50 protein-coding genes and 1 other annotated feature (1 of these 51 running past the window's edge) are annotated in these 57,671 nt (G+C 45.1%); of the genes, 49 read left to right on the top strand and 1 reads right to left on the bottom strand.

Annotated features, from left to right (window positions below):
* The 9 genes from QZL69_RS08690 to QZL69_RS08650 all read left to right on the top strand — a co-directional run.
* Positions 1–1,053, top strand: the 3' portion of a protein-coding gene (locus QZL69_RS08690) for a response regulator (RefSeq protein ID WP_022214824.1). 594 nt of this gene lie to the left of the window's left edge; the window shows 1,053 of its 1,647 coding nt (coding positions 595–1,647); its start codon lies beyond the left edge, outside the window; its stop codon occupies positions 1,051–1,053.
* Positions 1,054–1,058: 5 nt separating this feature from the next.
* Entirely contained in the window at positions 1,059–2,093 is a 1,035-nt protein-coding gene (locus tag QZL69_RS08685) for a substrate-binding domain-containing protein (RefSeq protein ID WP_022214823.1), read from the top strand.
* Between the two features lie 257 nt (positions 2,094–2,350).
* Positions 2,351–3,832 (top strand): sugar ABC transporter ATP-binding protein, encoded by a 1,482-nt coding sequence (locus QZL69_RS08680; protein ID WP_022214822.1) that lies wholly within the window; start codon positions 2,351–2,353, stop codon positions 3,830–3,832.
* Complete coding sequence (locus QZL69_RS08675; protein ID WP_022214821.1) at positions 3,829–4,806, top strand: ABC transporter permease; 978 nt, start codon at positions 3,829–3,831, stop codon at positions 4,804–4,806. The genes QZL69_RS08680 and QZL69_RS08675 overlap by 4 nt, the downstream gene beginning before the upstream one ends.
* A 38-nt stretch (positions 4,807–4,844) precedes the next feature.
* On the top strand, positions 4,845–5,897 hold the full coding sequence (locus QZL69_RS08670) for a substrate-binding domain-containing protein (protein ID WP_022214820.1): 1,053 nt from the start codon (positions 4,845–4,847) through the stop codon (positions 5,895–5,897).
* A gap of 111 nt (positions 5,898–6,008) precedes the next feature.
* On the top strand, positions 6,009–6,995 hold the full coding sequence (locus QZL69_RS08665; RefSeq protein WP_022214819.1) for a Gfo/Idh/MocA family protein: 987 nt from the start codon (positions 6,009–6,011) through the stop codon (positions 6,993–6,995).
* 29 nt (positions 6,996–7,024) lie between these two features.
* Positions 7,025–8,560, top strand: a complete 1,536-nt coding sequence (locus QZL69_RS08660; protein WP_022214818.1) for a xylulokinase — start codon at positions 7,025–7,027, stop codon at positions 8,558–8,560.
* 23 nt (positions 8,561–8,583) lie between these two features.
* Positions 8,584–9,711 carry an alcohol dehydrogenase catalytic domain-containing protein gene (locus QZL69_RS08655; RefSeq protein ID WP_022214817.1) on the top strand — a complete coding sequence of 376 codons (1,128 nt, stop codon included), beginning with the start codon at positions 8,584–8,586 and terminating at the stop codon, positions 9,709–9,711.
* 117 nt (positions 9,712–9,828) lie between these two features.
* A complete protein-coding gene (locus QZL69_RS08650) occupies positions 9,829–10,986 on the top strand; it encodes an iron-containing alcohol dehydrogenase (RefSeq protein WP_022214816.1) in 1,158 nt (385 codons plus the stop codon).
* 104 nt (positions 10,987–11,090) lie between these two features.
* Here QZL69_RS08650 and QZL69_RS08645 read toward each other — a convergent pair whose 3' ends face one another.
* Positions 11,091–12,059, bottom strand: a complete 969-nt coding sequence (locus QZL69_RS08645) for a sugar-binding transcriptional regulator (protein WP_022214815.1) — start codon at positions 12,057–12,059, stop codon at positions 11,091–11,093.
* A gap of 373 nt (positions 12,060–12,432) precedes the next feature.
* Between QZL69_RS08645 and QZL69_RS08640 the strand changes: the two genes are divergently transcribed.
* From QZL69_RS08640 to QZL69_RS08445, 40 genes are all read left to right on the top strand, one after another.
* Entirely contained in the window at positions 12,433–13,935 is a 1,503-nt protein-coding gene (locus QZL69_RS08640) for an FGGY-family carbohydrate kinase (protein WP_022214814.1), read from the top strand.
* 24 nt (positions 13,936–13,959) lie between these two features.
* Positions 13,960–15,468 (top strand): sugar ABC transporter ATP-binding protein, encoded by a 1,509-nt coding sequence (locus QZL69_RS08635; RefSeq protein WP_022214813.1) that lies wholly within the window; start codon positions 13,960–13,962, stop codon positions 15,466–15,468.
* A complete protein-coding gene (locus QZL69_RS08630) occupies positions 15,465–16,412 on the top strand; it encodes an ABC transporter permease (protein WP_022214812.1) in 948 nt (315 codons plus the stop codon). The genes QZL69_RS08635 and QZL69_RS08630 overlap by 4 nt, the downstream gene beginning before the upstream one ends.
* A gap of 69 nt (positions 16,413–16,481) precedes the next feature.
* The gene (locus QZL69_RS08625; RefSeq protein ID WP_022214811.1) at positions 16,482–17,486 is read left to right on the top strand and encodes a substrate-binding domain-containing protein; all 1,005 of its coding nucleotides are present in this window, start codon (positions 16,482–16,484) and stop codon (positions 17,484–17,486) included.
* A 100-nt stretch (positions 17,487–17,586) separates the two neighbouring features.
* Positions 17,587–17,811 (top strand): HPr family phosphocarrier protein, encoded by a 225-nt coding sequence (locus QZL69_RS08620; protein WP_022214810.1) that lies wholly within the window; start codon positions 17,587–17,589, stop codon positions 17,809–17,811.
* Positions 17,812–17,931: 120 nt separating this feature from the next.
* Positions 17,932–18,720, top strand: a complete 789-nt coding sequence (tpiA, locus tag QZL69_RS08615) for a triose-phosphate isomerase (protein WP_022214809.1) — start codon at positions 17,932–17,934, stop codon at positions 18,718–18,720.
* 171 nt (positions 18,721–18,891) lie between these two features.
* A complete protein-coding gene (gene deoC / locus QZL69_RS08610; protein ID WP_334290848.1) occupies positions 18,892–19,542 on the top strand; it encodes a deoxyribose-phosphate aldolase in 651 nt (216 codons plus the stop codon).
* 33 nt (positions 19,543–19,575) lie between these two features.
* On the top strand, positions 19,576–20,640 hold the full coding sequence (locus tag QZL69_RS08605) for a galactitol-1-phosphate 5-dehydrogenase (RefSeq protein WP_022214807.1): 1,065 nt from the start codon (positions 19,576–19,578) through the stop codon (positions 20,638–20,640).
* A 22-nt stretch (positions 20,641–20,662) separates the two neighbouring features.
* Complete coding sequence (locus tag QZL69_RS08600; protein WP_022214806.1) at positions 20,663–20,941, top strand: BMC domain-containing protein; 279 nt, start codon at positions 20,663–20,665, stop codon at positions 20,939–20,941.
* Between the two features lie 120 nt (positions 20,942–21,061).
* Entirely contained in the window at positions 21,062–22,456 is a 1,395-nt protein-coding gene (locus QZL69_RS08595; protein WP_022214805.1) for an aldehyde dehydrogenase family protein, read from the top strand.
* Between the two features lie 415 nt (positions 22,457–22,871).
* Positions 22,872–24,833, top strand: a complete 1,962-nt coding sequence (thrS, locus tag QZL69_RS08590) for a threonine--tRNA ligase (protein WP_022214804.1) — start codon at positions 22,872–22,874, stop codon at positions 24,831–24,833.
* Positions 24,834–25,079: 246 nt separating this feature from the next.
* Positions 25,080–25,931: a sigma-E processing peptidase SpoIIGA gene (locus tag QZL69_RS08585; RefSeq protein WP_022214803.1), complete on the top strand. Its 852-nt coding sequence runs from the start codon at positions 25,080–25,082 to the stop codon at positions 25,929–25,931.
* Between the two features lie 12 nt (positions 25,932–25,943).
* A complete protein-coding gene (gene sigE / locus QZL69_RS08580; protein WP_022214802.1) occupies positions 25,944–26,675 on the top strand; it encodes an RNA polymerase sporulation sigma factor SigE in 732 nt (243 codons plus the stop codon).
* 103 nt (positions 26,676–26,778) lie between these two features.
* A complete protein-coding gene (locus QZL69_RS08575) occupies positions 26,779–27,486 on the top strand; it encodes an N-acetylmuramoyl-L-alanine amidase (RefSeq protein WP_319638473.1) in 708 nt (235 codons plus the stop codon).
* Between the two features lie 119 nt (positions 27,487–27,605).
* The gene (locus QZL69_RS08570) at positions 27,606–29,597 is read left to right on the top strand and encodes a hypothetical protein (protein WP_022214800.1); all 1,992 of its coding nucleotides are present in this window, start codon (positions 27,606–27,608) and stop codon (positions 29,595–29,597) included.
* Positions 29,587–31,836 (top strand): DUF2298 domain-containing protein, encoded by a 2,250-nt coding sequence (locus QZL69_RS08565; RefSeq protein WP_022214799.1) that lies wholly within the window; start codon positions 29,587–29,589, stop codon positions 31,834–31,836. The genes QZL69_RS08570 and QZL69_RS08565 overlap by 11 nt, the downstream gene beginning before the upstream one ends.
* A 159-nt stretch (positions 31,837–31,995) precedes the next feature.
* Positions 31,996–33,060: an L-threonylcarbamoyladenylate synthase gene (locus QZL69_RS08560; protein ID WP_022214798.1), complete on the top strand. Its 1,065-nt coding sequence runs from the start codon at positions 31,996–31,998 to the stop codon at positions 33,058–33,060.
* Entirely contained in the window at positions 33,057–33,518 is a 462-nt protein-coding gene (rpiB, locus tag QZL69_RS08555; RefSeq protein ID WP_022214797.1) for a ribose 5-phosphate isomerase B, read from the top strand. Before QZL69_RS08560 ends, rpiB begins: the two co-directional genes overlap by 4 nt.
* Before the next feature lie 116 nt (positions 33,519–33,634).
* Positions 33,635–34,123, top strand: coding sequence for a deoxycytidylate deaminase (locus QZL69_RS08550; protein ID WP_022214796.1), 489 nt, complete (start codon positions 33,635–33,637; stop codon positions 34,121–34,123).
* Positions 34,124–34,136: 13 nt separating this feature from the next.
* Positions 34,137–36,044 carry an LTA synthase family protein gene (locus tag QZL69_RS08545; RefSeq protein WP_022214795.1) on the top strand — a complete coding sequence of 636 codons (1,908 nt, stop codon included), beginning with the start codon at positions 34,137–34,139 and terminating at the stop codon, positions 36,042–36,044.
* Positions 36,045–36,124: 80 nt separating this feature from the next.
* Positions 36,125–36,343: a binding site (T-box leader), on the top strand.
* A 76-nt stretch (positions 36,344–36,419) separates the two neighbouring features.
* On the top strand, positions 36,420–37,853 hold the full coding sequence (proS, locus tag QZL69_RS08540) for a proline--tRNA ligase (RefSeq protein ID WP_022214794.1): 1,434 nt from the start codon (positions 36,420–36,422) through the stop codon (positions 37,851–37,853).
* A 1-nt stretch (position 37,854) separates the two neighbouring features.
* The gene (locus QZL69_RS08535) at positions 37,855–39,171 is read left to right on the top strand and encodes a CCA tRNA nucleotidyltransferase (protein WP_118698106.1); all 1,317 of its coding nucleotides are present in this window, start codon (positions 37,855–37,857) and stop codon (positions 39,169–39,171) included.
* Between the two features lie 115 nt (positions 39,172–39,286).
* Positions 39,287–40,270, top strand: coding sequence for a CotS family spore coat protein (locus QZL69_RS08530; RefSeq protein ID WP_022214792.1), 984 nt, complete (start codon positions 39,287–39,289; stop codon positions 40,268–40,270).
* Positions 40,271–40,424: 154 nt separating this feature from the next.
* Positions 40,425–42,158, top strand: coding sequence for a phospho-sugar mutase (locus QZL69_RS08525; RefSeq protein WP_022214791.1), 1,734 nt, complete (start codon positions 40,425–40,427; stop codon positions 42,156–42,158).
* Positions 42,159–42,173: 15 nt separating this feature from the next.
* Positions 42,174–42,554, top strand: a complete 381-nt coding sequence (locus tag QZL69_RS08520; RefSeq protein WP_022214790.1) for a MazG nucleotide pyrophosphohydrolase domain-containing protein — start codon at positions 42,174–42,176, stop codon at positions 42,552–42,554.
* Positions 42,555–42,709: 155 nt separating this feature from the next.
* Positions 42,710–42,985, top strand: a complete 276-nt coding sequence (locus QZL69_RS08515) for an HU family DNA-binding protein (RefSeq protein ID WP_022214789.1) — start codon at positions 42,710–42,712, stop codon at positions 42,983–42,985.
* A 65-nt stretch (positions 42,986–43,050) separates the two neighbouring features.
* A complete protein-coding gene (locus QZL69_RS08510; protein WP_022214788.1) occupies positions 43,051–43,293 on the top strand; it encodes an RNA-binding S4 domain-containing protein in 243 nt (80 codons plus the stop codon).
* Between the two features lie 85 nt (positions 43,294–43,378).
* Positions 43,379–43,660, top strand: coding sequence for a sporulation protein YabP (gene yabP, locus QZL69_RS08505; protein ID WP_022214787.1), 282 nt, complete (start codon positions 43,379–43,381; stop codon positions 43,658–43,660).
* A gap of 14 nt (positions 43,661–43,674) precedes the next feature.
* Entirely contained in the window at positions 43,675–44,058 is a 384-nt protein-coding gene (gene yabQ / locus QZL69_RS08500) for a spore cortex biosynthesis protein YabQ (RefSeq protein WP_291519029.1), read from the top strand.
* 10 nt (positions 44,059–44,068) lie between these two features.
* Entirely contained in the window at positions 44,069–44,326 is a 258-nt protein-coding gene (locus tag QZL69_RS08495; protein ID WP_118251743.1) for an FtsB family cell division protein, read from the top strand.
* A 109-nt stretch (positions 44,327–44,435) separates the two neighbouring features.
* Positions 44,436–45,929 carry a SpoIIE family protein phosphatase gene (locus tag QZL69_RS08490; protein ID WP_022214785.1) on the top strand — a complete coding sequence of 498 codons (1,494 nt, stop codon included), beginning with the start codon at positions 44,436–44,438 and terminating at the stop codon, positions 45,927–45,929.
* A gap of 13 nt (positions 45,930–45,942) precedes the next feature.
* Positions 45,943–47,358 (top strand): tRNA lysidine(34) synthetase TilS, encoded by a 1,416-nt coding sequence (gene tilS, locus QZL69_RS08485; RefSeq protein ID WP_022214784.1) that lies wholly within the window; start codon positions 45,943–45,945, stop codon positions 47,356–47,358.
* A complete protein-coding gene (hpt, locus tag QZL69_RS08480; protein ID WP_022214783.1) occupies positions 47,355–47,888 on the top strand; it encodes a hypoxanthine phosphoribosyltransferase in 534 nt (177 codons plus the stop codon). Before tilS ends, hpt begins: the two co-directional genes overlap by 4 nt.
* A 64-nt stretch (positions 47,889–47,952) precedes the next feature.
* Positions 47,953–49,740 (top strand): ATP-dependent zinc metalloprotease FtsH, encoded by a 1,788-nt coding sequence (gene ftsH, locus QZL69_RS08475; RefSeq protein ID WP_118698175.1) that lies wholly within the window; start codon positions 47,953–47,955, stop codon positions 49,738–49,740.
* A gap of 289 nt (positions 49,741–50,029) precedes the next feature.
* On the top strand, positions 50,030–52,141 hold the full coding sequence (locus QZL69_RS08470) for a glycoside hydrolase family 13 protein (protein WP_022214781.1): 2,112 nt from the start codon (positions 50,030–50,032) through the stop codon (positions 52,139–52,141).
* Between the two features lie 162 nt (positions 52,142–52,303).
* Positions 52,304–53,182: an amino acid ABC transporter substrate-binding protein gene (locus QZL69_RS08465; RefSeq protein WP_022214780.1), complete on the top strand. Its 879-nt coding sequence runs from the start codon at positions 52,304–52,306 to the stop codon at positions 53,180–53,182.
* Positions 53,183–53,282: 100 nt separating this feature from the next.
* A complete protein-coding gene (locus tag QZL69_RS08460) occupies positions 53,283–53,930 on the top strand; it encodes an amino acid ABC transporter permease (protein ID WP_022214779.1) in 648 nt (215 codons plus the stop codon).
* Positions 53,931–53,962: 32 nt separating this feature from the next.
* Positions 53,963–54,712 carry an amino acid ABC transporter ATP-binding protein gene (locus QZL69_RS08455; protein ID WP_173905270.1) on the top strand — a complete coding sequence of 250 codons (750 nt, stop codon included), beginning with the start codon at positions 53,963–53,965 and terminating at the stop codon, positions 54,710–54,712.
* A 117-nt stretch (positions 54,713–54,829) separates the two neighbouring features.
* Complete coding sequence (gene purB, locus QZL69_RS08450; protein WP_022214777.1) at positions 54,830–56,263, top strand: adenylosuccinate lyase; 1,434 nt, start codon at positions 54,830–54,832, stop codon at positions 56,261–56,263.
* Positions 56,264–56,302: 39 nt separating this feature from the next.
* The gene (locus QZL69_RS08445; RefSeq protein ID WP_022214776.1) at positions 56,303–57,583 is read left to right on the top strand and encodes an adenylosuccinate synthase; all 1,281 of its coding nucleotides are present in this window, start codon (positions 56,303–56,305) and stop codon (positions 57,581–57,583) included.
* Positions 57,584–57,671: the final 88 nt, after the last annotated feature.

Genomic DNA, 57,671 nt, shown 5'->3' with positions numbered 1-57,671 from the left:
GATATGTGGTCTGTGTACCAGTGGCTCAGACGAAATCTTCAGGAAGACTGCTATGAATGTCAGTATCTTTATATGAGAGGAAGCCAGATCGTACTGCTTTTATTCGGGGATGATCCGGAAGCGAAGTTCATGGAGCGGGTAGAAAACTGGGTTCAGCTGATTCTTGAGGCATTGCAGAAGGAACTGAATATATCACTGTTTATGGCAGCAGGAGATGTGACTGATGATTTTTCCGGAATCCACAGATCTTATGAAATGGCACAGAAGAAGATTAAAGAGAAACGTGCCGAAGAAAAAAGAATCCTGGCACTTCGTAATCAGGAGACAGAGCAGGAACTGAATACCAGATTTGATGATGTTTATGGAGAATATGATTTTAAATTGCTGATTAAAGAAATCCGTAATGGAGATTCAGAAAAAGCACAGACAGAACTTCAGGCGATTCTGCAAAGTTCCTCCAGACGTCTGCAGAGTGCAGATATGATGAAACTGCAGTTGTTTTATATGAATTTTATTAACAGGATTGCAGGAGCATGTCTTCCGGAGTGCGAGGCGTATGCAGATGAACTGGCGATGCAGTGCATGACTGTCATGCGGGAGCTGATTTATATTGGAAGCGATACGATTGTAACGGAAATGTGGGACTGCCTCAGAAAATTTGTCGAAAAACTTGTAGAAGTCTATCAGGAAAACAACGGGAAAAGAAAGCACTGGATGATTGATCAGGTTCTGCAGTATGTAGAAGAAAATTACAATACAGCATTGTCCACCAGGGATATTGCCGGCCGCTTTTTTATGAATACTTCGTATTTCAGCAAACTTTTTCATGAACAGATGGGATGCACTTTTTCAAATTATCTGATCAATGTAAGGGTAGAAAAAGCAAAAATGATGCTGACTCAGACAAATATGAAGCTGTACGATATTGCTGAGGCGGTAGGGTACACGAATGTACAGTATTTTTCGACCATATTTAAGGAAAAAGAAGGACTGACACCATCTGCATTCCGGCAGATGCGTTCTGCGGTAAAAGATGAATACACAGGAAAGTGATAAGAATGGAAAAAAGAAAGAAAATAGGGCTTCTGCTTTTGGCTGTCATTGGTATTACTGTCGCTTTGATTTGGGGAGTCCGGATACAGGAGATGAAAAACGAAAATACAGAAAATTTGGCAGATGAAGAGAAAAATGATGATTTAAAAGGGACGACAATTGCATCTGTAATTCTTCTGGAAGATCAGACCGAAAAAGTAATGCAGACTGCCATGCGCGTTACAGCAGAAAAATATGGGGCAACCGTCATTGAAGGGCAGAGCGGTGGAGAACTGGAAAGGGAAACACGACTGCTCAGTGACTATATGGAGCAGGAAGTGGATGCAATCTGCATTTATCCGGTCAGTCCGACGGGATCGCTTGCAGGTCTGGAAAATGCGGCAAAACAGGGAATTGACATTTATTCTGTGGATCTGAGCATGGAAAGTAAATGGCTGACAGGATATTGCGAAGCGAACCAGTACAATATCGGACAGATGGTTGGAAAAGAATGTGCAGAGTATATCCGGGAAAATTTTCCGGACAGGAAGCCAAAAACTGCAATCATCCAGTTCAGTGCACTGCTTCCGGATACCAGTAAAAGCCGGACGAGAGGATTTTTGTCCATGACACAGAGTCTGATTGATGTTGTTCAGGATGTGGATGCCTGGGATGCAAGTACATCGACACCAATTGTCAAAGAAGTGCTGGATGCCAATCCGGATCTGGATATGATCTTCTGCGCGAACGAAGGCGGTACAGTCGGAGCCGTTATGGCGGTGCAGAATGCGGGACTGAAGATTCCGGTGTTTGGAATTGATATTACGGAGCAGCTGGTGAACATGATGCTGGATGATGATAATATCCTGCAGGCACTTGGTGGTCAGGATCCGGTACAGCTTGGGGAACGTTCCATGGAAAATCTGTGCAGATATCTGATGGGAAAGGATTATGAATCTGAAATTGTAATTCCGGGAATTCTTCTGTCGAGAAGCCGTCCGGGAGAAGCAAGAGACTATATCGAAACGATGAGACAGATTCTGGAACAGGGCAAAAAATAACCAGAAAACAGATAAAAAAGACAATAAAATAAAACAAATTTAACAATGAACAGTAATGCAATACGGTGAAAATCACCAAAAACATTACTGTTTTTTGCTTTATAAAAACAAAAATGACAAACAAAAACCAAAAGTGGAAGATAGATTAAAGTGGTCAGCCTGCTATAATTTGATTAACAAAAACGAAACGGAAAACAACATGAGCAACAGAAGAAAAGTGAAATGTATGGGGTGTGAGTATGGAAACTATTTTGGAAATGAAAAATATTTCTAAACACTTTTCCGGTGTAAAAGCTCTGGATAAGATCCAGTTTGATCTGAGAAAAGGAGAAATCCATTCACTTCTCGGAGAAAACGGAGCCGGAAAGTCAACCATGATAAAAATTCTTGCGGGAATTCATACACCGACAGAAGGACAGATTTTTATCAATGGAAAAGAAGTAAAAATTGAAAAAGTAAGTGATGCAAAAGAACTTGGAATTTCAGTTATTCATCAGGAACTGAGTCTTGTTCCATATATGACAGTTGCAGAGAATATTTATCTCGGCAGGATGCCATCCAAAAAGAGTGGATTTGTAGATGACAGGAAACTGGAAGCAGATGCTTATAAAGTTCTGGAAAGACTGGGCGTTCAGGATGTGATCCACGTAAATGATTATCCGGCAAATCTGACAGTAGCACAGCAGCAGATGGTAGAGATCGCAAGAGCACTCTCGGTTGACAGCAAGATCCTGATCATGGATGAGCCGACAGCATCTCTTACCGAGCGTGAGACAGTACAGCTTCTTGAATTTGTTCAGATGCTTAAGAATCAGGGAGTTGCAATCATTTATATTTCACATCGTATGGATGAAGTATTCCAGATCTCAGACAGGATTACGGTGTTCCGTGATGGACAGTACATAGCAACCAGGAATATTGGGGAGGTAACTTACGATGATGTGATCCGTCTCATGGTTGGACGTGAAATGAAAGATGTTTATCCGGAAGTAAACCTGACAAAAGGCAAAGAACTTCTGAGAGTGGAACATCTGGATGATGGGAAATTTCTCAAAGATATTTCATTTGAACTGCATCAGGGTGAAATCCTTGGCTTCTACGGTCTGGTGGGAAGCGGCAGAACAGAGATTATGAGGTATTTGTTCGGTGTGGATAAAGGAGCTGCTTACAACGCATGGCTGGAAGGCAGAGAGTTTAAAGTATCAAATCCAAAGGAAGCAATTGAAGCAGGCATTATTCTGGCACCTGAGAGCAGAAAAGAACAGGGTCTGGTTCTCATACAGGATATTCGGTTTAATACAGTTCTGGCGATTCTGGACAAACTGATCCACGGAGTAAAAACAGACAAAAAGCAGGAAACAGAGATCGTAGAAAAATATATGAAAAAAATGCGGACAAAAGCAACTTCTGCAGCGCACATTACAGGGCAGTTATCCGGTGGAAATCAGCAGAAGGTCGTTCTTGCAAAATGCCTGGCTACCAACCCGAAGATTCTGATTCTGGATGAACCGACAAGGGGAATTGATGTAGGGGCAAAATTTGAGATCTATAAAATGATCACAGAGCTGGCAGAAGAAGGGGTAGGAATTATTTTCATATCATCAGAACTTCCGGAGATCCTGAATCTTTCAACAAGAGTGATTACAATGCATGAAGGACAGAAGACAGGTGAACTGGCAAGAGAAGAACTGTCAGAAGAACTGGTATTAAAATATGCAACAGGAGGTGCCAACAAATGACAACAAAGAAGGAAAAAATCTCCGGAGGCGTTCCAAAAAATCCGGTTATGAAGTATTTATACCTGAATAAAGGCATTCTGGCAGGAGCACTGGGAATCTTTCTCGTATTTGGATTTCTGACAGAATTTAAATTCTGGGGAAGAGCAAATGTTATCAATATTTTAAGAATCACCAGTCTTGACAGTATTGCAGCATTTGGTGTAACGCTCATCATTATCACAGGTGGTATCGACCTTTCTGTTGGTGCTCTGATGGCATGTGCAAGTACCTATTGTGCACTCCTGATCTCCAATGGTTTGCATCCAGCAGGTGCACTTCTGGTAGGTGTTCTGATCGCAACTGTGTTTGGTGCAATAAACGGTGGAATCGTTGCAAATACAAAAATTCCACCATTTATTGTAACTCTTGGAACCATGAACATTGGACGAGGAATTGCCTACACCTGTTCTGCAGGTACACCGATTCGTATTTCCGGTGATTTCGGAGAAATCGGAAACGGATATTTAATGAATACGATTCCATATCCGATTATCTATACAGCTGTTATTCTGGCAATCACTTATGTTCTGCTCAATAAGACAAAGTTTGGCCGTGAAGTATATGCAATCGGCGGAAATGCAGAAGCTGCCAGATTCTCAGGAATCAACAGCAAAAAAGTTATCTGGATCGTATATACATTTGCTGGATTTTTGTATGGTATCTATGGTGTTATCTCCTGTTCCAGACTGTACAGTGGACAGCCGACACTTGGACAGGGATCAGAGCTTACTGCAATTGCAGCTGCAGTTGTAGGTGGAACCAGTATGAGTGGTGGTGTTGGAAGAATCGGAGCCACTTTTATCGGCGCACTGATCATGGATCTTTTAAGCAGTGGACTGAATTTCATGAACGTGCCGTTCTACTGGCAGTATGTGTGTCAGGGCGTTGTAGTTCTCGGGGCAGTATTCGTTGATCTTCAGATAAAGAAAAAATAAAAAATTAATATAAAAAACAAACAAGGGAGGATTCAAGGATGAAAAAAAGGTTAGTAGCAGTTTTAATGACAGCGGCAATGGTATGCAGTATGGGAAGTGTGTCCGCAGTATCAGTATTTGCAGAAGAAGAGACCGCAGAAGCCGCAGGGGATGAAGATGTGGTTTATGTAGACCCTCTTGAAGCGGAAGATGGACTGCCGTTTGCTGCTACCGAACTGAGCAAAGGCAAAACAATCGGTGTTTCTGTACAGACACATGCAAATGCATTTTTCCTCGCAGAGATCGACGGTGTTAAAGCTACACTGGAAAAAGGCGGTATTGATGCAGAAGTGATTGCACCTGACCCGGCAAATGATATCAACACACAGGTAGAGGATATCACACAGATGGTTGCCAGAGGCGTAGATGTTATTTTTGTAGATGCTCTTGACAAAGATGGAATCAAACCTGCACTGCAGGAAGCAGAGAGAGCTTCCATTCCTGTAATTGCGATTGATTCCAACGTAGAAGATAAAGATCTGATCGCATCTATTGTAGAATCTGATAATGTGGCAATGGGAAAAATGGCAGCGCAGACACTTTGTGATTCCATTGACGGCGAAGGTGAGATCGTAGTTATCAACTGGTCAACACTTCAGGCAGTACGTGAGCGTGTAGAAGGTCTTAAGTCAGTGATCGAGGAGTCTTATCCGAATGTAGAGATCGTAGCAGACCAGGATGCTTTTGGTGTAGTAGAAGATGCACAGAGTATTATGGAATCCTTCCTTCAGACTTATCCGGATGTAAAGGGAGTCTTTGCAATCAACTCTCCGACAGCACAGGGTGCAGCGGCAGCAATCAAGGCAGCAGGTCTGGAAGGCAAGATTTCTGTAGTAGATATCGATGGTGCACAGAATGATATCGATATGATCAAAGAAGGACAGATCCTCTGCTCACCGGTACAGTTCCCGAAGACGATCGCAAACAAAGCAATGGAATGTGCAGAACTTATCTGGGCAGGAAAAGAAGATGAGGTTGCAAAACATTACTATGTAAGCGGCGACAACATCACAGAAGAAAATCTCGACCAGTATGACGGAAATACATACTAAAGGAAATCCTGCATTAATTAAATATAGTTTCAGGTAAAAGAGAAAAGCACTGCAGGATAACGAGAGAATGTTATTATGTGGTGCTTTTCTGAATAAGGGGTGCTGAAAGATATGGCAGTAAAAACAAAATGGGCGATTATCGGGACAGGATATATCGCGAATCAGTTTGTATCCGGGATGCGTGCAGTGGAGGATGCGATTCTGGAAGCTGTTGTTTCCAGAAGTGAAAATTCAGGCAAAAAATTTGCACAGAAATATGGTTGTGAAAAAGTCTACACAGATCTGAAAACAATGCTGGATACAGAAAAAATCGATATCGTATATCTGGCAATTCCGAATTCCTGTCATTTTGAATATATTATGGAGATTCTGGAAAGAGGAATCCCTGTACTGAGCGAAAAACCAATGGTTGATAATGGAAAGCAGCTTACGCAGGTTTTGAACAAAGCAAAAGAAAAGAATACATTCCTGATGGAAGGCATGTGGACGAGATGTTTTCCGGCAGTCATACAGACAAGAAACTGGATCAAAGAAGGACGGATCGGAAAGCCACTGACAGTCCGTGCCGGCTTTGATATCAAGCCGGATATTGATGACTGGCAGCCCTGGAAAGCCGGAATCAAATATGCAGCAGGTGCACTTCGGGATGTTGGAATTTATTCTCTTGGAATGGCGTATCTGGTATTCCCGGAAGGCCCACAGAAGATTTATTCCAATATGAAATCAAACGGAGAGGTAGATGAATGTTTCCAAATGCTTCTCACGTATTCAGAAGGCAGAGCAGCAATACTGAGCGGAGCATTTAATCAGATAGGAAATGCAGAAGTGGAGATCGTGGGAGAGGAAGGCAGGATCCTGATAGGACCGGAATTCTGGCATCCGACCACGGCAAAGCTGATTTTAAACAATGGAAAAAAAGAATGTTTCAGTGAGGAGTACTGTGAAACAGGATTTCAGTATGAAATACAGGAAGTTATGAAATGTCTGGAACAGGGAAAGAAGGAGTGTCCGCATTTCACCTGGAAAGAGTCGATCGCAATTGGAGAACTGATAGAAAAGACCCGAAAAGAATGGGGAATCCTTTATGCATCAGACTGACGCACAAATTCAGAAAGGGCAGATTGAGTATGAAAGAAATATTATTAATGGCGGTTGACCTTGGTACAAGCTTTATCAAAGCAGGGGTTTACAATACAGAAAGTCAGTGCATTGCAATTGAGATGGAACCTGTGAAAGACTACCGTCCAAAGCCGGGAGTTTTTATTCAGAAAGGAGAAGAACTTCTTGCATCGGTAATTGCGTGCATGAAAAAAGTCGGAGAAAAAATCGGTGACAGAAAGAAGAATATCGCAGCGATTTCTTTTACCGGACAGATGTCAGGATTCATGGGAGTTGATAAAGACTGGAATGATATCACAACCTGGTCCTGTTCCCTGGACAGTCGTTATATGCCATATGCAGAGCGGCAGATGAAAGAATTAAAAGATGAGTTTCTGAGAGTCGGAGGAACCAACTTTCCACAGATGGCACCAAAGGTAGAATGGTTCCGCAGCGAATATCCGAAAGAAAGCGAAAAGATTGCGAAGTATCTGATGATCAGTGGCTATGTAATCGGAAAACTGGGCGATATCTCTACAGAAGATGCAGTAATGGACAGATCGTTTACAGAGTGGACAGGACTTGCAGATGTGCAGAACGACCGTTGGTCAGATGAAATCTGTGATGCGATCCATCTGGACCAGAAATATCTTCCGAGAATCGTAAATTCAAATCATATCTGTGCACATCTGAACAAAAAAATGGCAGCAGAGTTAGGGTTTACAGAGGGAATTCCGCTGGTTTCCGGTGCAGGTGACAAAGTAGCAGGATGCCTGGGGGCAGGAATTGTGGACTATGGTGATACGATTTTTGAAGCTTCATCTTACGGCGAAGTCAGCACCTGTGTACCGGAATATCGACCGGATATGGAAGAACGCAGACTGGATGTTCTGCCATCGGCGATTCCAGGTGACTTCTATGCGACACACTTTGTTGCAGGTTCAGGAATTACACTGGACTGGTTTATGAACACTTTTGTGAAACACGAAGGAATCACTTCCAAAGAGATGTTTGCACAGATGGAAGAAGAAATGAAAAACATCCCGCCTGGATGTGACGGACTGATGGCGATCGGACTCCTTGGAGGAAATTCCATGCCATCTGATGGTGCACTTCGTGGAATGTGGATGGGATATGACTGGAGCCACAGCAAAGCGCATTTTTACAAGGCTCTGATTGAAAGCTTTACTTATGATTTTACGTTATGTATGAACAGCATTGAGAGACTGTATCCGGAATATACGATTGATCTGGTCAAAATTATAGGAGGCGGTGCAAAATCACCGGTCTGGACGCAGCTCAGTGCAGATATCCAGAACAAAAAGTATACGACCATCAACAGAGATGACGTGGCAATGTGGGGCGTATCCATTCTCGCCGGAAATGCAATTGGTGTATTTGGAGATCTTAAAGAAACCGCAAAGAAATTTGTAAGCAGCAAGACAATCTACACACCAGATCCGGAGAATGGAAAACGGTATTATAAATACATGAATCTGTATAAGAAATATGTGACAGAGCTGCATGATTTCTATAAGAGGATCCAGGATCTTGCGAATGAATAAAGGCTGACAGGAGGAACGGAGAAATGAGTTTGACAAAATCACAGGTAGAATCTATTGTACGGAATACAATTACAGAATATGTATCAGAAACAACTGTTTCCGGCAAAATGAAAGCATATGTGATGAATGAAGAAAGAAAAATGGTGATCAAAGAGATGCCGGAACCAGTTCCGAAAGCAGATAACATGATTGTAAAAATTAATTATGCATCTATCTGCGGAACCGATTTCAGAACTTTTATGAAAGGCAATGCCAAAATTACCCCACCGAGGATCATGGGACATGAATCGGCAGGAGTTGTAATACATGTCGGTGCGTATGCAGAAGGAAAAGGATTCAAAAAAGGAGACCGTGTAACGGTAGCACCGGCAGTAGGATGCGGCAAATGCTGGTCCTGCCAGACCGGTCACACCAATATGTGCGATTCTCTTAAGACATTTGGTTTCCAGTATGAAGGTGCTTTTGCAGAAAAAATGGAAATTCCGAAGCACGTTATTGATATGGGAAATGTGATCAAAATTCCGGACAGTGTTTCTGATATGTCAGCAGCACTTTCTGAACCGGCAGCATGTGCATTTAACGCACAGACCTATCTGAATATTCAGCCAGATGATTATGTAGTCATCTATGGAAGTGGATACATTGGCTGTATTCATGCAGAACTTGCCCGTCTTGCAGGTGCATCCAAGATTATCATGGTAGAAATTGCAAAACCAAGAATTGAGATTGCAAAGAAAATGATTCCGGACATTATCGTAATCAATCCGAAGGAGCAGGACACTGTAGAGGAAGTGAAACGAATCACGAACGGAAGAGGCGCAAATGTTGTAATCACAGCACTTTCTGTTCCGAGTGCCCACACAGAAGCACAGATCATCGCAGCCAAGAGAGGACGAATCAGCCTGTTCGGTGGAATTGCAGGCGACGGAAAAGGATATCTGGACAGTAATCTGATTCATTACAAAGAACTTTCCATTCATGGTGTTCATGCAACTACCGCAGGAATGATGAAAGAAATCATCAGATATGTGGAAGAGGGAAAACTGAACCTGGAAAAATATGTAACAGATGTCTATGATCTGAAGGATATTTCAGAAGGCTTCCTGGCAATCAGAGACAGAAACGCAATGAAAGTACTGGTTCACCCATAATCTTCCGATAAATATTGACTTTTTTAAAGCAATATGATACTCTGAATCAAGAACGAAAGTTACTTAATGCGTATCATTTGTTCATAGAAAGGCTTAGGATGAATGGAGGAAGTCAATATGAACTACAAAGAATTGTACCAGCCTGCACATACCATCATTGGTAAGGGCTGCATTCAGGAGATACCAAGATATATCGATACCATAGCCGGAAATAAGGCGCTGGTCGTTACGGATGAGGGATTGTATAAGATTGGTACAGTGAAGAAGGTAACAGATGTTTTGGATCGTGCCGGTAAACCGTATGCGCTGTATACCGGAGTTAAGCCAAACCCGACCGTATCCCTGGTCAATGAGGCGAAGGCAGTTTACGACAGAGAGGGATGCGACTACCTGATCGGAATCGGAGGCGGTTCCCCGCTGGATGTATCCAAAGCAATCAGTATCCTGGCAAAAAACGGCGGTAATATCGAAGATTACAATGGACTTGACAAATCAAAGAAATCCGGTGTTCCGCTGATCGCGATCAATACAACAGCCGGAACAGGATCAGAAGTTACCAGAGCATATGTAGTAACAGATGAAGTTCGTAAAGTAAAGATGCTGATGGTCGATGCACACTGCCTTTCCTATCTGGCACTGAACGACCCGGCACTGATGGTGGATATGCCGGCACCCCTTACCGCAGCTACCGGAATGGATGCTCTGACCCATGCGATCGAAGCCTATGTTGCGAAGTCGCATTTTCCGTTTACTGACGGTCTGGCACTTGAAGCAATCGGACTGGTAGCCAAATCCCTGCAGAAAGCCTGCGAAAATGGACGCGACATGGATGCAAGAACAGATATGTGCTGGGCAGAATATATGGCAGGGCTTGCTTTTTCCAATGCAGGACTTGGCATGGTACATGCGATGGCTCATCAGCTTGGTGGATTTTATAATACACCGCATGGAGTTGCAAACGCGATCCTCCTTACACACGTAATGAAATTCAATCTCCCTTCCTGTAAGGAACGCTATGCAGATATTGCACGTGCACTCAAGATCAATACAGCACATATGACACCAGATCAGGCAGCAAATGCAGCAATCACCTATATTGAACAGCTTGCAGAAAGAATACATATCCCGAAATTATCAGAGACTGCATTCAAACCGTCGGATGTGCTGACACTTTCTCTTCATGCACTCGAAGATACCGGAATGCCGGAGAATCCAAGAGAAGCAACCCTTGTAGATGTACAGAAAGTGTTCATGGATGCATACTACGCAAAATAAATAAAAAAGACAAACAGGAAATGCCCCCTGCATTCAGTTTGAAATGCAGAGGGCATTTTGCTGTTTGATACATATCGAAAAGACAACTAAAGTGAACTGGCAGTCTATACAGCATCGGCACAGAGCTGCTCATCCTTGCTGAGAACCCACTGTGCAGTCTCTTCGTTTGTGATCAGGACATTGACGATCTTACCCTTAAGTGCACCGAGGATACAGTCTACTTTGCTGAGACCCTGGGCAACACCGATCCGGTATTTCTTATTTCGGATATCCTCAAGCGGGACAGCGGCTGTGCGCTGATCCAGTTCCTGATCGCAGATATTTCCGTTAATATCAATGAGATGTGTACAGATATCGCCGACTGCACCTCTGGCAGAAAGTTCATCCATCTTGTCCTGGCTGATGTAGCCGGTATGTACAAGTGCACTCTTAGGTCCGAAAGAACCCATAGTCACGAGTGCGATGTTGGCGTCACGCCCATACTGGAAAACTTTGCCCATGTTGTGATCCTCCTCCAGAAGATCACGCATTTTCCTGGAATCGAGAACTGCCGGCATCGGAAGGATAAAAGAAGAACTTCCGAGAGCGGTAGAAAAATTCTGGGCGATCTCTGTTGCAAAAACGTTCTTGTTCAGATTGCTGACACCACCGCAGAGCTGGACATTGATGATATCACGAAGATCATCTCTGCGGATCAGTGCCTTGGAACATTCGTAAACAGTGGCACCCCAGGAAAGGCCAATGATATCACCATCCTGAAGAATAGTATCAAGATACCTGGCTGCTTCCAGTCCAAGCCGGGAAAGGGATGCAATTCCCTCGGACATCGGAACGATCCGGACTTTCTCCAGACCGAAATGCTCACGAAGATTTTTCTCCAGAGGAGTTTCGATGCTTAAGGGGTCTATTACCTGAACCTTGACAATACCATTCGATTTGGACTCGTTCAGGAGTTTGGAAATATATGGACGGGAAAGTCCAAGTTTCTTCGCGATCATTTCCTGACTGTAATCATTCTCGTAATAAAGTTTAGCCACTTTAACAAGCAGCTCAATTCGTTTGTAATCTGGCATAAGCTGTGTTCTCTTTCTTTTTCATAATATTTTCGATAGTTCTACTTACTGCGAGTATAACACAAATTGTTCTGTATCGCAATAAGGCTTTTGTCAATTTGTTGTCAAAATATTCGCTAAAAAGAAAACTATTGGCTGAAATGATGAACGAAAATGCAAGAAAAAAATGTTTATAATGCAAAATAGAAATAAAACAAATTATTAACGAGCAAAAAATGGATAAACTCCCAAAAAGTGATTGACAATATCAAAATCGTATAGTAATATTCAATTATAAACAAACGATACAAGTGCAGTAACAAATGTTCATAGTAACAAATGTAAGAACAAAAGAAAATAGAAAATTCCGATTTTATTAGCGCGGAGGTTAAAGATGGAAGCTTATTTTATGGGGATAGACACCGGAACTCAGGGCGTGCGGATTGGAATCAGCGATACCAGAGGAAAACTGATCTTTGAGAAGGAACAGAAATGGGAGACAGAATTTCCAAAGGTTGGATGGGCTGAACAGAATCCGTTGAACTGGTGGGAAGCTGTCAACGGAATTTTTGAACAGATTGCACACACATTGGATTCTGAGATCCGACAGAATATCAGAGCCTGTTGCGTATGTGCTACCTCTACCACTGCTATTCCGGTAGATCAGGAAGGCCGCCCGCTCATGAATGCCATGATGTGGATGGATGCCCGGTCAAGAAAAGAAATGCAGGAGATCAACGATACCGGTCATCCGGTACTTGATTACTGTGGCAAGGAGACATCCTTCGAATGGATGATTCCCAAAGCACTCTGGATCAAGAGACACAGGAAAGATATTTATGATGTCTGTTACAGGATCGTAGATCAGCTTGACTGGATGAATTATCAGTTATGCGGGGAGTGGTCAAGTTCAATCTGCAATACAACCTGCAAATGGAATTATGTTTCTTCCATGGGCGGTTATCAGAGAGATTTTTTTGAGCAGATCGGTTTTGAAGATTATGAAGAAAAACTGACCATGCGGGTCGACAAGATTGGGGATCCGGTAGGAACCATTCGCCCGGAACTCAGTGAGAAATATGGCTTTTCCAGAGAAATGCAGATCGTGCAGGGCGGCATTGACGCCCATATGGCAATGTTTGGTCTGGATGTCCTGAAGCCAGGCAAGCTTGGCGTTATCATGGGAACAAGTTTCGTACATCTGTGTCTTTCTGATGAGAAACCAGATATGAAAGGTATCTGGGGACCTTACGATGGAGCAGTCCTTGATAATATGTGGCTCCTTGAAGGCGGACAGATTTCTGCCTCCGGACTGGTAAACTGGTTCCGGCATAATTTCCACATTCCGGAAAAGGACGGCAATCCATATGGAAACCTTCTGGGAATTCCAGATGAGATTCCGATCGGTGCAGACGGAGTTACCGTACTCGATTTTTTCCAGGGAAACCGTACACCATATAAGGATGCAATGGCAAAGGGCGTGATCTTCGGTCTGAACATCAAGCATACATGGAAACACATTTACCGGGCAGTTCTGGAATCTGTTTCCTACGGAACACAGAATATTATCCGAAACTTTGAAGAACAGGGATATCCGGTAGAATCCATTACAGCATGCGGAGGCGTAACCAAAGACCGCCGCTGGCTGCAGATGATCTCAGATGTTACCGGAAAACCGATCATTGTAAATGAAAATATACAGGCAGGTGTCCTTGGCTGCTGTGTTGTAGCGGCATCCAAAGGAAGATTCTACGATGATTTTCAGTCAGCAGCAGCCCACATGATAAAACCGAAATTTATTGTGGAGCCGGATATGCAGAACCACGAAGAATATCAGCCATATTTCCATAAATACCTGGAATTATATGAAAACCTGAAAAATCTGATGCATCAATAAGCAGAGGCAAAGGAGGAGTACATAGTGCAGGAACGTGACAACATTCTGGAAATGCGAAAGATCGATAAGTTGTTTCCAGGAGTTAAGGCATTGGATGGAGTGGACTTTTCGGTAAGAAGAGGCGAAGTACACTGTCTGATCGGCGCCAATGGAGCCGGTAAATCTACATTGATGAAGATTCTTTCAGGAGCTTATGTAGAGGATGGCGGCGAGATCATTTTTGACGGTGAGAAACTCAAACCGCATGGAACACTGGAACGTAAGAAAAAAGGCATCTCCGTTATTTATCAGGAACTTTCTCTGGTAAATGAACTTACGGTAGGTGAAAACGTATATATCAACAATTACCCGAAGACAAAATTAGGAACTGTAGACTGGAAAGAGGTCTATAAGAAAACACAGGAAATTGCAGATGAGATGAACATGCAGATCGATGTCAAAGCCAAAGTCAGCAGCCTGAACATTGGCCAGAGGCAGATGACAGAGATCATGAAGGCACTTGCCAGCAATGCGAAGCTGATCGTTATGGATGAGCCGTCTTCAACGCTTTCCAAACGAGAGTTTGAAACACTGCTTCAGCTGATCAAAGACCTGAAAGCCAAGGGTATCACCCTGATCTACATCTCACATCATCTGGAAGAACTGTTTATGGTCGGAGACCGTATCACGATTCTCCGCGACGGCAAGTTTGTGGCCTGTCGTAACGCATCAGAGATCAACGAAGATCATCTGGTGGAATACATGACAGGAGCCAAAGTCAGCCAGAAAAACGAATATACAGAAGCAAAACCTCTGAATGATGAAAAAGTCCTCGAAGTAAAAGGGCTTACCAATCATAAAGTACGGAATATTTCCTTCGATCTTCATAAAGGAGAAGTTCTCGGACTGTATGGTCTGGTTGGTGCGGGCAGAACAGAAGTTATCCGTTCGATTTTTGGAGCAGACCCATACGAAAAAGGAGAAATCAAGCTTCATGGCAGACCGGTACATTTCAGACATACCGGTGAGGCGATCGCAAACAAGATCGGTCTGATCCCGGAGAACCGCAAGACACAGGGACTTGTCCAGATCCTTCCTGTCTGGGAAAACATGACAATGGTTGCACTTGACAAGTGCAAGAAAAATGGAGTCATCAACTATGGCGTGATCCGCGAAACCTGTGAACTTTATAAGAAGAGTCTCAATGTAAAAACACCGTCGATCAATACGGTGATTCAGAACCTTTCCGGTGGAAATCAGCAGAAGGTCATCATTGCGAAATGGCTGTTCCGTGACTGTGATATTCTTCTGATCGATGAGCCGACACAGGGAATCGACGTTATGGTAAAAGAGGAGATCTACAAGATCATCCGTAACCTCGCAGACGAAGGTAAGAGTATGATCGTGGTTTCTTCAGAACTGGATGAACTGCTTCGAATCTGTGACAATATCATTGTAATGTTCGATGGCAAAGAAGTTATGACTTCATCAAAAGAAAACTTTAATCCAGACAAAATTTTATCAGTATCTGTTACGGGGAGGAACGAATCATGAGAAAAGAACCTATGAAGATCGGCGATCTGCTTAAAAAATATAACTTACTGGTACTGCTGATCGTATTTATCGTTATTGCTTCTATATTATCACCAAATTTCCTGACAGTCGGGAATGTACTGAACCTCTTGCAGCAGGCATCAATACCGGGAATCGTAGCCATTGGTATGACCCTTGTAATCATCATCTCCGGTATTGATCTGTCTGTTGGATCTGTTGCAGCGTTTGCAGGAATGATCAGTGCGATCCTTGTAAGTAAAAATGTTCCTATTATTATAGCTGTACTTGCAGGTGTGGTTCTCGGAGCGGCACTTGGTCTTGTTACAGGTATCCTTATCGCCAAATTCGGACTTCCGGATTTCATTGCTTCCCTTGCAATGATGGAGATTGCCCGAGGTGCTGCCCTTCTGACTACACAGGGTGTCCCTGTTTTCGGACTTTCAAATGATTTCAAATTCATCGGCGGCGGTTTTATCGGCAAAGTATCTGTCAGCGGTATCATCTGGATCATTCTGACGATCTTCTTTGCATTGCTTCTGAAATATACATCCTTTGGCCGAAGCCTGTTTGCAATCGGCGGAAACCGTGAGGCAGCAACACTTTCCGGTATCAAAACAACAAGAAACTATGCGATCACTTATGTTCTCTGTGCAGCCCTGGCAGCGTTTGCAGGTGTTCTTACCGCATCCTGGCTGGCAACAGGACAGCCGACAGCAGGTGATGGAATGGAACTGAATGCGATCGCAGCATCCGTAATCGGCGGCGCCAGCCTTTCCGGTGGTATTGGTTCCATGCTTGGAACATTCGGTGGTGTATTCCTTCTGCAGATCATCACCAATATCTTTAACCTTGTAGGTCTTGCTTCTTTCTATCAGCAGATCGCCAAAGGTATCATTATCATCGCAGCTCTTCTTCTTAACAGAGCTATCGATGCAAAAAAATAACAGAATGATGAAGTACAAGGGGTGCTTATCATAATAAAAAACTACATCATTTTAAAGGAGGATTTCAACATGAAAAGAAAAGGTTTCCTTGCAATTCTGACAGCAATGGCAATGATCGGGTCTATGGGAGTTTGCGTTTACGCGGCAGACGACGCTGCATCCACAGAAGATGTTCTGGCTGATTACACAGGAAAAGCAGATTACAAGATTGGCTTCTCACAGTGCACACTGGCTTCTCCGTTTTATGTAACCATGAAAGAAGTTGCAGAAGATTATGCAAAACAGCTTGGTGTTGATTTTGTCTGTGTAAGTGCGGATGATGATGTTACCAAACAGAACAACGATATCAACGACATGATCTCCAGTGGAATCGATGCGCTGATCCTGAATCCGATCAATGCAGAAGGTGTTGCTCCGGCAATCGAAGCCTGTCAGAAAGCAGACATTCCGGTTATCACCGTTGACCGTAATGTAAATGATGGAAACACCGCTTATGTAGGCCGTGACAACGAAGAGATGGGAAGACTCGTAGGAGAAGCTCTTGTAGAAGAACTCGGCGGTAAGGACAAGGCAGAAGGCAAGATCCTTGAGATTCAGGGAACAGCCGGTGATACCGTTATGATGGCAAGACGTGACGGCTTCGAAGCTGCGATCGCAGAAGCTCCTGGCCTTGAAGTAATCCAGTCCGCATACTGCGATTACACAAGAAGCAAAGCTGTTACAGCTACACAGGACTTACTTCAGAGTAATGACGGCATCGTTGCTGTTTACGGACACAATGATGATATGTCCCTTGGAGCAGCTCAGGTTCTCGAAGAAAAAGGAATCGAAGGCGTTAAGGTAACAGGTGTAGACGGACTTATGGAAGCTGTTATGGCTATCCAGGATGGTAAATATTCCATCACAACCATGAATGACCCAGGTTCTCTGCTGAAAGTTGCTATGAACACAACTCTCAAAGTTCTGAATGGGGAAGATTATGACGAATTTGTAGATGCAGGTACTGGCGTTATTGACAGCAGCAATGTAGCCGATTATGTAGACGACAGCCTTGCTTTCGCAGCAATGAAATAATAGAAAATTTTGCAGGAAAAGGCTGGTCATGGATTTGACCGGCCTTTTTTGACCAGATTTTCTTTTATTAATAAATGTTATACACAGTAGGAGGAAGAATATGTACCGATTAATCAAACTGACAGAGGCAAATGACTTAAGAGACTTTATGAACCTTGCATGCAAATGCAGGAGTGATGTAGGTGTGCATACGGATCATAACCAGATCGCAGATGCGAAGTCAATTCTTGGCCTGATGGCACTGGACTACGATCAGCCAGTCAAAGTAGTTACTGAAGATGAGGATTTTTTGAAGAAGTTGGACAAATGGGCAGTTGACATGTAAGAACCTTTGTGCTAAGATAAGCACAGAAGTTACAAATGATATAAACGCAGGAACATTTGTAAACTAATGCAAAAGGTGAATACAAAATTGCCTGCTTTTGGAAGGCAGGAAGGAGGATCTATGGAACAGAAGAATCTGGACCAGATCATCCGGGAGACAGTAGCCAGATATATGAACCGATCCCTGATCGTTGCAGGAAACTGGAAGATGAATATGACGGTCAGAGAAGGTATGGAATTTCTGGAGAAACTGGGACCGGTCGACGGTAAGGTAATGATCTTTCCGCCGTATACAACCCTGGCAGTTCTTGCAGGAGAGTTCCGTAAGAGAGGGATTATCTATGGACCGCAGAATTTCCACTATAAGGAAAGCGGGGCATATACAGGAGAGATTTCTCTTCCCATGATTAAAGAACTCGGCTGTGACTGTCTGCTGGTGGGACATTCCGAACGCCGCAGCTACTACAACGAAACGGATGAAGAGATTCAGAAGAAAATACAGGCGGCACTCAAAGAAGGATTTTCCGTAATGCTCTGCATCGGTGAAAATCTGGAAGAGAGAAAGAGCGGACAGTGGAAGAATGTATTAAGAAAACAGCTTGAGAAAGACCTGGAGGGACTTTCGACAGACAGGATTCCATACATACAGATCGCATATGAACCAATCTGGGCGATCGGAACCGGTGTAAGTGCTTCTACGGAAGAAATCACAGAAACACACAGATATCTTAAGGCAGTTCTTTCGGAACTCACCGGAAGCGATATCCCGCTTCTGTATGGTGGAAGTGTCAATGAGAAGAATGCCGCAGACATTGGAAGCCGCCCGGGAGTAGATGGATTCCTGATCGGAGGAGCCAGCCTGAAACCGGAGAAATTCCGAAAGATCATCGAAGTAAGTAAACGAGAGTAAGACCCTTGCAGAAGGGAGTTTACCATATACAAGCAATTACAAATGGAAAGTGAGGAATAAGCTATGGAGATGGAACAGTTAGTCAGTAAGATTACGACGGAGATTCTGAAAACTATGCAGAATCAGGGCGGAGTCAGTGCATCCTTTAATACAGCCGGAAGCGTAGCCGGAATGATCGACCACACACTGCTGAAACAGAATGCAAGTGAAGAACAGATCAAAAAATTATGCCAGGAGGCAAAGGAATATCATTTTTGTTCTGTGTGCGTAAACCCATGTTATGTTCCATTATGCTATGAGGAGCTTCGTGGAAGCGGGGTAAAAGTGTGTACAGTAATCGGTTTTCCTCTGGGAGCAACTACCACAAAATCCAAAATTTTTGAAGCAAACGAAGCAATAGAAAACGGTGCCAATGAAGTAGATATGGTAGTAAATGTCGGCAAGATCAAATCTGGAAACTGGCAGTTCGTAAAGAAAGATATCGCTGATCTTGTAACTGCCGTTCATGGAAGAGCCATCGTCAAAGTTATCATCGAAACCTGCCTTCTGACAGACGAAGAAAAAGTTCAGGTTTGCCAGATTGCCAAAGAAGCCGGTGCAGACTTTGTTAAGACATCTACAGGATTCTCCACAGGTGGAGCAACTGTTGAGGACGTTGCACTGATGAGAAAGACTGTAGGACCGGATATGGGAGTGAAAGCATCCGGCGGTGTCAGAGGACCGGAAGATGCAAAGGCAATGATCGCAGCAGGTGCAAACAGACTGGGAACAAGTGCCGGAGTTGCAATTGCAAAAGGTGAGACAAGCAAAAGTACATACTAATAAGTATAAGTAAGAAAAGGAGATGGCATATAAATGGCACAGAAAATGAGAGCGGTTCGTTTATTTGCTCCAAAAGATATCAGATGTGTGGAGGTAGACGTTCCTCATATTGAGAAAGATACACAGGTACTGATCAAAGTAAAAAGCTGCGGTGTTTGCGGATCTGATATTCCGCGGGTAATGGTAAAAGGAACTTACCATTTCCCAACAACGATCGGACATGAATTTGCAGGCCAGATCGTAGACTGCGGCGATAAAGTAAAGAATAACCTGACAGTAGGTGACAGAGTTTCCGTTATGCCTCTGATCCCGTGCGGCGAATGCCAGTACTGTAAAGTTGGACAGTCCCACCTCTGCGATCACTATGATTACTATGGATCAAGAAGAGATGGTGCCATGGCAGAATATGTAGTTGTAGAATCTGCAAACTGCCTGAAATTACCGGACAACGTAGATTATGAAGAAGGTTCCTTCACAGACCCTGTATCTGTTGGTCTCCACGCAGTTCGTAAATGCCGTATGGAAGCTGGCAAGACAGCAGCAGTTTTCGGACTTGGCGCAATCGGATTTATCTGTGTTCAGTGGCTCCGTGCACTTGGCTGCACAAAGGTTATCGCAGTAGATGTTGCAGACGATAAACTTGCACTTGCAAAACGTCTTGGCGCAACAGCTGGCGTAAACGGAATGAAGACAGACGCTGTGGCAGCGATCAAAGAACTGACAGGCGGTGAAGGCGTAGATATCGCAATTGAATTTGCCGGAAACAAGATCACACACGTTCAGGCGGTAGCATCCTGCAAGAAGAACGGTGAAGTTGTATACGGCGGTATTACATACGACGACGTAACTTATCCAAACAAAGTAATCCAGGCTATCCTTCGTGGTGAGCTTACCATCCATGGAAGCTGGAACTCTTCTATCAATCCACTGCCGATCAACGAGTGGAAGAGCGGACTTGAATTCATGAGCACAGGTCAGATGAATGTAAATCCACTGATCACACATCGTGTTCGTCTGGAGGACTGCAAAGAAGTATTTGAAATGATGTTCAACAGAACAGAAGTGTTCACAAAAGTATTATTCAAACCGGAAATGTAAGAGAGATTAGGAGGAGATCATCATGACACAGGAAGCATTAGGAATGGTAGAAACCAGAGGACTTACAGCAGCGATCGAAGCAGCAGACCAGATGTGTAAAGCAGCTAACGTTGCACTTGTCGGAACAGAAAAAATCGGATCCGGACTGGTAACAGTTATGGTTCGTGGAGATGTAGGAGCTGTTAAATCAGCCGTAGAGAGCGGAAGCGCAGCTGCATCCAGACTTGGTGAGTTAGTAGCAACTCACGTAATCCCAAGGCCGCACACTGACGTAGAAAAAATTCTTCCTACTGTAAAATAATCAAATAAAGAAAGACCGCGATACATGAGCGGCCGCTACGTCAAGCAGTTTTAAATGCCTCTGCCTGGATATTCCGGACAGAGGCGTTTTTAACAGAATAAAGAAAGGAGAAAACGATCCATGGATGAGATCATGATCAAAAACATAGTCAGAGAAGTTCTGATGAAAACAAATCTGGATATTTCCTGTAAGAGTGACCAGGGTGTATTTGAGGACGTAAACGATGCAATCGATGCCGCATACATCGCACAGAGAGACTGGTACATGAATTACAAAGTAGAAGACAGACGCCGCATTATCGAGGCAATCCGTGTTGTGGCAAGAGAAAATGCCCCGATGTTCGCAAAAATGATCCACGAAGAGACCGGTATGGGACGTTATGAGGATAAGATCACCAAGAACCTTGCCGTTATCGACAAGACACCGGGTGTGGAATGTCTTGTAACAGATGCGATTTCCGGTGATTCCGGTCTTATGATCGAAGAACAGGCTCCGTTTGGCGTTATCGGTGCAATTACACCGTCTACAAATCCGACAGAAACCATCATCAATAACACCATCAGCATGATCGGCGGCGGAAATGCTGTTGTATTCAACGTACATCCGGGCGCAAAGAAAGTCTGCGCTGTCTGCCTGCAGATCCTGCACAAAACAATCGTAGAGAACGGAGGTCCTGCAAACCTCATCACCATGCAGAGAAAGCCGGATATGGAAGCAGTCAACAAACTGACTGCCAGCCCGAAGATCCGTCTGATGGTTGGTACCGGAGGCATGGGAATGGTAAATGCACTTCTTAAATCCGGCAAAAAGACCATCGGTGCAGGAGCCGGAAATCCTCCGGTTGTAGTAGATGACACTGCTGATCTTGACAAAGCAGCATCTGAGATTTACAGAGGGGCATCCTTTGATAATAACCTTCTGTGTCTGGCAGAAAAAGAAACCTTCGTTATGGACAATGTGGCAGATGAGCTGATCCGCAAGATGTGTGCCTGCGGTGCACACCTGATCACTCCGCAGGAGACAGAGCAGCTTCTCAAAGTTATTTTCCTGGAAAAAGACGGCAAATATTCCGTAAACAAGAAATGGGTCGGCAAGGACGCTTCTCTGATTCTTGAAAGCATCGGAATCAAAGATGCAGACACCAGGCTGGTTCTCTGTGAAGTACCGCATGATCATCCATTTGTACTTGTAGAACAGCTGATGCCGATCATGCCGATCGTCCGCTGCAAGACTTTTGAGGACTGTGTAAAATATGCTGTAGTTGCAGAAAACGGAAACCGCCACACAGCATCCATGTTCTCCAAGAACGTAGACCATATGACAAGATTTGCAAAAGAAATCGAAACAACCATCTTTACCAAAAATGCAGCAACGCTTGTCGGTGTCGGAATCGGCGGTGAAGGTCATACGACTATGACAATTGCAGGACCAACCGGTGAAGGCCTGACCTGTGCAAGAAGCTTCACCAGAAGAAGACGCTGCATGCTGGCAGATGGCGGACTCCGCGTTATTTAAATTGGTCTTACCAAAAAACAAAATCACCCATTGACAAACGGAAAACGTGCGGATATAATGAACTACAGAATAAATAAGAAACACGTTGACGAGAAGAGTAAACTGTGGAAGGCTCCAGAGAGGAATATATTTGCTGAGAGTATTTCAGCTGGAAGCAGTCGAAGACCATCTCCGAGTGGCCCTAATCCGGTCCGGTGATTCCGTTATCATCTTATAAGAGTGGCTGAGACTGCCGTATGACAGTTACAGCAAGCAGGGTGGAACCGCGAGTATCGTATGCTATGATCATATTCGTCCCTTACAGTGCAGAGATGTATTGTAAGGGACTTTTTTATTTATCAAATGAATCAGAAGTCAGCTCGTCCCTGTGGAAAAAACTTACAGATTTATTCAAACACAAAAGGAGTTCAAAACTATGATTATCACACTGAAAGACGGATCCAAAAAAGAATATTCCGAAGCAAAATCCATAATTGACATCGCTTATGACATCAGCGAAGGACTGGCACGCGCAGCATGTGCAGGAGAAGTAAACGGAGAGGTTGTAGACCTCCGTACAGTTCTTGACAGCGACTGCGAACTGAACATTCTGACAGCTAAGGACGAGAAGGGACTTGCTGTTCTTCGTCATACAGCTTCCCATGTACTTGCACAGGCAGTACAGAACTTATATCCGGAAGCCAAAGTTGCCATCGGACCTTCTATTGATACAGGATTTTATTATGATTTCGATCACGAGCCATTCTCCCGTGAGGACCTTGATACGATCGAAAAAGAAATGAAGAAGATCATCAAAAAAGGCGCAAAGATCGAACGTTTCACCAAATCCAGAGAAGATGCGATCGCATACTTCAAAGAGAAAAACGAACCTTACAAAGTAGAACTGATCGAAGACCTTCCGGAAGATGCAGAAATCTCCTTCTATTCACAGGGAGACTGGACAGACCTCTGTGCAGGACCGCACTTGATGAGCGTAAAACCTGTCAAAGCATTCAAACTTCTTTCTTCTTCCAGCGCATACTGGAGAGGCAGCGAGAAAAACGCTATGCTGACACGTATCTATGGAACAGCATACGCTACAAAGGATGAGCTCAAAGAACATCTGGAGCAGATGGAAGAAGCAAAGAAACGTGACCACAACAAACTTGGTCGTGAGATGAAGATCTTCACAACTGTAGATGTGATCGGTCAGGGACTTCCGCTTATCATGCCAAACGGTGTTATCATGATGCAGGAACTGCAGAGATGGATTGAAGATGAGGAGACAAAACGTGGCTATGTAAGAACCAAGACTCCTCTGATGGCAAAGAGCGATCTCTACAAGATCTCCGGACACTGGGATCATTACAAAGACGGAATGTTCGTTCTCGGTGATGAAGAGACAGACAAAGAAGTATTTGCACTTCGTCCGATGACCTGCCCGTTCCAGTACTATGTATACAAAGCAGAACAGCACAGCTACCGTGATCTGCCGCTGCGTTACGGCGAGACATCCACACTGTTCCGTAACGAGGATTCCGGTGAGATGCACGGCCTGACACGAGTTCGTCAGTTTACAATCTCTGAGGGACATCTGATCGTAAGACCAGACCAGATGGTAAAAGAATTCAAAGACTGTATCGCACTTGCACAGTACTGCCTGCAGGTACTTGGAGTTGAGGAGGATGTAACCTACCATCTGTCCAAATGGGATCCGAACAACAGAGAAAAATACATCGGTGATCCGGAAGTATGGAATGAGACAGAAGAAGATATTCGTCAGATGCTCGAAGAACTGAACATCCCATTCACAGAGGATGTCGGAGAAGCAGCTTTCTACGGACCAAAAGTCGACATCAATGCAAAGAACGTATATGGAAAAGAAGATACCATGATCACAATCCAGTGGGATGCACTTCTTGCTGAACAGTTTGATATGTACTACATCGACGAAAACGGTGACAAAAAACGTCCGTGTATCATTCATCGTACATCCATGGGATGCTATGAAAGAACACTTGCATGGCTGATCGAAAAATACGCAGGAATGTTCCCGACATGGCTGTGTCCGGAGCAGGTTCGTGTGATCCCGATTTCCGAGAAATTCAACGCTTATGCTGACAAAGTAGAAGCACAGATGAAAGAAGAAGGAATCCGCTGCTCCGTTGACAGACGTTCTGAGAAGATGGGATACAAGATCCGTGAAGCTCGTCTTGAGAGAGTTCCATACATGCTCGTTGTTGGTGCAAAAGAAGAGGAAGAGGGCAAAGTTTCCGTAAGAAGCCGTTACCTTGGCGATGAAGGAATGAAAGACCTCGGAGATTTCATGAGCGCGATCAAAGAAGAGATCAAGAACAAAACGATCCGCAAGATCGAAGTTCAGGAAGAGAAAAAATAATAAATAACAAATGTTTTATCGAAAGAGAGGATGCGAAGTCCTCTCTTTCTTTTTGTTTTTTCTACGAAAATTTCATTATGATGCAAAAACGTTTCTATTCTGTCGATAAGGCACGAGAAGTTCTGTGAATCTGTCTCCCTGTTTTGACAAAATCTGCGCCCTTTGTCCACTATAATTAGCTCACTTACCAAAGTGAAGGATTTATACAGGTTCAGAGGGCTTTTTTCTTTGGGGAGGTTTGGATTTATGTATCAGGAGATCTACATAGACGTTGTGTTTGCGGCAAATCTTTTGATGGATTATCTTCTCCTCCGTCTGGTGGGATGGTTCCTGCGGTGTCGTGCGGGGCGCAGACGATGCTTTGCGGCGGCTGCTCTGGGCGCATTTGGTTCCTGCCTGATCCTCTGTATTCCTTCGGAAAACACTCCTGTACTGACAGTGGCACTCCATGGATTCTGTGCACTGGTGATGCTTCGGATCGGGCTTAAGATCCAGAAGGGAGCATTGCTCCTCAAAGCATTTCTGATGTTGTACCTGACTGCGTTCTTATGTGGTGGATTCTGGGAAGCTGTTTCAAGAGAGAGAACACTTACGATCAAAGTTTTTCTGTTATGCGTGTTTGTGGTGTACACAGGCAGCAGTGCATTTCTTTTTGCAGCGGACTCGATCCGGGCGGGCAGACGGAATATTTATCCGGTGACGTTTGGCTATCAGGGCAGAGTGCAGTCGGCTTACGGACTTTATGACAGTGGAAACCTGCTGGAAGATCCAATAAGCGGCAAGCCGGTATCGATCATGGAGGCAGAACTTCTTGCGAAGATTTTGCCGAAGGAACATGCAGAGGCACTGAAGAACCTCAATGGAGATCCGGAGAACCTGAAAAGCACAGAGATCGCAGGTCTGAAACCACACTATCTGTTACTTAAGACAGTGGGAAAAGACCCACAGACATTTCTTGCTGTGAGATTAGACGATCTGTGCATCCATACTCCCGGAGATGTGATTCATATAGCAGAACCGGTTTTTGCTCTGACATTTGAATCCTCCGCTTTGGGCAAGGAATATAAGCTATTGTTGAATTCCAGATTATTGCGTTAGGAGGGGCAGATTATGACAAGATCAGCAGCAGGCGTGGATTATAATCCGTTTCAGTTTTTTCAGAGACTGGTACTTACGAGACCGAGAGAAGTTTATTATATCGGAGGCAGCGATGTCCTCCCGGCACCATTGGAACCGAGGAGAGAAGCATATGTGATCAGCAAGCTGGATACAGATCAGCACCAGGAAGCCAAGGCAATCCTGATTGAACATAATTTAAGGCTGGTTGTCTATATCGCCAAGAAATTTGATAACACAGGAGTAGGTGTGGAGGATCTGATCTCGATCGGTACCATAGGTCTTATCAAAGCAATCAATACGTTTAATCCGGTCAAAAATATCAAACTTGCAACCTATGCTTCCAGATGTATTGAGAATGAGATTCTGATGTACCTTCGCAGGAACAGCAAGACCAGGATGGAAGTTTCCATTGATGAGCCGCTGAATGTGGACTGGGATGGAAATGAACTTCTTCTTTCGGATATTCTGGGAACAGACGATGATGTGATCTCACGCAGGATGGAGGATGAAGTGGAGATCAAACTTCTCGGAAAGGCGATCAACAAGCTTTCTCCGCGGGAGCAGATGATCATCAAACTGCGTTTTGGCCTCAACAATGCAGAAGGCAAGGAAAAGACCCAGAAAGAAGTTGCAGATCTTCTTGGAATCTCCCAGTCCTACATTTCCAGACTTGAGAAACGGATCATGAAGAGGCTGAAGAAAGAGATCGTAAAATATGAATAAAGATGCAATACACACAGTTACTGTGAACGAAGCGGACAGTAACAGATTCTGTTTATAAGAGAGCGCACCCGGGCATATACATAAAGAGAATATGCAAAAGGGTGTGTTCTTTTTGAAAAAATGTGTAATGGAACTGATAATGGCGTGCTTTTTGCTGATATGTTTTTATTTTCTGTCCAGACAGGCTGCGACGGTGTCTGTCTGGATGAATTCCGAAGAGGCAGAACAGAAAGGGAATGTAATCGTACTGGATCCTGGACATGGCGGAAGTGACCCTGGCATGATCGGTATAGACGGACTGGAAGAAAAAGGAATCAACCTGTCAGTGAGCCTTCTTCTCAGGGAAAAACTGGAAGAAAAAGGTTATACAGTTGTTCTGACAAGAGAATCGGATCAGGGACTCTACGATGATTCAGCCCAGAACAAAAAAGCCCAGGATATGCAGAGAAGGATCGCACTGATTGATGAAACTGCACCTGTGCTGACTGTGAGCATCCACCAGAACAGCTACCATGATCCCAGCGTAAAGGGACCGCAGGTCTTTTATTATGAAACGTCCGGTGAAGGGAAAGAACTGGCAGCAGATCTGCAGGAAAGTCTGAATACGACACTTGAAGTTGAACGGCCACGGGAGATCAAAGGAAATACGAGCTACTATCTCCTCAAAAGAAGCAAAGGAGTACTGGTGATCGCAGAGTGCGGATTCCTGACCAATCCAGATGAAGCAGATCTTCTCCAGACAGAAGAATATCAGGAGAAAGTAGCGGATGCACTGACAGATGGAATTGTGACATATTTGCGAAAAGTATAAAACTTTTTTGCTATTGATTTCGTATTCTGTTATACTGACTAGAGGATCGTAAGAAAAGTAAGTGCAGGATAAAATACAGGAATTATGATACAGAAAGTACGATCCCGGAGGAATAGGATATGTTAGGAATTATTTACTGTCTGCTGGCAATATTGATCGGAAAAGAAGTGGCAGGCATGTTTTTCGTCTCTGGAAACAGGAATAAGAGTACCCGTACAAATCAGTTCTGGATTCTGGCTTCCGGAGCCCTGGGAACCGGACTTTTGATCCTTGGATGGATCACTTATATGATTTCCTGGGCGGCAAGCGCACTTGGAGCGGAGAAACCACTTATTTATGGAAATCTGGCAGTGATGGCAGGAGCGGCTGTTTTTCTGGCCCTTCTGTACGGCAGACGTTATCGAAAAGAGAATTCGATTCTGTCAGAATATGAACAGGCTCTGATCCACGATAAGAAACAATTCCGGAAGGAACTGATTTTGCTTGTGATCCTTGCTGTATTTCTTACATGGATCATGTTCTATGTTTTTTACATAAAAGACGGTGTCCTTTATTCCGGCTATACGGTTTATGGAGACTATGCACCGCATACAGCGATGATGAGGTCTTTCTCTCTTGGAAACAATTTTCCAACGCAGTATCCACATTTTGGCGGTCAGGATGTAAAATATCATTTTATGTTTCAGTTTCTTGTAGGAAATCTGGAATTCCTTGGACTGCGGCTGGATTTTGCCTATAATATCGTCAGTATTCTGGCATTACTGGCATTTCTGATGATGCTTTATAATCTGGCACTGCGGATTACCGGAAGTTTTGCAGCTTCTGTAATGACGATCGTTTTTTTCTTCTTTCGAAGTGCACTGACGTTCTTTCATTTTGTGCTGGAGCATCTTCAGGCAGGGGATCTTATGGAAACGTTCAGGAATAATATGAACTTTATCGGTTATACGCCAAATGAAAACTGGGGACTCTGGAATTTTAATGTTTATCTGAATCAGAGACACCTGGCATTTGGACTTCTGATCGTTACACTGGCTCTGTGGATGTTTCTGGACTGGGTGGACGCAGGCTGTGCACATGAGGAGAAAGGCTGGAACTGGCTGACCGGAAGAATATTCAGCAGGGAGGCATGGAAAAGCCGTAACCTCGAAAATGCATTAATGGCAGGTATGATGCTGGGGCTGACTTCTTTCTGGAATGGAGCGGCTGTGATCGGAGGACTTCTGATCCTGTTTGGATTTGCGGCGTTCTCCGACGGAAAGCTTGATTATCTTGTGACTGCCATAGCAGCAGTTGTTTTTGCAGAGCTTCAGGCGAAAGTTTTTATCTGGGGCGATGCGGTAAGTACTTCGTTTTACTGGGGATTTCTGGCAGAGGATAAATCACTGCACGGGGTACTGTGGTTCCTTTTGCAGATGAGCGGAGTTTTTTTTCTTGGCGCACTGGTACTTCTGTATTTTCTGAAAGACCGCAGACAGAGAGTGCTTCTGACAAGTTTTCTCTTTCCGTTGATTTTCGCATTTTGTATTTCGCTGACACCGGATATTGCGGTAAACCAGAAATATATTATGATCTCCTACGCATTTGTGGCAATGTTCTGGGGATGGGCATTTGTGAAACTGTTCCAGAAGGGGATCTGGCGGAAACTGGCAGCAGTTGTACTCGCCATCTGCCTGACGATCACCGGTATCTATGATTTTGTGATCATTGTCAGGGACAATGGCCCGGGAAGAAGGGTGTCGGTAAATCTGAACAGTGCACTGACAGACTGGCTGGCAGAGAATCTGACGAGTGAAGATCTGATCCTGACACCGGAATACAGCATCAATGAGGTGACAATGGCGGGTGTCATGATGTATATGGGATGGCCGTATTATGCATGGTCAGCGGGTTATGACACATACAGACGCGCGGACATCGCAAAAACAATTTACAGTTCAACTGATGAAAATACTGTGAAAAAACTTGTAAAGCAGGAGAAAATCACCTATATTTTATTCGAAGATGGAATGACGTTTGAAGAAACGGAATGCAGAGAAGATACGATTGCAGAGGCATTTCGTCTTGTATACCAGTCAGAGGATGGGAGAATAAGAATTTATGAAACCTGAAATGATTAAAAAAACAATAATAAGAGTCATACCGGCAGCCTTTCTTGTGGCGCTGTCTGCGTTCCTTCTCAAAGGAGATGTGTGGACATTCTGGACCTGGTATCTGCTTGCAGGAGTACTGGGGATTGTGGGAATGGCGGTTACAGGACGGCTGTTCCGGGGATTTGCGGATAAGGGATGGATGTTTTCAAAGGTTGTTTCCATCACGATCACAGGATTCCTGACATGGTTTCTGGTATCCGTCAGAATACTGAAATTCACGACTGTTACCTGTGTGGGAATTACGGCGGCATTTGGCGTTGTCTGCATTTTTCTGTATGAAAGACAGCGGAGACAGGGATATGACTGCCTGCCGATCGAAAATCTGGATCTTGTTTATGCAGAGGAGATTCTGTTTTTTGCCGTATTTCTTCTGTGGACCTATCTGGCAGGATTTCATCCGGCAGCACACGGGACAGAGAAATTTATGGACTATGGTTTCATGGAAGCCATGATGCGAAGCAAGACACTTCCGGCAACCGATCTCTGGTATTCCCAGGGCAAGATCAACTATTATTATGGCGGTCAGTATTTCGCCGTATTTCTGACGAAGCTTTCCGGAACGAAAGTAGAACTCACATACAATCTGATGCGTACTTTTGTGGCAGCGTTTGCTTTTGTACTTCCGTTTTCGCTGGTACACCAGATGACTCTGGACATGCAGGGCAGAGTTTCAGGATGGAAGAAGAATCTTCCGTCCATCACAGGCTTCCTTGCAGGTCTGGCAGTTTCCATTGCAGGAAATATGCATTATGTTGTCTATGCACAGATTATTCCGCTGATCCAGAAATTAAAGGGCGAGGAAGTGAGCAGCTACTGGTTTCCGGATGCGACACGCTATATTGGATTTAATCCGGATGTGCCGGATAAGACGATCCATGAATTTCCGTGCTATTCATTTGTATTAGGAGATCTCCATGCACATGTGGTAAATATTATGTTTGTCCTGCTTCTTCTGGGACTTCTGTATGCATGGATGAAGAAAGTACGGAATACGACACCGTCTGTGGAAAAACAGGGCCGGAAGAAATTCTGGATGAAGCAGCTTCTGATGCCGCAGATCCTTGCAGCGGCAATGCTCCTTGGAATGTTCCACTGGACAAACTACTGGGATTTCGTTATCTATTATGTTGTGACCGGCGGAACGGTTCTGTTTATGAATATTATCTGCCTTAAGGGTGATATCAGGCGGATCGCTGCAGTGACAGCAGCACAGGCAGTCGAGATCTTTGCCATTGCGACAGTGATCATCCTGCCGTTTACTTTACAGTTTACAACAATGGTGCAGGGCGTGAGACTGGCACAGAATCACTCCCTTCCACACCAGCTTCTGATCCTGTGGGGACTTCCGACAGTTCTGACGCTTGTATTTGTAATTTCGCTGATCGTGGAGAAACTCAAAGGACTGGAGCATAAATCTCTGTACCGGCTGATGAAAGCAGTCCGCACGCCGGACCTGTTTGCGGTAATTATGGGACTGTGTGCGATCGGACTTGTGGCGATCCCGGAACTGGTTTATGTCCGTGATATTTATGAGAACGGAAATGCCCGTGCGAACACCATGTTCAAGCTGACTTATCAGGCGTATATCATGTTTGGAATGACGATGGCATACGTGATTTTCCGCCTGCTGATCGTGAATCGCAAAAAGATTCTCAAAGCGATCGCAGCGATCGGGCTGGTTCTTCTTCTGTGGACCTGCGGATATTTTGGAAGAAGCGTAAATTCCTGGTTTGGACAGGTTTTGGATCCATCCCAGTATAAAGGACTGAATGCGACGGCTTTCCTGGAGACAGATTATGTTGAGGATGTCGGTGCGATCAAATGGCTCAAAGAAAACATCGAAGGTTCCCCGGTAGTGCTGGAGGCAAACGGCGACAGCTATTCTGAATACGAACGAGTTTCCGCTATGACCGGTCTTCCGACAGTCATGGGATGGTATGTACATGAATGGCTGTGGCGAAATGACGTAGCTGACCTGAATGAGAAATCCGGCGAAATCGAGACTATCTACACTTCGACAGACACTGCGAGAGTTCAGGAGCTGATTGAGAAATATGATATTTCCTATATCTTTGTAGGCTCCTGTGAGAGAGAAAAATATGGCGAGAACCTTAATAATGCAGGGCTGGAAAGCCTTGGTGAGATCGTATATCAGGATCCGGATTATGAGACCTATATTGTGAAGATTGAGAAATAACCCTATAAATCAGATGATTATGCGTCAAAATCGCCTGTTGTACATTTCACAGAAATCTACTATAATAGAGCACATGAGAAAATCATGGAAAAATCTACATCCTTCAGTAAAACTGAACGGAGTGGACAGTAACGAAACAGAATGAGAGGACATACAGAAATGAAAGCGGAAGTTGTGGCAATGGATGCAGAGCATCTGGATATGGAAGCCATACAAAAAGCAGGAAAGATATTAAAGGAGGGCGGTCTTGTCGCTTTTCCTACGGAAACAGTTTACGGACTTGGCGGCAACGCCCTGGATCCGAAAGCATCCATGAAGATTTATGCGGCGAAGGGCAGACCTTCCGATAATCCGCTGATCGTGCATATCGCAGACATCGACGATCTGGCAAAAATCACGACAGAGATTCCTAAGGGCGCACGTATCCTTGCAGAGAAATACTGGCCGGGACCGCTGACCATGATCCTGCCAAAAGCAGATATTGTGCCGAAGGAGACTACGGGAGGGCTTGATAGTGTGGCAGTACGTTTCCCGAGCGACCGTATTGCACAGGAACTGATTAAAGCTGCCGGTGGTTTTGTGGCAGCACCGAGCGCGAATACTTCAGGCAGACCGAGTCCTACGATGGCAGAGCATGTCGAGGAGGACCTGGGTGATGCGATTGAGATGATTATTGACGGGGGACAGGTCGGTATCGGTCTGGAATCTACGATCGTTGATTTCACCGAGGATGTACCGGTAGTCTTAAGACCTGGCTATATTTCGCTTGAGATGCTTAAGGATACACTGGGGGATGTCCGTATGGACAGAGGTCTTCTGATCACTGACAGCAGTGTACATCCGAAAGCACCCGGAATGAAGTATCGGCATTATGCACCGAAGGCAGATCTGTCCATTGTAGAAGGACCGCAGGATGAGGTGATCGCCTGCATCAACCGTCTGACCCGTGAAGCGGCATCAACCGGGCTGAAGACAGGAATTATCGCGACAGACGAGACGAAAGATCAGTACGCAGACGGACTGGTTTTAAGCATAGGCAGCAGAGAAGAAGAAGAGACGATTGCACACCATCTTTATGGGGTACTGAGAGATTTTGATGAGGCGCAGGTCAATGTGATCTATTCAGAAGCTTTCTATACACCAAGGATGGGTCAGGCAATCATGAACCGGCTTCTCAAGGCGGCCGGACACAAAATTATCAAGACACAGGAGGAAGAGAAATGATAGCATTAGGATGTGACCATGGCGGTTACGAACTGAAACAGGAGATCATCAAATATCTGGAGGAGCATAATCTGGAATATACAGATTTCGGATGTGACAGTCTGGAATCTACAGATTATCCAATCTATGCAAAGCGAGTGGCAATCGCTGTCCAGAGTGGTGACTGTGATAAGGGAATCCTTATCTGTGGAACCGGAATCGGTATTTCCATCACAGCAAATAAATTCAAGGGAATCCGTGCAGCACTGTGTTCTGACTGCTTCAGTGCAGAGGCAACAAGACTTCACAATAATGCAAACATCCTTGCAATGGGTGGAAGAGTTGTAGGCCCGGGACTTGCGGTCAAGATCGTAGATACTTTCCTGAACACTCCGTTTTCTGAGGAGGAACGTCATATCCGCAGGATCAAACAGATGGAAGAAGATACAGATATCGTGGATGTGAATCCGGAAGTATAAATCGCAATCATAAAATATACAAAAAATTACTGCCGGCTTTCTGGAATATCAGGAAGCCGGTAAAATTTGGCTATTGTCAGCAATAACAAAATTTGCGGGGGAGGTTTTTACAGAAGATGTATAATCAAAAAAGAAAAGGCTATATTTCCTGGGATGAATATTTTATGGGTGTGGCAATGCTTTCAGGCATGCGGTCGAAGGATCCAAATTCTCAGGTGGGGGCCTGCATCGTAAGTGAGGATAACAAGATTCTTTCAATGGGTTATAATGGATTTCCGAAGGGCTGTTCTGATGATGAGTTTCCGTGGGCAAGGGAAGGTGAACCACTGGATACGAAGTATCTGTATGTTACGCACAGCGAATTGAATGCGATTCTGAATTACAGAGGCGGAAGCCTGGAAGGGGCGAAACTTTACGTTTCCCTGTTCCCGTGTAATGAATGTGCCAAGGCAATCATTCAGTCCGGTATCAAGACGATCGTTTATGACTGTGACAAATACGAGAATACACCATCTGTGATCGCGTCCAAGCGAATGCTGGATGCGGCAGGAGTACGTTACTATAAATACAAACGGACAGGCAGAGAGATCAATCTGACTGTCTGAACAGGAGAAAATTTTGAAAGAAGAAAAAGAGAGCATACAGGCTAAGTCCGGAAGCAGAACTTCCCTGCCCGGATATATTATAAGTGTTTTACTGCTGGTGGCATCACCGGTAGTTATGTTTTGTGCTGTGCAGATGATCACCTGGCTGAGCGGTCAGAAACAACTGGGACATATAATGTTCAGAAATGTTGTAAAATCACTGACAGAAATTCCGGTAGATTATGTCATAAAAAATATGTGGATCTATATAGCAGTGCTTTTTGTACTGATCCTCATCTTTCGGAAGATTCGATGGGCAGTACTGGTATATGGAGTACTGCTGACTGTAATTACACTGGTAAATTATTATGTCGTTATGTTCCGTGGGCAGGCATTTATGCTGCTGGACGTTCTGGGAATGGGAACAGCAGCGGATGTAATGGGAAATTACAGTTTCACGGTACCGCGGCATCTCAAAATAATACTGTTTTTTGAGGCGGCATTCCTTATCTTCCAGTTTGTATTCCAGAAACTGGAACTTGGAAAAAAGAGCAGGAAAAATCTGATCTGCCGTATGGGAAGTCTGGTAATACTTTTTATTGTAGCAGTGCAGGCACTTCCACTTCTCAAGAATGCACAGGGAGTTAATCTCTGGAATGTTAACAAAGACTATACTCAGAAAGGGTATTTATACACACTTTTACTTGAGGCGCGGTACATCAGTGTTGAAAAGCCAGATGGTTATTCACAGCAGAAAGTAGATGAAATCCTGGCAGAAAATGAGAAAGAAACTTCCGAAGAGAAGAAAACAGCTGCAGGAAACCAGACTGTTCCGCAGAATATTATCATGATCATGAATGAAAGTCTTGCGGATTTTGAAAGTACAGGTGACCTTCAGACGGATACAGAAATTCTGCCATTTATTCACAGCCTGAATAAGAATGTGACGTATGGTAAGCTGCATGTACCGACATTTGGAGGTGGAACAGCGAGATCCGAATATGAGGCTCTGACAGGAAACAGTATTCAGTTTTTCCCAGCAGCCTGCCAGCCATATGAACTTTATGTCAGGGATCCGGAGTATGGCCTGGCAGATATCCTGGGGTCACAGGACTATGAACCTGTAGCAATGCATCCGAACAATGCATCCAACTGGAATCGCTCTAAGGTGTATGTGAGAATGGGATTTGATGAATTCCTGAGTATAGAGAACTGGGGCGATGAATTTTGTGACAGAGTCCGTAAACATTATTACAGTGATGCGACTGTCTATGACAAAATAATTAAGATGTATGAGGATAAAGAAGAGGATCAGAAGCTTTTTACATTCTGTGTGACGATGCAGAACCATGGCGGTTATGATGAAACTACAAATGGAGAAGACTATGAACCGGATGTCAAATTAAATTATGATGAAGAATATCCGTATGCAGAAACCTATCTGTCACTTGCAAGACAGTCGGATCTCGCGTTTAAGGATCTTCTCACATATTTTGAAAAAGTTGACGAACCAACAATGATCGTCATATTCGGAGATCACTGGCCGCAGCTTGAGGATGGCTTTTTTGAACAGCTCCTTGGCAAAAAGAAAAGCAGTCTGGAAACTATAGAATCTCAGATAACTTACACTACACCATATATCATATGGACAAATTACCCGTCTGAGACAAAAGAAGAGGATATCAGCTGCAATTACCTCGGATCCAGCATGCTCGAAAAAGCGGGTGTTCAGCTTACGGAATATGAACAGTTCCTTGCCAATCTGAAAGAGGAACTTCCGATCATCGGAGTGGGTGCAGTGTGTGATAAAGACGGAAACTGGTATACTATGGACGATCTTCCGGAGAAATACCAGACCCTTCTGAACGAATATCAGATTCTGCAGTATAATAACCAGTTTGAGAAAAAACAGATCAGAGAGAGTGCTTTTACAGTTGAGTGAGGTAAAATCACTCTTGACATCACCAGATATTTCGAATAGAATAAATATCAAATATGCAGAAGTTTTCTGGCATAAATAAGATAACGGCGATGAAGAGAATAGTACATGAGGAGCAATCTCAGAGAGGAATCCATATGGTGTGAGGATTCTGTGCGCGAATCGTGGAACCGGCCTCGGAGCTCTGTACAAGTGAAGTGCAGCGTAGATCCAGCGTTAAGGGAGCTTGAGAGAGCAATTTTTTTCTGGCATACAGGAGTTGCTAATTAGGGTGGTACCGCCGAAGTCCTTCGGTCCCTTTACCGGGATCAGAGGACTTTTTTTATATACAGAAGCCTCTGATCTGATATAAAATCATTTACAGAAAAGGAGAAAATCATGGCAAAGAAATTAGTAGAAGCTATCACTTCCATGGAAGAAGATTTCGCACAGTGGTATACTGACGTTGTAAAAAAAGCAGAGCTGTGCGGTTACACAAGCGTAAAAGGATGCATGGCGATCAAACCGGCAGGTTATGCGATCTGGGAAAACATCCAGCACGAACTTGACCGTAGATTCAAAGAGACAGGTGTACAGAACGTATACATGCCGATGTTCATTCCGGAATCTCTTCTTCAGAAAGAGAAAGACCACGTAGAGGGTTTTGCACCGGAAGTAGCATGGGTAACACACGGTGGACTGAACGAACTTCAGGAGCGTCTCTGTGTACGTCCGACTTCTGAGACTCTGTTCTGTGATTTCTATCAGAAAGATATCCAGTCTCACAGAGATCTGCCGAAGGTATACAACCAGTGGTGCTCTGTAGTCCGCTGGGAGAAGACAACACGTCCGTTCCTTCGCTCCAGAGAGTTCTTATGGCAGGAAGGTCATACTGCACACGCAACAGCAGAGGAAGCAGAGGAGAGAACGATCCAGATGCTGAACCTGTACGCTGATTTCTGCGAAGAAGTTCTGGCTATCCCGGTCATCAAAGGTCAGAAGACAGACAAAGAAAAATTCGCAGGTGCAGTAGCTACCTACACAATTGAGTCCCTGATGCATGACGGTAAAGCACTTCAGTCCGGTACAAGCCACAACTTCGGTGACGGATTCGCCAGAGCATTCGGCATTCAGTACACAGACAAGGACAATACACTGAAATACGTACACCAGACATCCTGGGGTATGACAACACGTATGATCGGTGCGATCATCATGGTTCACGGTGACAACAGCGGACTTGTCCTGCCTCCGAGAATCGCTCCGACTCAGGCAGTCATCATTCCGATCCAGCAGCGCAAAGAAGGCGTTCTTGAGAAAGCAGATGAACTGTCTGCAGCACTCAAGGCAGCTGGCATCCGTGTCAAAGTAGACGACACCGACAGAAGCCCGGGATTCAAATTCGCAGAGCAGGAAATGAGAGGAATTCCGGTTCGTATCGAATGTGGACCGAAGGATATCGAGAACGGACAGGCTGTTATCTGCCGTCGTGATACAAGAGAGAAATATGTCGTTTCCTTTGAAGAACTTGCGTCCAAAGTTCAGGAAGTTCTTGATCTTATGCAGAAGGAAATGCTGGAGCGCGCACGTGCACACCGCGATGCTCACACTTATGTTGCAACAAACTACGAAGAATTCAAAGACACCATCAACAACAAACCGGGCTTTGTCAAAGCTATGTGGTGTGGAAACCGCGAGTGCGAGGACAAGATCAAAGAAGATGTTCAGGCAACATCCAGATGTATGCCGTTTGAACAGGAGCATCTGAGCGATGTCTGCGTATGCTGTGGAAAACCGGCGAAGAAGATGGTTTACTGGGGAAGAGCATACTAATATGAAATTAACGATTCCATCCGATGCAGAAGAAATTCTGCGGGTTTTAAATGAAAATGGTCATGAGGCTTATGTAGTCGGAGGCTGTGTCCGGGATTCTATTCTGGGACGCTGCCCCAACGACTGGGATATCACCACTTCTGCCTCTCCATATCAGGTCAAGGAATTATTTCCACGCACGATAGATACCGGGCTCCAGCACGGTACTGTCACGGTAATGATGGATAAGGAAGGTTATGAGGTGACAACTTACCGTGTGGACGGTGAATATGAAGATGGCCGTCATCCGAAGCAGGTGACGTTTACTTCCAGTCTGGAAGAGGATCTGAAACGCAGAGATTTCACGATCAATGCCATGGCATACCATCCGAAGGAGGGAATTGTCGATCTTTTTCACGGGATGGATGATATGCAGAACAAGGTCATCCGCTGTGTAGGTGATCCGCTGGAGCGCTTTCATGAGGATGCACTGCGTATCATGAGGGCAGTGCGTTTTTCGGCACAGCTTGGTTTTGAGATCGAGGAAGAGACGAAGGCGGGGATCAGCAGACTGACTCAGAATCTCCGGAATGTCAGTGCCGAGAGGATTCAGGCAGAACTTGTGAAGCTTCTTGTCTCGCCGCATCCGGATTATCTCCGTGTGGCATATGAAACAGGAATCACGAAAGAATTTCTGCCGGAGTTTGACCGCTGCATGGAAACGGAACAGAACACCCCGTACCATTGCTTTACCGTTGGAGAGCATATCCTGCACAGCCTTCTTTATGTGGAGGCGGACAAGGTGCTGCGCCTGACGATGCTGCTTCATGATATTGCGAAACCGGTTATGAAGACCACGGACGAAAACGGACGGGATCATTTCAAAATGCATGCGGTAAAAAGTGAGGAGATGTCGAAGCAGATCCTTCGCCGACTGAAATTTGATAATGATACGATCATGCAGGTTTCCCATCTGATCCGTTATCATGACGACAGACCGGAGGGACAGATGAAATCTGTGAGAAGGGCTGTGAACAGGATCGGGGAGGAACTTTTTCCATTATATCTTAAAGTCCAGAAAGCAGATATGCTGGCGCAGAGCGAATACCGCCGTGATGAAAAGATTGCCCGGCAGGAGAGCGTAAAAGCTTGCTATGAGGAAATGTTGAAGCAGAATCAGTGCGTTTCCCTCAAGACACTGGCAGTGACCGGAAGAGATCTGATCCAGGCAGGATACAAGCCGGGACCGGAACTTGGCGAGATCCTGAACCGGCTTCTGGAGCACGTTCTGGATGTTCCGGAGGATAATACAAAAGAAAAATTAATGTCACTCATCTGACATCCTTAAGGCTGTTGCGGCTGCACATGAAGCAGTACTGCGGCAGTCTTTTTTGCATTTCTGCGTGAAGGGGTACATAAGATAGAAGGTACAAAAACAAGAGGGGGATTTTAATTTGTATGATTATGGACTCAGTACGCTGGAACAGTACAGCCTGACCGTGCTCTCCACAGCCCGCACGCGGGGGGCGCTTCTCTGCCGCTGCGAGGAGGGGCTTTTTATCCTGAAAGAATTCAAGGGGACGGAGAAGAAGCTTAAGAAGCAGCAGGAACTTCTCGAGGGACTTTCGGCTGCCGGCTGCCGGGTTGACCGTTATCTTCCGAATAAAGAAGGAAATCTGGTCAGCCGGGACCGTGATAATATCCCATACACACTGCAGTTCTGGTATGAGGGAAGGGAGTGCGATACCAGGTCGGAGGAGGATATCCTGCGGAGCGTGCGGACTCTGGCACAGATGCATAAATATATGAAACTTCCACTGGTTCAGGATTATATGGAACCTTCACTGGAAGATATCTATCAGAGACATAATCAGGAACTGCGAAAGATCCGTAAATTTATCCGCAAAAAAGGGGCATCCTGTCAGTTCGAAAAACTGTATCTGGCGACGGTGGAGGATTATCTGGAAAAAGGTGACATGGCACTGGGGCTTCTGCGAGATTCTGCCTATTCGAAACTTCGACAGGATGTGACAGAAAACGGCTGGATCTGCCACGGGGAGTATAACCAGCATAATGTCCTTATGATCAGAAAAGAGACTGCAGTCACCAGCTTTGAGCACTGGGGCTTTGATGTGCAGATGGCTGATCTGTACCGTTTTATGCGAAAGATCCTTGAGAAATATAACTGGGATGTGCGGCTTGGAATGAAAATGCTCAGTGCCTATCACAAAGAAAAAAGTATCTCGGAGGATGAATGGCAGAATATCCATATCCGCTTTCTTTATCCGGAAAAATACTGGAAACTGGCAAACTATTACTATTCCCACAACAAAGCCTGGATCTCAGAAAAAAACACGCAGAAGTTAAAGAAGCTGACAGGGCAGAAAGAAGCCTGGCAAAACTTCGGAGCAAAATGTCTCGAAAATTATCCTTTTTGATTGCTTTTTATCAGGAACAAGGTTAAAAATTGGTAAATTTGACTGTAACTGTACGGTTTTCTCTTCCTTTTTTACGCAAAGAGGTGTATAATATAAAGCACCAATGGTCTTACAAAAAGACTGGAAAATACTATCAACAGGGAGGTATATCAGTATGGATTACAAAGAGGTATATGAGCAGTGGCTGTCCAACCCATACTTTGATGAAGCGACAAAGGAAGAATTAAAAAATATTGCAGAAGATGATAATGAGATCAAAGAACGTTTTTATATGGATCTGGAGTTCGGTACCGCAGGTCTCCGTGGAATCATCGGAGCCGGAACCAACCGCATGAACATCTATGTAGTAAGAAGAGCAACTCAGGGTCTTGCAAACTACATCGCAAAGGTTGACAAGAAATCACAGGGTGTTGCGATCGCATATGATTCCCGTCATATGTCACCGGAATTTGCCGAGGAAGCAGCTCTCTGTCTTGCAGCAAACGGAATCAAGGCATATATCTTTGAATCACTGAGACCGACACCGGAACTTTCTTTTGCAGTACGTCACCTCGGATGTGTTGCAGGTATCAACGTAACAGCCAGCCATAACCCGCCGGAATACAACGGATATAAGGTATACTGGGAAGATGGCGCACAGATCACACCGCCTCACGACAGCGGAATCATGGGAGAAGTTAAATCCATTTCTGACTGGAATACTGTTAAGACTATAGACAAGGCAGAAGCAGAAAAAGCAGGTCTGTTTCAGGTGATCGGCAAAGAAGTAGACGATGCTTACATGGCAGAACTTAAGAAACAGGTTCTTCACATGGATGCGATCAAGGCTGAGGGCAAGAACCTCAAGGTTGTTTACACACCTCTTCACGGTACAGGAAACATCCCGGCAAGAAGAATCCTCAAAGAACTTGGATTTGAGAACGTTTACGTTGTCAAAGAACAGGAACTGCCGGATGGAGATTTCCCGACAGTAAGCTATCCGAACCCGGAAGCAGCAGAGGCATTCGAACTTGGACTGAAACTTGCCAAAGAAGTAGATGCAGACCTCGTTCTGGCAACAGACCCGGATGCAGACCGTCTTGGTGTACGTGTCAAGGACAAGAACGGCGAATATCATGATCTGACAGGAAACATGTCAGGCTGCCTGCTTGCAAACTATGAGATCAGCCAGAAGAAAGCGATCAACGGAAGTCTTCCGGAGGATGGCGCTCTGATCAAAACCATCGTTACCACAAACCTGGCAGATGCGATCGCCAAAGGATACGGCGTAAAACTGATCGAAGTTCTGACAGGATTCAAATTCATCGGACAGCAGATCCTCGGATTCGAGCAGAGCGGCAAGGGAAGCTATCTCTTCGGATTTGAAGAGAGCTACGGCTGCCTGATCGGTACATATGCAAGAGACAAAGATGCGATCGTAGCTACAATGGCACTCTGCGAAGCTGCTGCATACTACAAGACTCAGGGCAAGACTCTCTGGGATGCAATGATCGAGATGTACGAACAGTTTGGTTACTACAAGGATGCGATCCAGTCTGTAACCATGAAGGGAATCGAAGGGCTTCAGAAGATCCAGGAGATCATGAACTCCCTGCGTCAGAATCCGCCGGCAGAGTTTGCAGGACACAAGGTCGTTGCTGTAAGAGACTACAAGGCAGACACGATCACAGATGTGGCAACAGGCGCAGTGAAACCTACAGGACTTCCGAACTCCAACGTTCTGTACTATGAACTGACAGATGATGCATGGGTATGCGTTCGTCCGTCCGGAACAGAGCCGAAGGTTAAATTCTACTACGGCGTTAAGGGAACTTCCCTTGCAGATGCAGATGAGAAATCTGACATCATGGGCAAGGCAGTTCTGGATATGGTTGACTCCATGAAATAATCAGGTAACTGGCGTATGCAGGAATTTGACAGATTTATGGAAGTTGTCCGGGAACTCCGGAAGAAATGTCCGTGGGACAGTGTGCAGACACATGAAAGCCTAAAGCCATATCTTATGGAGGAAGCAGGGGAAGTCCTCGAGGGGATCGATCACCTGAATGCAGAGGGCGACAGCCAGAATCTCTGCGAGGAACTGGGAGACGTTCTGTTCCAGGTTGCACTTCACAGTGTGATCGCGGAGGAAGAAGGGCTTTTTACGATCAAGGATGTGATCTCGGGCGTGGAATCCAAGATGAAATTCCGTCATCCGAAGATTTTTTCACCGGATGATGCAGAGGCAGTGTCTTTGTCTTGGGATGAATTGAAAGCCCGTGAAAGACAGAAGAAATCAGAGTGATTTTTTCTTTTAAAAAACGACAGGAGACCGCCTCCAATGGCAGGAAAAGCCTTGACAATTTGACACAAAAGGTATATATATAGTAAATAGCGTGCATATGCCAGGAAGCATTACGCAATAAATTAAGAAAGAGATTATTTAGAGGAGGAAACACCATGAATAAAACAGAATTAGTAGCAGCAATGGCGAAAGAAACAAACCTTTCCAAGAAAGACGTAGAGGCAGTTTTAAAATCTTTCACCGACGTTGTGGCATCCGAATTAAAAAAAGGTGGAAAAATCCAGTTAGTAGGTTTTGGTACATTTGAAGTAAGCGAAAGAGCAGCAAGAGAAGGAAGAAATCCTCAGACTGGCGAGACAATGACGATCGCAGCTTCCAAAGCACCGAAATTCAAAGCAGGAAAAGCTCTGAAAGATCTGGTAAACGAATAATTATAGCGTAAGCTGGGGGAACGATGAGTTCCCCCATTTTTTAACGGAATTTAAAGGAGAAACTTATGAGACTTGACAAATATCTGAAGATCTCACGTCTGATCAAGAGAAGAACCGTGGCGAACGAAGCATGTGACGCAGGAAGGGTCCTTGTCAATGACCGTCCTGCCAAAGCATCCGCACAGGTCAAGGCAGGCGATACCATTGAGATCCAGTTTGGCGGCGGCAAGAATGTCAAAGTAGAAGTTCTGGAAGTAAAGGATACTGTCCGCAAGGAAGACGCGGAGAATCTTTATAAATATATCTGATCGCAGATAATGCCCGGTCTATCTGCCCTGATCTTTACATAAACTGAAATGTAATGGATCAAATGGAACGACAGGAGGCAGAGACATGGAACAGAGCACCGCACGGCAGCCTCACAGACTGGTCCTCGAAAACAGGAAAAAAAGCATGATTTCGGGAGTCCAGGATGTCCAGTCCTTTCATGAACAGGAAATCCTTCTTCTGACCGAGGAAGGGAAGCTCCAGATCAAAGGCGAAGGACTTCATGTTAAACGACTGAACCTGGAAAAAGGTGAGGCAGATATCGAGGGCAAAATAAACAGCCTGATCTATCTTTCCAGAAACACCCCGAAGAAGGACGAGAAACTTCTGAAACGGATGTTTCGCTGAAAATGAGCAGTTATATGGAAAGAGAGACGTTCCTGTTTCTGATAGCGGCAGGAACCGGTGCAGGGCTGTTTTTGTTTTACAGGGTCCTGGGAATTTTTCGCTGGATGTTTCCGGGGCGGAGATCTGTGGCGTTTTTTGACCTTTTGTACTGGATTCTGTCAGGGAGTGTGGTTTTTGCAGAGCTTTACCAGTATAATGAAGGCGTTTTGAGGCTCTTTTTGCTGCCTGCCGTCTTTTGGGGGGCTTTTTTGATGAATTCTTTGTTAAAGAGGTTGCTATTTCTTGTTAAAAGAGGTAAAATTTCAATAATTATGGAAAACCGCTTTTGTAATTGGAAGAGGGGAAAGCAGATTGAAAAAGTCCAAAAAAAAGAAAAAAAACACAAGAATATTAAATAATTACCTCGGGATGGCTCTGATATCGGTAGTTGTTGTGCTTCTTCTGGGAGTTCTTACAGTGCAAAGTAATGAACTGAAAGCCAAAATCTCATCCTACGATACAAGAGCAGCAGAGATAAGAACTTCGATAGAAGAAGAACAGGATCGAACCAAACAGATCGACGAAGAGAAAGAATATATGCAGACAGATGAATATGTGGCAGAGATCGCCAGAGACCGTCTCGGGCTTGTCAAAAGCAATGAGATTGTTTTTGAAGAGGAGAAATAACACATATTTTGAAGAAAACTTTTCTGAAATAGCTGACAGTATTTGACAGATATTTTATAAAATCCCTTTTATAATTTCCCTTAATGAAGACATCAGGGGAGGGGAAAACATGCAGGAATGGATAATTGCCATGCTCGTGCTCAGCATTCTGCTGATTTTGCGGGACATGGCAAAAACTGTTTTGAAGGGAAGAAAATCCAGAAAAGAAGAGCCTTTTCCTTTAGGCGGAGAACATCCCCAGAAAGAAAAAGTAGAACGGTACGCAGCCTCATTTCAGAAACTTGCAGATACTTTTTATGGAATGCCATATAAGAAAGAATATTTAAGCAGTGCCCAGGTTGAGAATGTTATCCGGGAGACGGGAGAACGTTTCTGCAGAAACTGTTACCGGAGAGAACTGTGCTGGGGAGACCACGCAGAGGAGATGTATCTGTGCGGGGAGGCAATGGTACGTGCGATAGAGCAGGCGGATGAGGAGAAGATCGAAGAAGCACGGAAACGATGTGGAGAGAACTGCGGCAGATCAGCGCAGTACCTGGAATCCCTGAAGGACTGTTTTCAGAAGGAAAAGCAGGAGATGATCTGGGGGAACCGGATGATCGAGAGTCGGCTTGCAGTTGCACAGCAGTTGAATGAGATTTCACATATTATGCAGCAGGTTGCAGAAGATCTCTATGATATCAGTGCGGCGGAACCCGTTTTTCAGGAAGAACTTGCCAGGAGTCTTCGAAAGCGTCATGTGATCCTGAAACGGGCATGGGTCATGGACAAGGTCGAAGGGCGCAGACAGATTTTTCTGACCATGCGTGCCAGAAGCGGACAGTGTGTTGCTGTATCAGAAATCTCGCAGATTTTGTCCGGGATATGCGAATGCACAATGACCTCGGCACAGGGGAGCCGCTGTATTGTGAACCGGGATTTCCATACGGTTCACTTTGTGGAGGATGTCAGCTATCAGATGCTGTATGGTGTCGCAAAGCTTACCAGAGAAAAGGAAAAAGTTTCAGGAGATAATTACATCTGCCGACAGGAGGATGGAGGAAAATTTGTGATGTGTCTTTCGGACGGAATGGGTTCTGGAATGGATGCATGCAGGGAAAGTGAGATTGTGGTAGAATTACTGGAGCAGTTCATGGAATCAGGTTTTTCACAGGAGGCAGCGGCGAGAATGGTCAATTCTGCCCTGATTCTGAATGGACGGGAAGGTATGTTCTCCACAGTTGATATCTGTGCAGTGGACCTTTATACGGGAATCTGTGAATTCCTCAAGGCAGGAGCAGCAGCTACTTTTATCAGGAGAGATCATTGGGTAGAGGCAATCTCATCGGAAAGCCTTGCGGCAGGTCTGGTACAGAGAATTGATTTTGACACAGCCTCACGGAAACTGTATCATGGGGACTGTCTTGTTATGATGACGGACGGAGTTCTGGATGCCCTTCCAACAGACTGTGAAGAAGAAACAATGAAAGAAATCATTCTGGATGTGCAGGAGAGTGCTCCGCGTGAGATCAGCCGGGGAATTCTGGAGAGAGTGCTTGGCTACAGTGACTATCGGGCGAGAGATGACATGACCGTGCTGGTTGCCAATGTAGTAAGAAAGTAAAGGACATAAGAAAATGCGGGAAAAGACATTCGATAAAGTAAAGGATTTTGTGAAAGAAAATGAAATGCTCGCCAGGAACTGCGCGGTCATTGCGGGCGTATCCGGTGGAAACGATTCTATGACGATGCTGCATCTTCTGAGGAGACTGAGAGAGATCTGGCATTTTCATCTCCGGGTGGTGCATGTGAACCATGGGATCCGGGGAGCGGAGGCAGACAGGGATCAGCGGATGGTGGAGACTGTATGCACCAAATGGAATATCCCATGCAGCGTGTATCGCTATGATGTCCCGGAGCTTTCGATGAAATGGAAACTGGGAACAGAAGAAACGGGAAGGATCGTGCGCAGGCAGGCTTTTGACGCAGAGACGCACAAGTGCCGGAAACAATATGCGGTTGTCCGTACGGCGCTGGCACATAATAAGAACGATCTTGCCGAGACAATGCTCCATCATCTGGCGAGAGGGACAGGCCTCAGGGGCTTATGTTCTCTGAAACCGGTGAATGGAGAGGTGATCCGTCCTCTTTTGTGTTTAGAAAGAAGAGAAATTGACGATTATATTAGAGAGTGCGGGATCCCGAGTGTCCTGGACAGCACGAATCTGGAGGATGAATATACGAGAAACCGCATCCGCAGGCATCTTCTTCCTGTGATGGAGCGAGAGATCAATGCCAAAACGGTTGAGCACATGGCAGAGACTTCGAGGCTGCTCTCAGAGGCGGAGGAGTTTCTGACAGACGAGGCGGCGCAGCTGGCCGCAGATTACAGAGAACCGGATGGAAGTTACTGCCTTGGAGAAGGATTTTTTCAGAAAAAACAGATCCTCAAAAGCTATGGAGTCCGGACGATCCTCGAAAAACTGAGCGGCCGCAGCCGGGATCTCACACAGACGCATATCCGGCAGGTACTGGAACTTTATTCCTGCCGGGTGAGCAAGCGGATTTCGCTTCCATATGGACTGGAGGCTGTGCGGACTTACGATGGAGTGATCCTCAGGAAGAAAATACAGCAGAAACCGGGAACAGAAGGGCGAAAGGAACAGGAAATTCCCCTTCCAGCCACATCGGAAGAGGTGGAAACACCGTTTGGCCGGTTTACGATCAAAGTTTTTTCCTATTCCGGCGAGAAGATTTTAGAAAAAAAGTATACGAAATGGTTTGATTGTGATAAAATAAAGTGCGGTTTGTCAGTCCGTACCCGCAAAACAGGAGATTATCTCATTGTCGGCAGGGACGGAGGCCGCAAAAAGCTGACCAGATGCATGATCGATGATAAATTTCCAAAGGAGACCAGAGATCAGGTACCGCTGATCGCAGATGGCGGGGAGATTTTGTGGATCATAGGCGGAAGGATCAGCGAACGGTATAAAATTACTTCATGCACAAGAAATGTATTAGAAATTACATACCAAGGAGGAACCAGGTTATGAGTGAGAGAATCAAGGTTTTACTGAGCGAAGAAGAAGTGGATGCAAGAATCCAGCAGGTTGCAGCCAAGATCAGCAAGGATTATGCAGGCAAGGAAGTCCATCTGATCTGCGTACTGAAGGGCGGCGTGTTCTTTACCTGTGAACTTGCAAAGAGAATTACTGTACCGGTAACTCTGGACTTCATGTCCGTATCCAGTTACGGAGATGATACCAAGTCAAGCGGTGTTGTCAAGATCGTGAAGGATCTGGACCAGCCGCTGATCGGTAAGGATGTGCTGATCGTAGAGGATATCATTGACTCAGGAAGAACTTTAAGCTATTTGCTCAAGATTCTTGAGGACAGACATCCAAACAGCATCCGTCTGTGTACTCTGCTTGATAAGCCAGAGCGCAGAGTTAAGAAAGATGTAAAAGTAGATTACTGCTGCTTCAATATTCCAGATGAGTTTGTTGTAGGATATGGGCTTGACTATGCTCAGAAGTACAGAAACCTCCCGTTCATCGGAGTTGTGGAATTTGACGGCGAGTGAAAGGAGATTCAGTTAAGTGAACAGACAGCCAGGCAAAATTGGTCTTTATCTGGTGCTGATCGTGATGCTGGTTGCAGGATATTTTTATCTGAATAATCAGGTAACTTCCCAGAGTAATTACACGATGGAAGAACTGCAGCAGGCAGCCGAGGACGGCAAGGTGACTTCTGCATCCTTGTATCAGAACAGGGAGGTACCGACGGGATCTGTTGTGGCGGAGATCGAGGGCGAAGGACAGAAAAAGGTCAATGTAACAGACGTAAACACTGCACAGGAGATTCTTGAGAAATACGATATTCATCCGGATGTGAAGGATGTTCCGCAGGAGAGTGCTTTTCTCACAACGTTTTTACCTGTGATCCTTACAGGAGCATTTATCCTGATCCTGTTTGTCATGATGAACAGACAGATGTCAGGAGGGGGCGGCAACTCCAAGATGATGAATTTTGGCAAGAGCCGTGCAAAGATGATGCTTCCGGACGACAAAAAAGTAACTTTTCAGAACGTAGCCGGTCTTCAGGAAGAGAAGGAAGATCTGGTAGAAGTTGTGGATTTCCTCAAATCTCCACAGAAATATACCAGTGTGGGAGCCAGAATTCCTAAGGGCGTGATCCTTGTAGGTCCTCCAGGAACAGGTAAGACACTTCTTGCCAAGGCTGTTGCAGGAGAAGCGGGGGTTCCGTTCTTCTCCATTTCCGGTTCAGACTTCGTGGAGATGTTTGTCGGTGTCGGTGCTTCCCGTGTCCGCGACCTGTTCGAAGAGGGCAAGAAGCATGCACCGTGTATCATTTTTATCGATGAGATCGATGCAGTTGCAAGACAGCGTGGAACCGGTATGGGCGGCGGTCATGATGAGAGAGAGCAGACTCTGAACCAGCTTCTTGTAGAGATGGATGGATTCGGAGTGAACGAGGGGATCATCGTTATGGCAGCAACCAACCGTGTCGACATTTTGGACCCTGCGATCCTGCGTCCGGGACGTTTTGACCGTAAGGTTGCAGTCGGCAGACCAGATGTCAAGGGACGTGAGGAGATCCTTCGCGTTCATGCCAAGGACAAACCTCTTGGCGAGGATGTTGATCTCGCACAGATCGCGCAGACAACAGCAGGATTTACAGGCGCAGATCTTGAGAACCTCCTGAATGAAGCTGCGATCATGGCGGCCAAGGCGACCAGATCCTATATCACGCAGCAGGACATCAAGCAGGCCTTTATCAAAGTTGGTGTCGGTGCAGAGAAACGAAGCAAAGTCATCTCTGACAAAGAGAAGAAGATCACAGCATACCATGAGGCTGGACATGCGATCTTGTTCCATGTGCTTCCGGATATGGATCCTGTTTATACGATTTCCATCATTCCGACAGGTGTTGGGGCAGCAGGATATACCATGCCTCTTCCGGAGAATGATGAGATGTTCAATACCAAGGGCAAGATGCTTCAGGATATCACAACGCTGCTTGGCGGCCGTGTTGCCGAGGAACTGATCTTTGGCGATATCACGACAGGTGCATCCAATGACATCAAGCGTGCGACAGGAACTGCCCGAGCAATGGTCATGCAGTATGGTATGTCAGACAAGCTTGGTCTGATCACTTATGGTGATGACGGTGATGAGGTATTTATCGGACGAGATCTGGCACATACCCGAAGCTACAGCGAGGAAGTTGCCAAGGAGATCGACCAGGAAGTACATGATATCATCGACAAGTGCCACCAGGATGCAAGAGAGATCATCACTCAGCATATGGACGTGCTCCACAAGTGTGCAGCTCTTCTTTTAGAGAAGGAAAAAGTCCACAGAGAAGAGTTTGAGGCACTTTTTACATCAGAAAAAGTTGATCTCTCAAAATAAAGTATGCAAGATGCACAAAAACAAATTGTGATTTTTGTGAACTTTGTGCACACTTTTCGGTAGACGCATGGTACTATATACATCGTAAAAACCCCCCAATACATTATATAGTTTTTGCTACACCCCATAAGAAGAAATACCTTCTCCAAAAAAGACAGCCTATCCCGCTGTCTTTTTTATTTTGTAAAAATAACTATAATCGAGACGGTATTTCAGTGGTTTTTATATTGTACTTTTATGAATTTTCAACTAGAATAGACATATGCTTAAGAATAAGGGGACTTTAATTATGGAATGGGAAAACGAAGACATTACCAGAAAAATGCAGTACATTCTGAATATGCGGCCGGTGCTGAATAAGGACGCTTTTTTCAGTGACGGAACGAGATATTACAGAAATCCTACCGAACCAAAGGCGGGGGAAACGGTAATGATCAGTTTCCGGACCCAGAAAAACAATGCAGACGCAGTATACCTTGTATCCGGTGAGAAGAAACATAAGATGAAGATCTATAAGACGGTCAAGGGCTTCGACTATTACGGAACCAAGATCGTGATGCCGGATGAGGTTTTTCGATATCACTTTGAAATTCTGTATGGTTGGGTAAACTGTTACTATAATCAGCGGGGAGTCTGTACAGAATTACAGGAACGCGATGATTTTGAGATCTATCCAGATTTCCAGACTCCGGACTGGGCGAAGGGGGCGGTGATGTACCAGATCTTTGTGGATCGTTTCTGCAACGGAGATCCGACCAACAGTGTTCTGACAGATGAATATTCTTATATTGGAGAACACTGTGAGCAGGTACATGACTGGTCCAAGACACCGGCTGTCATGGGTGTCCGGGAATTTTATGGCGGAGACCTTAAGGGCATTATGGATAAACTGGATTATCTCCAGGATCTTGGCGTGGAGGTCGTATACCTGAATCCGATCTTTGTATCGCCGAGTAACCACAAGTATGATACACAAGATTATGACTATGTAGATCCACATTATGGAAGGATCGTAGAGGACTGTGACGGACTTCTGGCTCCATGGGACCGTGAGAACTCACATGCGGCGAAATACATCAAGCGAGTTACCGACAAGAAGAATCTGGAAGCAAGTAATCAGCTTTTTGCAGAGCTGGTGCAGGAACTGCATAAACGTGGAATGAAAGTTATCCTGGATGGCGTTTTCAATCACTGCGGTTCTTTCAATAAATGGATGGACCGTGAGCGGATCTATGAAGGACAGGAGGGCTATGCGCCGGGGGCTTATATCTCAGCAGACAGCCCGTATCGTTATTTCTTCAATTTCCGTGACGAGGGAAGATGGCCGTACAACCTGTCTTATGATGGCTGGTGGACGCACGATACGCTTCCGAAGCTCAATTATGAAGGATCCAGAGAACTTTATGACTATGTCCTGAATATCGCGCGCAAATGGGTGTCTGAGCCGTATTGCGTAGATGGATGGAGACTGGATGTTGCAGCGGACCTTGGACACAGCAATGAGTTCAATCATCAGTTCTGGAAGGACTTCCGTAAGGCAGTCAAGGAGGCAAATCCGAATGCGCTGATCCTTGCAGAGCACTACGGCAACCCGGAAGGCTGGCTTCAGGGCGATGAATGGGATTCTGTCATGAACTATGATGCTTTTATGGAGCCTGTGACCTGGTTCCTGACCGGTATGGAGAAGCACAGTGATGAGTACAGAGAGGATCTGTATGGAAACAGTGAGGCGTTTATCGGTGCAATGAAGACACATATGCGTTCTCTTCATATGTCTGCCCTTCATGTGGCGATGAATGAACTGTCGAATCACGATCATTCCAGATTCCTGACAAGAACGAACCGCCGCGTGGGAAGGGTTTCCTACGCCGGAGCAGAGGCGGCTTCTGAGAATATCAATACGGCGATCATGAGAGAAGCGATCGCGATCCAGATGACCTGGCCGGGAGCACCGACTGTTTATTATGGTGATGAGGCTGGTGTCTGCGGATTTACCGATCCGGATAACCGCCGTACCTATCCGTGGGGACACGAGGACAAGGAACTGCTTTCTTTTTACAAAAAAATGATCGCGATCCACAAGAAATACCGTATCCTTCGTACAGGATCCCTCAAATTCCTGTGGAACGACTATCAGGGACTGTGCTACGGACGTTTCTCGCATATCGAGCAGATGATCGTTGTCCTGAATAACCGTGATGAGGGAAGAGAAGTCACGATCAAGGTATGGCCGGCGGGGATCACCCGTATGGAAGAAGTTTCCATGACGAGACTGATCCGTTCCAGCCAGGATGGTTACAATGACCGCCCGAAGGAGATTCGGGCACGTGCCGGAATGGTAAATCTCTATCTGCCGCCGCGCAGCGTCACTCTTCTTTATCACAAAGACAAGATTTCATAATCACGCAAAAATGCAAAGTCCGGACCTGTTTTCAAATATCACGGCTCCGGACTTTGTTTTTTTCTTGACAGAAAAGGATTGATATGTTACGATAACCATACTTTCACGTGGTAGAGTGACTATGTGATAAACTATAAAAATAATTTAAGAGGAGATAGAGGTATGAAGAAAAAAGCAGTTGCATTGATGCTGAGCACAGTAATGGCTATGGGAATGGTTTCTGCAGCAAGTGTACAGGCGAGCGTAGAGGACAAGACCCTGATCGTAGGATTTGATGCAGAGTATCCGCCATATGGCTATATGGATGAGGATGGAGAGTACACAGGATTTGACCTGGAACTTGCTCAGGCAGTATGTGATCTGGAGGGCTGGACTCTGGATAAGAAACCGATCAACTGGGATTCCAAGGATATGGAACTGAATTCCGGATCTATCGACTGTATCTGGAACGGATTTACCATGAACGGAAGAGAAGATGACTATACTTTCTCCGTACCATACGTAGATAACAGCCAGGTGATCGTTGTTGCTGACAATTCCGGCATCGAGAAACTCACAGACCTTGCAGGCAAGACTGTTGGTGTTCAGGCAGCTTCTGCAGCACTTGATCTTCTTCAGAGCGAAGAAGAAGGCGGACAGAAAGAACTGGCAGATACCTTCGGAGCACTGAATGAATTTGCTGATTACAACACAGCATTCACAGAACTGCAGGCAGGAGCACTGGATGCACTTGCAATCGATATCGGTGTTGCCAAATACCAGCTCAACTCCAGAGGAGAGGGATTCAAGATCCTTGATGAGACTCTGAACACAGAGCAGTATGCGATCGGTTTCAAGAAAGGCAATGACGAGCTTTGCGATATCGTAAACGCAGACCTTCAGAAACTGGCAGACGACGGAACTGTAGCAGAGCTTGCTGAGAAATATGAGATCGCTGATATGGTAACTCTCAAGGCTTCTGATGATGCTGATGCGAAAGAAGATACAGAAGAAGCTTCTGATGATGCGGCAGCTGAGGAAACATCCGAAGACGCAGAATGATCAGAAATTCAAAAATACGAAATAAGATATAAGACATATGGGATGCTCCCTGGGGTCTCACCGGGGAGCATCCCTGTTGTAAGTTAATGGAGGAGAAGACATGAGTTTTCAGGTAATGTTACAGCAGCTTACCACAGGATTCGGTTCTACGCTGGTTATCTTTTTTCTGACTTTACTTTTCTCACTGCCGTTGGGGATGGTAGTATATTTCGGAAGAGTAAGCCGTTTCAAGCCACTGAGCTGGATCGTGAAAGCCTATATTTCTATTATGAGAGGAACACCGCTGATGCTGCAGCTGCTTTTGTGGTATTTCGGACCGTTTTATCTCTGGGGAATGAATATCGGGGGGTACAAATTTACAGCGATCATCCTTGGATGTTCTCTGAACTATGCAGCTTATTTTGCTGAGATCTACCGCTCCGGAATTGAATCTATCCCGGTCGGACAGTATGAGGCAGCACAGCTTCTCGGCTATAACAAGAGCCAGACATTTTTTAAGATCGTACTTCCGCAGGTTGTCAAAATCGTACTTCCGTCAGTGACGAATGAAGTTATCACCCTTGTCAAGGATACATCACTTGTATATTCTGTATCCTACATCGAGATGTTTGCACTGGCAAAACAGATCGCAGCAGCACAGACAACGGTCCTTCCGTTTGTGATCGCAGGTGTATTCTATTATGTATTCAATTTTGTTGTTGCATGGGTAATGGAATGGCTTGAAAAGAAAATGAACTATTATCGTTAGGAGGAATGGGCGTGAGTACGAATCTTCTTGAAATGAATCATATCAAAAAACAGTTTGACGGGCTTCAGGTGCTGAAAGACGTTTCCATCCATGTAGAGGAAGGAGAGGTGCTTTCTATCATCGGACCTTCCGGCTCCGGCAAGTCTACACTGCTCCGCTGTGCGACACTTCTGACACGCATCGACGGTGGAGAAATCAGCTACATGGGCAAAAAGGCGATCTGGACAGAAAATGGCAAAGTCTGTATGCCGTCCAAGAATGAGATCAAGGATATCCAGTCCTACTTCGGTCTGGTGTTCCAGAACTTCAATCTTTTTCCGCATTTTACCGTCATGAAAAATATCACAGATGCACCGATCCATGTACAGAAACGAAACAAAGACGAAGTTTATAAAGAAGCAAGAGAACTTCTGGCAAAGATGGGACTTTCTGATAAGGAAGATGCCTATCCGTATCAGCTTTCCGGCGGACAGTGCCAGCGTGTCGCGATCGCAAGGGCACTTGCACTGAATCCGAAGATCCTCTTTTTTGATGAGCCGACATCCGCACTCGATCCGGAACTTACAGGAGAAGTCCTTCGTGTTATCCGTTCTCTGGCGGATCTTCATATTACGATGGTGATCGTAACACATGAGATGAATTTTGCAAAAGATATCTCCGACAGAGTCATCTTTATGGATAAGGGCGTGATCGCAGTAGAAGGAACACCTTCCGAGGTATTTTCTTCCAGCAACGCCAGAATGAAAGAATTCCTTGGCAAATTTCATCAGGGAGAAAAATAAAGGGATTGCTTTTAATCAGGCAATGTTATATAATTTCAGCGTAAAGACAGGAAAAATACTAAGATTAACCGCAGTTACCCCTGCGGTTAATCTGGCGAGAGGATAGGAGTAAATACCATGAGTACAGACAGATATGTAAGCCCCCTTTCAGAGCGTTATGCCAGCAAGGAAATGCAGTACATTTTTTCTCAGGATATGAAATTCCGTACATGGAGAAGATTGTGGATCGCTCTGGCAGAAACAGAAAAAGAACTTGGCCTCAATATCACCCAGGAGCAGATTGACGAACTCAAGGCTCACAAGGATGATATCAACTATGACGTGGCCAGGGAGAGAGAACGTCAGGTACGTCACGACGTTATGTCCCATGTGTATGCATATGGAGTACAGTGCCCGAAAGCAAAGGGAATCATTCATCTGGGTGCAACCTCCTGTTATGTAGGAGATAATACAGATATCATCGTAATGGCAGAAGCTCTGAAGCTGGTTCAGAAGAAACTGGTCAATGTGATCGCAGAGCTTTCCAAATTCGCAGATAAATACAAGGATCAGCCTACACTGGCATTTACCCATTTCCAGCCGGCACAGCCGACAACTGTTGGTAAACGTGCTACTCTGTGGACTCAGGAATTCATGATGGATCTTGAGGATTTGGAATATGTTCTCGGAAGTCTCAAGCTTCTTGGATCCAAGGGAACAACCGGAACACAGGCAAGCTTCCTGGAACTTTTTGACGGGGATCAGGAAACAATTGACAAGATCGATCCGATGATCGCGCAGAAGATGGGATTCAAGCAGTGCTATCCGGTTTCCGGACAGACCTACTCCCGCAAAGTCGATACAAGAGTCCTGAATATTCTTGCAGGTATTGCGGCAAGTGCACACAAGATGTCCAACGACATCCGCCTTCTCCAGCACCTCAAGGAAGTTGAGGAACCGTTCGAGAAATCTCAGATCGGATCTTCCGCAATGGCATACAAGAGAAATCCAATGAGAAGTGAGCGTATTGCTTCTCTTTCCAGATACGTGATGATCGACGCACTGAATCCGGCGATCACTTCCGCAACACAGTGGTTTGAGAGAACCCTGGATGATTCTGCAAACAAGCGTCTCAGCATTCCGGAAGGATTCCTTGCGATTGACGGTATTCTTGACCTCTGTCTGAACGTAGTAGACGGACTGGTAGTATATCCGAAAGTAATCGAGAAACACATGATGGCAGAGCTTCCATTCATGGCAACTGAGAACATCATGATGGATGCAGTTAAGGCAGGCGGCGACCGTCAGGAACTTCATGAGCGCATCCGTGAGCTTTCCATGGAAGCAGGACGCACTGTGAAGGTAGAAGGAAAGGACAATAACCTTCTTGACCTGATCGCGGCAGATCCGGCATTCAACCTTACGATCGAAGAACTCAACAAGTCCATGGAGCCTTCCAGATATGTAGGAAGAGCCAAAGAGCAGACCACAGCTTTCATTGAGAAAGTGGTACAGCCGGTTCTCGACGAGCACAAAGAAATGCTGGGAATCAAAGCAGAAATCAATGTCTAAAATACAGATCAATCAAAAACACGAGGAGGATAAAGTGTTATGGTCAAAGCAGTAGTTGGAGCTAACTGGGGAGATGAAGGTAAAGGTAAAATTACCGATATGCTTGCTCAGGAGGCAGATATCATCGTAAGATTTCAGGGAGGTGCAAACGCAGGTCATACAATCGTAAATGACTATGGTAAATTTGCACTGCACACACTTCCGTCAGGTGTATTCTACAATCACACCACAAGCGTGATCGGAAATGGTGTTGCTCTGAACATTCCGGTGTTCTTCAAAGAATATAACGAAGTGATCGAGAGAGGAGTTCCGGCACCGAAGATCATGATCTCCGACAGAGCACAGATCGTAATGCCATATCACATCCTGTTCGATCAGTATGAAGAAGAACGTCTTGGCGGCAAATCTTTCGGATCCACCAAATCCGGTATCGCTCCGTTCTATTCAGATAAATATGCAAAGATCGGTTTCCAGGTAAATGAACTGTTCCACGACGATGCCCTGAAAGAAAAAGTAGAGCGCGTTGTTGCAACAAAGAATGTTTTACTGGAGCACCTGTATCATAAACCGCTTCTTGATCCGGATGAGATCTATGCAGAACTGATGAAATACAAAGAAATGGTAGCTCCGTATGTTGGAGACGTTTCCCTGTTCCTGTGGAATGCGATCAAAGACGGCAAACAGATCCTTCTCGAAGGACAGCTTGGATCCCTCAAGGACCCGGATCACGGAATCTACCCAATGGTTACATCATCTTCCACACTGGCTGCATATGGTGCGATCGGTGCAGGAATCCCGCCATATGAGATCAAACAGGTTATCACAGTCTGCAAAGCATACTCCAGCGCAGTAGGAGCAGGTGCTTTCGTTTCTGAGATCTTTGGCGAGGAAGCTGACGAACTCAGAAGAAGAGGCGGCGACGGCGGAGAGTACGGCGCAACAACCGGACGTCCGAGACGTATGGGATGGTTTGACTGTGTTGCTTCCAAATACGGATGCCGTATGCAGGGAACCACAGACGTGGCATTTACTGTACTTGATGTACTTGGATATCTTGATGAGATCCCGGTATGCACAGGCTACGAGATCGACGGCAAAGTTACTACAGAATTCCCGACAACAGGACTTCTTGAGAAAGCAAAACCTGTTCTCGAGGTACTTCCGGGATGGAAGACAGACATCCGTGGAATCAAGAACTACGAAGATCTTCCGGAAAACTGCCGTAAATACGTAGAGTTCGTAGAGAAACAGATCGGATTCCCGATCACCATGATCTCCAACGGACCAGGAAGAAACGATATTATCTACAGAAATAAATAAACCTGAATTATTCACGGCTTTGCCGTGAAAGTGGCTGAAAGCCACATAGTTACTGTATTTTAACTGCATATTGCTTTTCACCTATTAA

Origin of the sequence: Blautia sp. CAG:237, assembly GCF_000436615.1 — a bacterium.
Taxonomy (GTDB): domain Bacteria; phylum Bacillota; class Clostridia; order Lachnospirales; family Lachnospiraceae; genus Blautia_A; species Blautia_A intestinihominis.
This window is presented reverse-complemented; position numbering and strand designations above follow the sequence as displayed.

Coding starts and splice junctions, on each gene's coding strand:
- QZL69_RS08625 (WP_022214811.1), top strand. CDS start 16,482: ATGAAAAGAAAAGGTTTCCTTGCAATTCTGACAGCAATGGCAATGATC.
- yabQ (WP_291519029.1), top strand. CDS start 43,675: ATGGAAAGAGAGACGTTCCTGTTTCTGATAGCGGCAGGAACCGGTGCA.
- QZL69_RS08605 (WP_022214807.1), top strand. CDS start 19,576: ATGGCACAGAAAATGAGAGCGGTTCGTTTATTTGCTCCAAAAGATATC.
- QZL69_RS08595 (WP_022214805.1), top strand. CDS start 21,062: ATGGATGAGATCATGATCAAAAACATAGTCAGAGAAGTTCTGATGAAA.
- QZL69_RS08465 (WP_022214780.1), top strand. CDS start 52,304: ATGAAGAAAAAAGCAGTTGCATTGATGCTGAGCACAGTAATGGCTATG.
- QZL69_RS08495 (WP_118251743.1), top strand. CDS start 44,069: ATGGCTCTGATATCGGTAGTTGTTGTGCTTCTTCTGGGAGTTCTTACA.
- yabP (WP_022214787.1), top strand. CDS start 43,379: ATGGAACAGAGCACCGCACGGCAGCCTCACAGACTGGTCCTCGAAAAC.
- QZL69_RS08665 (WP_022214819.1), top strand. CDS start 6,009: ATGGCAGTAAAAACAAAATGGGCGATTATCGGGACAGGATATATCGCG.
- QZL69_RS08490 (WP_022214785.1), top strand. CDS start 44,436: ATGCAGGAATGGATAATTGCCATGCTCGTGCTCAGCATTCTGCTGATT.
- QZL69_RS08535 (WP_118698106.1), top strand. CDS start 37,855: ATGAAATTAACGATTCCATCCGATGCAGAAGAAATTCTGCGGGTTTTA.
- QZL69_RS08515 (WP_022214789.1), top strand. CDS start 42,710: ATGAATAAAACAGAATTAGTAGCAGCAATGGCGAAAGAAACAAACCTT.
- QZL69_RS08670 (WP_022214820.1), top strand. CDS start 4,845: ATGAAAAAAAGGTTAGTAGCAGTTTTAATGACAGCGGCAATGGTATGC.
- QZL69_RS08520 (WP_022214790.1), top strand. CDS start 42,174: ATGCAGGAATTTGACAGATTTATGGAAGTTGTCCGGGAACTCCGGAAG.
- QZL69_RS08655 (WP_022214817.1), top strand. CDS start 8,584: ATGAGTTTGACAAAATCACAGGTAGAATCTATTGTACGGAATACAATT.
- QZL69_RS08600 (WP_022214806.1), top strand. CDS start 20,663: ATGACACAGGAAGCATTAGGAATGGTAGAAACCAGAGGACTTACAGCA.
- QZL69_RS08510 (WP_022214788.1), top strand. CDS start 43,051: ATGAGACTTGACAAATATCTGAAGATCTCACGTCTGATCAAGAGAAGA.
- deoC (WP_334290848.1), top strand. CDS start 18,892: ATGATCGACCACACACTGCTGAAACAGAATGCAAGTGAAGAACAGATC.
- QZL69_RS08550 (WP_022214796.1), top strand. CDS start 33,635: ATGTATAATCAAAAAAGAAAAGGCTATATTTCCTGGGATGAATATTTT.
- QZL69_RS08660 (WP_022214818.1), top strand. CDS start 7,025: ATGAAAGAAATATTATTAATGGCGGTTGACCTTGGTACAAGCTTTATC.
- hpt (WP_022214783.1), top strand. CDS start 47,355: ATGAGTGAGAGAATCAAGGTTTTACTGAGCGAAGAAGAAGTGGATGCA.
- QZL69_RS08675 (WP_022214821.1), top strand. CDS start 3,829: ATGACAACAAAGAAGGAAAAAATCTCCGGAGGCGTTCCAAAAAATCCG.
- QZL69_RS08630 (WP_022214812.1), top strand. CDS start 15,465: ATGAGAAAAGAACCTATGAAGATCGGCGATCTGCTTAAAAAATATAAC.
- proS (WP_022214794.1), top strand. CDS start 36,420: ATGGCAAAGAAATTAGTAGAAGCTATCACTTCCATGGAAGAAGATTTC.
- tpiA (WP_022214809.1), top strand. CDS start 17,932: ATGGAACAGAAGAATCTGGACCAGATCATCCGGGAGACAGTAGCCAGA.
- sigE (WP_022214802.1), top strand. CDS start 25,944: ATGACAAGATCAGCAGCAGGCGTGGATTATAATCCGTTTCAGTTTTTT.
- purB (WP_022214777.1), top strand. CDS start 54,830: ATGAGTACAGACAGATATGTAAGCCCCCTTTCAGAGCGTTATGCCAGC.
- ftsH (WP_118698175.1), top strand. CDS start 47,953: ATGCTGGTTGCAGGATATTTTTATCTGAATAATCAGGTAACTTCCCAG.
- tilS (WP_022214784.1), top strand. CDS start 45,943: ATGCGGGAAAAGACATTCGATAAAGTAAAGGATTTTGTGAAAGAAAAT.
- QZL69_RS08620 (WP_022214810.1), top strand. CDS start 17,587: ATGTACCGATTAATCAAACTGACAGAGGCAAATGACTTAAGAGACTTT.
- QZL69_RS08650 (WP_022214816.1), top strand. CDS start 9,829: ATGAACTACAAAGAATTGTACCAGCCTGCACATACCATCATTGGTAAG.
- QZL69_RS08455 (WP_173905270.1), top strand. CDS start 53,963: ATGAATCATATCAAAAAACAGTTTGACGGGCTTCAGGTGCTGAAAGAC.
- QZL69_RS08570 (WP_022214800.1), top strand. CDS start 27,606: ATGTTAGGAATTATTTACTGTCTGCTGGCAATATTGATCGGAAAAGAA.
- QZL69_RS08560 (WP_022214798.1), top strand. CDS start 31,996: ATGAAAGCGGAAGTTGTGGCAATGGATGCAGAGCATCTGGATATGGAA.
- QZL69_RS08685 (WP_022214823.1), top strand. CDS start 1,059: ATGGAAAAAAGAAAGAAAATAGGGCTTCTGCTTTTGGCTGTCATTGGT.
- QZL69_RS08445 (WP_022214776.1), top strand. CDS start 56,303: ATGGTCAAAGCAGTAGTTGGAGCTAACTGGGGAGATGAAGGTAAAGGT.
- QZL69_RS08565 (WP_022214799.1), top strand. CDS start 29,587: ATGAAACCTGAAATGATTAAAAAAACAATAATAAGAGTCATACCGGCA.
- QZL69_RS08645 (WP_022214815.1), bottom strand. CDS start 12,059: ATGCCAGATTACAAACGAATTGAGCTGCTTGTTAAAGTGGCTAAACTT.
- QZL69_RS08640 (WP_022214814.1), top strand. CDS start 12,433: ATGGAAGCTTATTTTATGGGGATAGACACCGGAACTCAGGGCGTGCGG.
- thrS (WP_022214804.1), top strand. CDS start 22,872: ATGATTATCACACTGAAAGACGGATCCAAAAAAGAATATTCCGAAGCA.
- QZL69_RS08680 (WP_022214822.1), top strand. CDS start 2,351: ATGAAAAATATTTCTAAACACTTTTCCGGTGTAAAAGCTCTGGATAAG.
- QZL69_RS08585 (WP_022214803.1), top strand. CDS start 25,080: ATGTATCAGGAGATCTACATAGACGTTGTGTTTGCGGCAAATCTTTTG.
- QZL69_RS08460 (WP_022214779.1), top strand. CDS start 53,283: ATGAGTTTTCAGGTAATGTTACAGCAGCTTACCACAGGATTCGGTTCT.
- QZL69_RS08525 (WP_022214791.1), top strand. CDS start 40,425: ATGGATTACAAAGAGGTATATGAGCAGTGGCTGTCCAACCCATACTTT.
- rpiB (WP_022214797.1), top strand. CDS start 33,057: ATGATAGCATTAGGATGTGACCATGGCGGTTACGAACTGAAACAGGAG.
- QZL69_RS08470 (WP_022214781.1), top strand. CDS start 50,030: ATGGAATGGGAAAACGAAGACATTACCAGAAAAATGCAGTACATTCTG.